The sequence below is a fragment of the Pseudomonas sp. ICMP 8385 genome, assembly GCF_002699915.1.
In the GTDB taxonomy this organism is placed as follows: Bacteria; Pseudomonadota; Gammaproteobacteria; order Pseudomonadales; family Pseudomonadaceae; genus Aquipseudomonas; species Aquipseudomonas gessardii.
In genome coordinates this window covers 1-55,348 of the sequence record NZ_LKBY01000090.1, presented here as the reverse complement: position 1 = coordinate 55,348, position 55,348 = coordinate 1, and the positions used below count along the sequence as shown (strand labels likewise).

Genomic DNA, 55,348 nt, shown 5'->3' with positions numbered 1-55,348 from the left:
ATAGCAGCCGGGCCGCTCCATCGGCTGGCCGCCATGGATGATCGTGTTGTGTTCGGCGCGGGCGGTGGCAAAAAAACCTTCCAGCTTCAACTGGTGCTGGCGATGGGTGACCGGGCCGAACTCGGTGCGCTCATCCAGCGGCGAGCCGATGTTCAGCCGGCTCAAGCGCTGGGCCAGGGCTTCCATGACCGGGTTGATCTGCGAGCGGTGGACGAAGAAACGCTCGGCCGCCGCACAGATCTGCCCCGAGTGCAGGAAGCCCGCTTCGATCATGCCGTTGACGGCGGTTTCCAGCTTCACATCGCGCAGGAACGCCGCCGCGTTTTTGCCCCCCAGCTCCAGGGTTGCGCGGGTCAGGCCGGCGCCCATGGCCGCACTGCCCACTGCAAGGCCGGTGGGCACCGAGCCGGTGAAGGACACCTTGTCGGTGCCGGGGTGTTCGATCAGCCCCTTGCCCACCTGGCCGCCACCGGTCAGCACGTTCAGCACGCCAGCAGGCAGGCCGGCTTGCACCGCCAGTTCGGCAATGCGCAGCAGGGTCAGCGGCGTGAATTCGCTGGGCTTGATGATGATGCTGCACCCGGTCACCAGGGCCGAGGCGAGTTTCCAGATGGCGATCATGGTGGAGAAATTCCACGGCACGATGCCCACCACCACGCCGACCGGTTCGCGCAGGGTGAAGGCGGTGTAGCGTTCGCCGGCAAACGAGGGCAGCGACGGGGTGAGGGTCTGGCCACTGATCTTGGTTGCCCAGCCCGCGTAATAACGCAAAAAATGCACGGCCTGGTCCACTTCAAAGGCGCGGGAAATCTGGATGAGCTTGCCCGACTGGCAAGTTTCGATCTGTGCCAGTTCCTCGCGGTGGCGTTCCAGCAGGTCGGCGAGTTTGAGCAGCACCTGACCACGGATCGCCGGGGCGGTTCGCGACCACTGTTTGAAGCCCAGCCTGGCGGAGGCCACGGCCAGCTCGATATCACTGGCTTGCGCGTCGGCGACCGTGGCGATGACCTGGCCGGTGGCGGGGTTGATCACCTCCAGGGTCTGGCTGGCCTGGCTGGGGATGTAGCCACCGTCGATAAACAGGCCGTGGTCTCGACGCAGGAAGGCTTCGACCTGGGGTAGCAGCGCGATATCGCTCATGGGGTGTGCCTGATCAAAAAGGAAAACCCGAGGCTAACCAATGCTGCGGGCTAACGCTTGACTGTGCCTGCCGGGGCGTATGTCTGTGGCTGCCATGCCCCTGTGGGAGCGGGCAGCCACGTCTTAGAACGGCACCGCCACCACCAACTGGCTATACACATTGGTGCCATTGCCACCCACCTGGTTGCCGCCCGTCTCCTGGTCTTTGTCGGGGCGGTACAGGCCAATCAATGGCGTGAGGATCAGGTGCTCATTCACCGCCCATTCGGCATACAGGTCCAGCTCGCGGCCATCCAGGTCGAGCATGTTGCGTTTGCTCACGGTCTGGTAGTCGAAGAACAGCGCGCCGAGGGTCAGGTTGTCCAGTGGCTTGAGTTTGAACGCCACATGCTGCACCGCCGTGTTGCTGTTGTAGGGGCCGGCGTAGTTGCCCGCCACTTCGCCCTGGACCCAGGTGCCAAAGCCTCGATTGAAGCCGGCGAACAGGGCGTCCCAGTTTTTCGAGTAGCGTGCATAGCGGTAGGTCAGGTCCGGCGACCAGGGCTGGTCGGCGAAGGTATAGCCCGCCTCGGCGTACCAGGCTTTTTCCGGGCCGGGGTCCTTGTCCTGCCAGGCGTATTCAAACGAGAAGTGCGCGTTGTCGATCCCGGCATTGCCGCTGCCGCGCAGGCTGTAGAGGTTCATGCCCCGGCGTTGCTTTTGCAGGTCGTTGGCAAAGCGCTGATCCACATCGATGCCGTGCAGGTAGGTCAAGCCCAGGGTGCCTGGCGCGGCGCTGTATTCCAGGGTGCCGATGGCCATTTCGGTCAGGGCCTGGGCGCGGTTGTCGGATTCGATCCACATCAGGCTGCCATGCAGGCCGTCCTTGCCGCCCAGGCGCATCACGGCCGCCTTGTCGAAGGCATGCCGCGCGGCGATGTAATAGGCGCCGCCACGGTCGAACTCGCCGTCGGCCACGCCATTGCCCAGGTTCGGGCCGTCGTCGTTGACGATAAAACCGTCGCCCACGGTGATGATCTGGCGCCCGTACGACAGGTCCAGGCCATCCTTGCCCAGCGCCGGTAAAAGGTCCCCCGAGCGCCAGCCGGCAAAGGCTTCGTCGAACGTGGTGGTGCGCTCGCTGCCGTCGGTCACGTGGGAGGCATCGCCATCGCCCCAGGTGCCGGAACTCACCAGGTTGGCGGTGCCATACACACTGCCCGGGCTACCCAGGGTCTGCTCGATGCTCAAGCCATACTTGATAAAGCCTTCGCGCCAGGTCGAACCGCCCGGGCTGCCCTCGTAGTTCTTGCGGCTATTGAACAGGCCGTATACAGCCAGGAAGTTGCCGGTGATGGTGGTGTCGTCGTCGGTATACAGTTCGATTGCCTGGGCCGCAGGGTGGCCAAGCCACAATGCAAGAGCCAGGCCGGCAGCCGGGCGCAGGTGGCGGGTTTTGAGTGTGTGCTCCATTGTTATAGTCCCCCAGGGGTTAAGTTGAGGGCGCATTAGGGCGAGCGTCGGCGGCGCAAGTCTTTCACCTGCGTGCCAGGCAATTGACCCTGGCCGCCAAGCCGCAAGCCCTGGCAGGCAGCAACAAAACCGGCGGCAGCCAGGGGCAAGACGCTCCGGTTGGGCGGGTGCACAGTGCAAACACTTCTAAAAAATCCCTTGCGAGGATCTGCACCATGTCGAGCAATGACAGACTTACCGCGCACCTGAACCGGGGCACGGTGGGTTTCCCCACCGCGTTGGCCAGCACCATTGGCCTGATCATGGCCAGCCCGGTGATTCTCACCGCGACCATGGGCTTTGGCATTGGCGGCAGCGCGTTTGCGCTGGCCATGCTGCTCGCCGTGGTGATGATGCTGGCCCAGGCCACGACCTTCGCCGAGGCCGCCTCGATACTGCCCACCACCGGCTCGGTGTACGACTACATCAATTGCGGCCTGGGGCGTTTTTTTGCGATCACTGGCACCTTGTCGGCCTATTTGATCGTGCATGTGTTTGCCGGCACCGCCGAAACCATCCTGGCCGGGGTCATGGCCCTGGTGAACTTTGAACACCTCAATACCCTGGCCGAATCCGCCGGTGGCTCCTGGTTGCTGGGGGTGGGCTTTGTGCTGGTGTTCGGTGTGCTCAACGTGTTTGGCGTCAGCGCCTTTGGCCGCGCCGAGATCATCCTCACCTTCGGTATGTGGACCACCTTGATGGTGTTTGGCGTGCTGGGCCTGATCGCCGCCCCGGCGGTGCAACTGGACGGCTGGTTTGGCGAATCCCTGGTGGGCAGCGACCTGGTGACGGTGCTGTCCCTGGTGGGCATGGCGATGTTTATGTTTGTCGGCTGCGAGTTCGTCACCCCGCTGGCCCCGGACTTGCGCCAGTCGGCCAAGGTCATGCCACGGGCGATGATGCTCGGCCTGATGGGCGTGGCGACGTGCATGTTCATCTACGGCGCGGCCATGAAGCGCCAGGTGGAAAACGTGGTGCTGGACGCAGCCAGCGGCGTGCATCTGCTGGACACACCCATGGCCATTCCACGCTTTGCCGAGCAGGTGATGGGGCAGATCGGGCCGCTGTGGCTGGGCATCGGCTTTCTGTTTGCCGGCGCCGCCACCATCAACACGCTGATGGCCGGTGTGCCACGCATTCTGTATGGCATGGCGGTGGACGGTGCATTGCCCAAGGTCTTCACTTACCTGCACCCACGCTTCAAGACCCCGGTGCTGTGTATCCTGCTGGCGATGCTGATTCCCTGCCTGCACGCGCTGTACCTGGGCGGCAACACCGACACCATCATGCACCTGGTGCTGGCGGCGGTGTGTGCCTGGAGTTTCGCTTACCTGCTGGTCACCCTCTCGGTGGTGATCCTGCGCATTCGCCGCCCCGATTTGCCACGGGCCTACCGCTCGCCGTGGTTCCCGCTGCCGCAGCTGCTGTCCAGCGTCGGCATCCTGTTGGGCATGTGGTTTATCACGCCACCGGGGATGAACCCGGCGGATATCTACATCCCGTTCGGCGTGATGCTGGGCAGTACTGCGGTGTATGCGCTGTTCTGGACCCTGGTGGTACAGAAGGTCAATCCATTCACGCCGGCGTCGGTAGAAGACGTGCTGGCCAAGGAGTTTGCCAATGAACCGGGTCACACTCACCACGGCTATAGCGGCCCTGCGGCAAAAGCTGTCTGAAGGCTTCAGCGCACAACGCGCACCGGCGGGATATCAGCCGGGGCGCACCCTGGGGCAATTGCAGCGCAACCTGGGACTGGCGCGTTTCGAGCAGGTGTCGCCGACCTTGGCGCGGGCAGACCTGGAGGACGACAGCCTGCACTTGGAGATCCGCGAGCGCACCGAATCGCAGCTGCTGATGCACCTGGTCATGACCGAGTTCAGTTTGTGCCTGCCCGCCTCGACAGAGGGCGCGGCGCGCTTTGCATTGCACCATGGCGGGGCCATCCGCCGGACCGGCATCCGTTGCCGGCAACGCTCGGGCGAGGGCGCATTGCTGGGGCTGCTGCAGGCGCGCCTGGAACAGGACAGCGCCTTGCAAGCGGCGTTGATGCCCCTGGATTTCAAGCGCCTGCATATCGAGCTGCACGCCCGGCAATGGCACATCCGCCTGGAACATATGGGCGGCAGCGAGGTGGTCAATCGCCTGCCGGCCTTTCGGCGCTACATCGCCTTGAGCCGTGAACAGCGGGATGCGCTGCTGGCTGCGCTGGCCGGCTTGCAGCGCGTAGTGGGCGGGCTCTGACTGGCATCATTCGTGCAATCACCATGGCGGACAGGTACTGGTTGCGCGCATATAGATAACATGTTAACTATTGCCCGACAAAAACAATAAGCCATTGTGGAGACACCCATGGGTATCCAACAGCGTGCACAACAGGGGCTCGACACCTGGAACCGCGATTTGCGTGCGATGTGCGGCCACTTCGACACCGAACTGGCCTTCAACCGCTCGCTGTTTATCGGCGAGTTTTCCATGCTTTCAAATGGCGGGTTGCCCTTGGCCAGCCTGCGTACCAACGCCGGGTTGATCAAGCGCCAGGCGAGCAACCCCGACCGCGATAACGACCAGGATTGTTTTCTGGTCAGCCAGCGCAGCGGCTATTCGCAGATCGTGCAGAACGGCCAGCGGGTACAACTGGCCCCTGGCGAACTGCTGCTGATGGACTCGGTGGGCTCCATTGAAATCACCCCGTTCGGCTTGATCGAACATCTCTCGCTGTCGTTGCCGCGCGCCCAGGTGTGCAAGCAGATGGGCAGCCAATCGAAGACCTTTGGCAAGATTTCCTCCAGCAAGGCCTGTGGGCGCATGCTGCATGTGTTGATGGACCAGTTGTGCAAGGGCGGCGAAGGCGCCGAGGATGAGGTCGAGGCATTGCAGTGTGCCTTTGTGTCGCTGCTGGGCTCAGCCCTGGAGCAGGACGATGATGGGCGCGACGATACCACCGCGTTGCAAGGCAACAACCTGCGCAGCTATGTGCAGAAGGTCATTGAAGAGTCCCTGAGCCAGCCTGGCTTGAGCCCGGTGGGCCTGGCCAGCCGCCTGAACATCTCGGTGCGCCATTTATACCGGTTGTTCGAGGAGCAGGACGACAGCGTCTGCCGCTACATCCAGCGTGCGCGGCTCAAACGCAGCGCCGATGACTTGACCAACCCGTTCCTGCGCAGCGAATCGATTACCTCGATTGCCTATAAGTGGGGCTTTACCGATTCGGCGCATTTCAGCCGTTCGTTCAAGAAGCAGTTCGAGCTGTCGCCCAAGGCCTTTCGCAGTAGCCGGTTGCAGCAGGTGGTAGGAATGGCCTGACCGCGATTTATCAATCAGCACACACCCAATGTAGGAGCGGGCTTGTGTGGGAGCGGGCAAGCCCGCTCCCACACAAGCCCGCTCCCACATAAAACAACGCAGTTATGCGACCGCCAAGTAGTGTTTGACGAAACTCTCGCTCAGCACTTCCCACAGCACCGGCGTGCCCTGGGTCACGAACCAGCTGTCACCGGCCTGGTAGCGGGTGGTTTGGCCGGTATTTTCGTCGGTCAGGCGCACCTCGCCAGTGACCACCGTGGCTTGTTCATGAAACGGATAGACCATGCGGAATTTGCCCCGGGTGGTGCCGAAGTAAGCGCTGCTGACCTTGTCGGTGGGCGCGCCGAAGGTCATTTTGCCGAAGGACTTGAGCTCGCCGGCGAGGATCTCGGCGCCCAGATCGGCAACGGTGCCCCAGGCATCGAGTTCAGACAGCTGGATATCTTTCTTGAGGGTAACGAAGGTCATGGCAGTTGCTCCAGAGGGATAAAAACGGGGTTAGCGGCGACCATTCCAGTAACCGGACAGTTGGTGCCAGGATTTGCCGGCGGTCAGCAGCAGGGGGCGGATTGCGTCCTTGCCGATAATCGTCGGGCGGTGGATCGAGCTGACCAGGTCATAGCGCGCCGAGCCTTCACTCATGCCTTCGGCCAGGACCTTGCAGATGATGTGGCTGGGGGTGACGCCAAAGCCCGAGTAACCCTGGACGAAAAACGCATTGCTGCGCCCCGGCAGGGTGCCGACCTGGGGGAACAGGTTAGGGCTGCAGGCCATCGGGCCGCCCCAGGCCAGGTCGATCTTCACGTCCTTGAGGTAGGGGAAAATCTTCAGCATCAGCTTGCGGTTCCAGGCTTTCAAGTCGCCGGGAATGTGCTCTACCAGCGGCGTGGCGGCGCCGAACAGCAGGCGGTTTTCGTTGGTCACGCGGTAGTAGTCGATCACCGGGCGGATATCGCTGTAGGCCCCACGGATCGGGCTGATGCGCCGGATCAGTTCTTCGCTCAACGGCTCGGTCATCATCTGGAACGCGTAGGTGTTGATGGTCGAGCGATGCAGCTCCGGCTCCAGCTTGTTGAGGAAGCTGTCACACGCCCACAGCAGCTTGCTGGCCCTGACCGAGCCGCGTCCGGTGCGCACGGTGATGCGCTCGCCATAGCTGACCTCCAGCGCCGGGCTGTTCTCGAAGATCTGCACGCCATGGCCGGCCAGGGCGCTGGCTTCGCCCAGCAGCAGGTTCAGTGAATGCACATGCCCGCCGCCCATATGCAGCAGGGCGCTGCTGTAGGCGTCGGAGCCAATGATCTGCTTCACGTCGGAGCCGCCGAGAAAGCGGATTTCATGCTGGCTGTTGAGCGACTTGAAGTCTTTTTCCCAGGCCCGCAGGGTCTTTTCCTGGCGGGCGTTAAAGCCCATATAGCCGTAGCCGTGGCAGAAGTCGGCATCAATGTTGTACTTGGCGATCCGCGCCTTGATGATGTCGGCGCCCAGGTCGCTGATCTCGAACACCTGGCGCAGGCCGTCTTCGCCGACGTCTTGCTTGATCTTCTCCAGGTCGTGGCCGATGCCGGCCATGATCTGCCCGCCATTGCGCCCGGTGCCGCCAAAGCCCAGGTAGCGCGCCTCCAGCACGACGATATGGGTGATGCCTTTTTCTGCCAGTTCCAGGGCGGTATTGATCCCGGAAAAACCGCCGCCAATTACCACGACGTCGGCCTCGATGTCCTGTTCCAGGGTGGGGAAACTCAGGTTGTACTTCTTGGTCGCGGTGTAATACGTGGGGGTTTCAATGTTGATCATGGCGCCGCCTGAAAAGTGAAGGAAGGCTCTAAAGCAGATGTCTTCATTAGGGCCCCTGGCGCCAGCAATGTCTTGATCCTGCGTGCCGGGGCTTTTGATTCAGCGCGCCATGAACGTGCGCGACCCCTAAGTTATAGCGCTTGCGCGGAGTGGGGATGTTAGAGTTTCGTTAAAACATTAACTAAATATCACGTGACCCTGACTCTATGCTCAAACCCCGGCAGTCCTTGACCCTCACTTTGCTACAGGCCCGCGAAGCGGCCATGAGTTTTTTCCGCCCCTCGCTGAACGAACATGGCCTGACCGAGCAACAATGGCGGGTGATCCGCATCCTCAATCAACACGACGAACTGGAGATTTACCAACTGGCGGAACTGGCCTGCATCCTCAAGCCGAGCATGACGGGCGTGCTGGTGCGCATGGAAGCGGCGGGGATGATCCATCGGCGCAAGGCCGAGCAGGATCAGCGGCGGGTCCTGGTGACCCTGGCGGACAAGGGCCGGGCGAGTTTTGCCTCCATGAGCCAGTGCATGGAGGCCAACTACCAGCGCTTGCAGGAACAGTTGGGGGCGCAGAAATTGCAGACTTTGCTGGGGTTGCTCGATGAGCTGAAAAGCATCAAGCGTTGAAACACCACATTGGGTTCTGCGGTGTTGGAGGGTGCTTAGTACACGCCACCAGTGCTCGCTGGCGCGGGTTTGTCTTTGAACTTGCCCACCAACCCCTGCAACCCACGCATCAGCACCGTGGTATCCACCCCCACCGCGACAAACCCCGCGCCCAGCTCGATGTAGCGCCGGGCCAGTTTCTCATCGGCACTGAGAATCCCCGCCGCCTTGCCCGCCTGGCGAATCCGCGCAATGGCATCTTCGATTGCCACTTGCACATCTGGGTGCCCCGGATTGCCCCGGTGGCCCATGGAGGCACTCAAGTCCGCCGGGCCGATAAACACCCCGTCCACCCCCTCGACGGCGGCAATTGCGTCAAGGTTGGCCAGGCCTTCGAGGCTTTCGATCTGCACCAGCAGGCACATCTGTGCATCGGCCTGGTCCAGGTAGCCGTCGATGCTGTTCCAGCGCGAAGCCCGTGCCAGGGCGCTGCCCACACCACGGATGCCCTGGGGCGGATAGCGCATGGCGCGCACCAGCTCCCGGGCCTGGGCGGCGCTTTCGACCATCGGCACCAGCAGGGTCTGCGCGCCGATATCCAACACCTGCTTGATCAGCGCGGTATCACCGATCACCGGGCGAATCACCGCCGCGCTGGGGTAGGGCGCCACGGCCTGCAATTGGCCGAGCATGCCGCGCAAGTCGTTGGGCGCGTGTTCGCCGTCGATCAGCAGCCAATCGAAACCGGCATTGGCCGCCAACTCCGCGCTGTACGCATCCGCCAGGCCCAGCCACAGGCCGATTTGCGTTTCACCGCGGGTGAGCCGCTGTTTGAAGCGGTTGACAGGCATGTCCATGAATCAATCCTCCAGATGTCAGACGAAGCGGCAGGAAATCGAGCCGAGCATGTCGTAGTCGACATGGAAGGTATCGCCCGGGCTGGCCGCCACTGGCCGGGTAAACGAGCCGCCGAGGATGATCTGCCCTGGCAGCAAGGTGACGTCGTAGGGCGCCAGCTTGTTGGCCAGCCAGGCCACGCCTTTGGCCGGGTGGTTGAGCACAGCGGCCGAAACCCCGGACTCTTCGATCACGCCGTTGCGGTACAGCACCGCCGGCACTTTGCGCAGGTCGATTTCGGTTGGCCGCACCGCGCGGCCGCCCATGACCACGCCGGCATTGGCGGCGTTGTCGGAGATGGTGTCGAACACCTTGCGCGTGGCCTTGGTGTGGGGGTCGACCTGCTGGATGCGCGCGTCGATGATCTCCAGGGCCGGAATCACCCACTCGGTGGCGTCGAGCACATCGAAAATCGTGCAGTTGGGGCCCTTGAGCGGTTTGCCGAGAATAAAGGCCAGTTCGACCTCGACCCGCGGCACGATAAAGCGCTCGAACGGGATGTCGGTGCCTTCCTCAAACAGCATGTCGTCGAGCAGCGCACCGTAGTCCGGTTCGCTGATGTTCGACGATACCTGCATCGCCCGTGAGGTCAGGCCGATCTTGTGCCCGACCAGCTTGCGCCCGCCCTTGATCTTCTGGGCGACCCAGGCGCGCTGGATGGCGTAGGCGTCCTCGATCGTGATCGCCGGATGATCGAGGGAAAACTGGCGTACCTGTTCGCGGCTGCGTTCGGCATGGTCCAGTTGGGCAGCGGCTTGCAGGATGAGCTGTGGATCGAGCATGACAAGGGTCTCTTACTGAGGGTTGACGATGGCGGCGTTGGTGCGCAACACCAGCAGGCCGCCAAGGGCGATAAACAGCGCCAGTACGTACAGGGCGAGGCTGGCGCTTTGGGTGGTGTCGCGCATCCAGCCGATCAGGTAGGGCGCGAGGAACGAGGCGATGCTGCCAAACGAGCTGATCATGGCGATCCCGGCCGCCTGGGTGCAGTTGGACAGGAAGGCCGGCGGCAGTTGCCAGAACATCGGCAGCGCGGCGCTGGCGCCCATGCCGGCGACGATCAGGCCGCCCATCACCACCAGCGAATTGCCCGGTGCCAGGCCCGCTACCGCGATCCCGGCCGCCGCCATCAGCAATGGCACGCACAGGTGCCAGCGGCGTTCGCGGTGGCGGTCCGAGGAGCGCCCGCAGCCGATCATGAAGAAGCAGCCGGCCAGGTAGGGCACGGCGCTCAGCAGGCCGACCTGGCTGTCGCGGCCGATGCCGGCGCCGTGGATCAGGGTGGGCATCCAGAACGCCAGGGTGTTGACCGCCAGCATCACTGCAAAATAGATCGCTACCAGCAGCCACACTTGCGGGTCGCGCAGGATGCCGCCGAAGGAGGTGATGGATTTGCGCTTTTCCTCGGTGTTCAGTTGCTCGCGCAATTGTTGCTTTTGCGCAGGTTGCAGCCATTTCACCGTTTCAAAACTGTCCGGCAGGTACTTGAGTACTACCAGGCCCAGCAGCACCACGGGGGCGCCTTCGATGAGGAACATCCACTGCCAGCCGCGCATGCCGCCAAAGTCGTGGAAGTGCTCCAGGATCGCCCCCGAGAGCGGCCCGCCAATCACCCCGGCCATGGGCACGGCGATGGCGAACAGGGCGGTGATCTGCGCCCGGCGGCGCGCCGGGTACCAGCGGTTGAGAAACACCAGGATCCCCGGGAAGAAACCTGCCTCGGCCACCCCCAGCAAAAAACGCAGGACGTAGAAGCCGGTGGCGCTTTCGATCCACAACATGCTGGTGGACAGGATGCCCCACACCACCATCAGGCAGGCGATCCAGCGCCGTGGCCCGACCCGGTCCAGGGCGATATTGCTGGGCACGCCGAACAGGGCGTAGGCGATAAAGAACAGGCCGGCGCCGAAGCCATACACCGTGTCGCTGAAGTGCAGGTCGCTGCTCATCTGCATCTTGGCGAACCCGATGTTGATCCGGTCCAGGTGGGCAAACAGGTAACAGATCAGCAACAACGGCATCAGGCGCCAGGTGACGGTGCTGTGGGTGCGATCATGCTCGGCAAGGGTGACGCTGTGTGCGGTATTGGCTGTGCTCATGATGTTGTACTTTTTGTCTGAGAGGCCGTTGGGGGGAGGCGGGGGTCAACCCGCCTGGTTACTTAAAAATGCATGGACGTTGTTCTGTTTGAAGTTCAACTGCGGGTGCAGCTCGATCATCTCGAAGGACAGGGCCAGTAGCCGTTGTGCCTGCAGGGCGGCAAAGTGCTCGGTGATCACCCTGAACAGGGTTTCAGCCACCGCCTGGCGGGTCGGCAGGTCGCGACCGTGGCCGACCTTGAGGGTCATGTGGACGAAGGCGTAGTCGTGCTTGCCATCGGCCATGCGCCAGGTGTCCAGGCGCACCGCGCGGCTGCGGATGCCGGCGAGGGGGAACACGCCACTGTCTCCCAGCACCTGGTGGACCTTTGCAAACAGCCCTGGCAGGTCGGCCTGGGAGTCGAGGTTGTCGGTGTATTCGGCGATGAAATGCGGCATGCAAAGCCTCCTTCTGTTCGCGATTTAATGTGGGAGCTGTCTCGCCGGGCGAGACAGCTCCCACATCTGGGGGGACTCAGAGTGGGAAAATGGCGTTGATCTGGCCAGTGCCGGAGCTGCCGAACGGCTCGGTGATGATCTCTGCCGGGCGGTTGTACTCAGGCCCGCCGAGCAAGCCCAGGAGCATCGCGGTATCGTGCATCTTGCCCTCGCCAAAGCAGTGTTCGGCGTAGTCCGGGAGCATCGCGCAGAACTCCTTGAAGCGGCCTTCACGCCACATCTGCACCACGTGCATATCCACTTGCTTGTCGAACTCGCGGGTCCAGTTGTGGATATTGGCTTCGGCTTCGCGGTCGTCGGAGAAGCGGTGCGACAAGGAGCCGGAGGCCAGCACCAGCACCTTGCGATCACTCTTCTCGATGGCCCGGCGCACGGCGGCCCCGAAGGCGAAGCTGTCTTGCAGGCGATGCCAGGCACACCAGGCGGCGATGGAGATCACCTTGAATTTCTGCTCATCGGGCACATCCATGTGCATGTAGCGCATGGGCACCAGGGTGCCGTATTCCAGCTCCAGGCTCGGGATGTTGTGGTTCATGGTGCGCACCCCGGCCAGGTTGGCTTCGGCGGCAATCAGCTCGCCCAGCTCCGGGCAGCCGGGGTAGGCGTACTCCATGTTCTTGATGAAGTGCGGCAGCTCGTTGCTGGTGTAGGTGCCCTGGAATCGCTCGCCGCCGTTGACGTGATAGCCGCTGTTGACCAGCCAGTGCACATCGAACACCACGGCGGTGTCGGCCCCCAGTTCACGGGCGCGGCGCCCGATTTCCTTATGGCCGGCAATCGCCGCGGCGCGGCAACCGTGGTGCTTGCCCGGCAGTTCCGACAGGTACATGGAAGGGACGTGGCAGATTTTCGCCGCCAGGACTATTTCACCCATGATCATTCTCCTGATTTCATTATTCTTGTTGGTGCGCTACGGACCGTGTAGGAGCGAGCTTGCTCGCGAAAAACCCAAGGTCAGCGCGTTAACCCTGAACGTCAGCGTTATCGTTGACGAGCATCGCGGGCAAGCCCGCTTCCACAGTTACACGCCCCAGCGCGGGATGTGATGGCTGCCCATGGAGATGCACACGTTCTTGATCTCGGCGAACACTTCGAAGCTGTACTGGCCGCCTTCACGACCGGTCCCCGAGCCCTTGACCCCGCCGAACGGCTGACGCAGGTCGCGCACGTTCTGGCTGTTGATAAACACCATGCCGGCCTCGATGCCACGGGCCAGGCGATGGGCCTTGCCGATGTCCTGGGTCCAGATATAGGACGCCAGGCCGTACTCGGTCTCGTTGGCCAGTTGCAGGGCCTGGGCTTCGTCCTTGAAGGGAATCAGGCACACCACCGGGCCGAAGATCTCTTCCTGGGCGATGCGCATGTTGTTGTTGACGTCGGCGAACACGGTCGGCTGGATAAACTGCCCGCGTGCCAGGTGCGCCGGCAGGTTGGCCGGCCGCTCCAGGCCGCCTGCCACCAGGTTGGCGCCTTCTTCGAGGCCAATCTTGATGTAACCGGTGACTTTGTCATAGTGGGCTTGCGTGATCATCGAACCCACCTGGGTGTTCGGGTCTTGCGGGTCCCCGACAATCAGGCGTTTGGCGCGGGCGGCGAACTCGGCGACGAACTGCGGGTACACACTCTCCTGGATAAACACCCGGCTGCCGGCGGTGCAGCGCTCGCCGTTGAGCGAGAAGATGGTGAACAGCGCGGCATCCAGGGCCCGTTCGAGGTCGGCGTCTTCAAAAATCAGCACCGGCGACTTGCCGCCCAGCTCCATGGAGTACTTCTTCAGGCCGGCGCTCTGCATGATCTTCTTGCCGGTGGCGGTGCCGCCGGTAAAGGAGATCGCCCGCACATCCGGGTGACGCACCAGGGCATCGCCGGCGGTGGCGCCATAGCCCTGGATCACGTTGAGCACGCCCTTGGGGATCCCCGCTTCCAGGGCCAGGCGCCCCAGTTCGTTGGCAGTCAAAGGCGACAGCTCGGACATCTTCAGCACCGCCGTGTTGCCCAGGGCCAGGCACGGGGCGGTCTTCCAGGTGGCGGTCATAAATGGCACGTTCCACGGCGACACCAGCGCACACACACCCACCGGTTGGTACAGGGTGTAGTTGAGCATCTGGTCGTCCACCGGGTAGCTGTGGCCGTCCATGCGTGTGCAGACTTCGGCGAAGAAATCAAAGTTGTGCGAAGCCCGTGGAATCAGCACGTTCTTGGTCTGGTGGATCGGCAGGCCGGTGTCCAGGGTTTCCAGTTCGGCCAGGTGCGGCACGTTCTGCTCGATCAGTTCGCCGAGCTTGCGCATCAGGCGCGCGCGCTCCTTGGCCGGGGTGTTGGCCCACTTCGGGAAGGCTTCCTTGGCCGCAGCTACGGCCTGGGCGACTTCTTCGGCGCCACCGCTGGCCACCTCGCCAAGCGCCTCGCCGGTGGCGGGGTTGTAGTTGATGAAGGTGTCTTTGCTTTCGACCTCACGGCCGTTGATCCAGTGTTTGATCATGGTGCTCAAGCCTCTTTGCGGGCGGCGAAAAAGTCCGCCTCGCTGACAATTCGGTTGACCAGGCGGCCGACGCCTTGCACTTCCACCACCACTTCATCGCCGGGCACTACATCGGCCAGGCCTTCAGGGGTGCCGGTGGCGATCATGTCGCCGGGTTGCAGGGTCATGAAGCTGGACAGGTATTCGATCAGGTAGGGGATATCGAAAATCATGTCGCGGGTGCTGCCTTCCTGGCGCAACTCGCCGTTGATCCAGGTACGCAGGGTCAGGTTGCCCGGGTCCGGTACATCGGCCACATCGACGATCCATGGGCCGACCGGGGTGGTAGCGTCGCGGTTTTTCACCCGCAGGTTGGGGCGGTAGTAGTTTTCCAGGTAGTCGCGGATCGCGTAGTCGTTGCACACGGTGTAGCCGGCCAGGTACGCCAGGGCGTCCTCGCGCTTGACGTTGCGCGCCGGTTTGCCGATCACCGCCACCAACTCGCACTCGTAGTGCATATAGGCGATGTTGTCCGGGCGCCAGGTGACCTGGTTATGCCCGGTGTAGGTGCCTGGCGACTTGATAAAGGCCAGCGGCTCGGTCGGCGGGGCGAAGGCCAGTTCGGCGGCATGGTCGGCGTAGTTCAGGCCCAGGGCGAACATATTGCCGGTGGCCGGTGGCAGCCATTGCACCTGGTCTTCGGCCAGCAGCCGGCCGTCAGCCAGGCGCACAGCATTGAACTCTTCGACGTGGACCTGATGGACCTGGCCTTCAAAACGGATACGCGCGTGTTTCATGGCTGTTCCTCGGCCTGGATGTGGTTGACCAGGCGGCCCAGGCCACTGATCTGGACTTCGACGGTGTCGCCGGGCTGTACATCCACCCGGCCTTCAGGCGTACCGGTGATCAGCACATCGCCCGCATGCAGGGTCATGAATTCGCTGATCTCGGCGATCAGCCGGGGAATGTCGCGCACAAAGTTGGCCGTGGTGTTCTGCTGGCGCAACTCGCCGTTGACGAACAGCTTGAGGCTTAACTGGTGAGGGTTGGCGATCTGCTCGCGGGCCACCAGTTCAGGGCCCAGGGCGCAGAACCCGTCGCGGCACTTGGCTTTGACGGCGGGGCGGTAGTAGCTGTCTTCCGGCAGGCTGAACTCATTGACGATAACGTAGCCCGCCACATGCTCCAGGGCATTTTCCACGCTGACGCGGCTGGCGCTTTTGCCGATCACCACGCCCAGGGCCGGGCCCGGTTGCAGGCGTTCGCCGCGGGGCTGGACCACGATGCCGGCATGGCTGTTGCGGGTGTTGGGGGTCTTGATAAACAGCACCGGCTTGACCGGCGGCTTCTGGTACGGCGGCTGCTCGAATTCGGCGAGACGCTGGTTCAGCAAGCCCTGGTAGTTCAGCGCGACGCCGAACAGGGTGCCGCTGGCAACATCATGCAGGGTACGGCTCATGCATTTCTCCTGGCGATGGCGACTGCTCTGGAGGCAGTTCGTTAATGTGTTAACGTTATAATTAATATGTTAACTACCGTCAAGCGTGGCAAAATCATCGGGTGCAAAAAACAATAAAGAGACGCCTGTGAAACCGATCCCCAACATCAACATCGGCCAGGTCTACGACCAGCGCTACAGCGATGCCGACGTGCATTACGACCGGCTCGGCAACCTGGCGGGTTTTTTCGGGCGCAACATGCCCGTGCATCGGCATGACCGGTTTTTCCAGGTGCATTACGTCAAGAGCGGCGCGGTGCGGGTCTATCTTGATGACCAGCAGTACCTGGAATCCGGGCCGATGTTTTTCCTTACGCCGCCCACCGTGGCCCATGCCTTTGTCACCGAAGCCGATGCCGATGGCCATGTATTGACCGTGCGCCAGCAGTGGGTGCGGGCGCTGGTCGATGCCGACCCGAGCCTGGCGCCCGGGCCGCAGATCCCGCCCGCCTGTGTGGCGCTGGCCCGCCTGGCGCCTGTGTTCGAGCCCGAGATCAAGCGGCTGGAGTGGCTGTTCGACGAGTTGAGCGGCGAGATCAACAGCACCGGCGCGGGGCGGGCGGCGGCCCTGGCAAGCCTGACCCGTCTGATCATGATCAGCCTGCTGCGCCTGTGCGCCAACTCCCTGGAAGCACGCCCGGCGCGCCACGAAGACTTGCGTATCTTCCATCGTTTCAATGAGCTGATCGAAGACCACTATTTGCTGCATTGGCCGCTGTCGGCGTACGCCGAAAAAATTGGCGTCACCCAAGCGCGGCTCAACGACGTATGCCGGCGCATTGCCGACCTGCCGTCCAAGCGCCTGGTGCTTGAACGGCTGATGCAGGAAGCCAAGCGCCTGCTGCTGTTTACCGGCAGTTCCGCCAATGAAATCTGCTACCAGTTGGGCTTCAAGGACCCGGCCTATTTCAGCCGGTTCTTCCAGCGCTATGCGCAGATGACGCCGGGGGAGTACCGCCTGCGCCAGGCAGGCCTGCGCTGATCACCACAACGCCAGGCTGTAGCCGATGATGATGCGGCTTTCGTCGATATCGCTGGTCAGGCCGTTGCTTGAACGCAGGGTCGCGTTACGCAGCCTGACGTTGACGTTTTTCAGCGGCCCATTCTGCACGGTGTAGGTCAGGTCGGTATCGCGCTCCCATTCGCGGCCATTGCGCACGCTGGCGGTTTGCACATGGCTGCCATCCACATAGCGCGTCATAAAGGTCAGCCCCGGCAGGCCGAGGGCAGCGAAGTTGTAGTCATAGCGCGCCTGCCAGGCATCGGTCTGGGCCTTGGTGAACACGTTGATGGTTACCAGGTTGACCGAATAGGGGTCCATGCCGGGGTAGGCGAAATCGCCGTCGCCCGAAAGGTTTTGATAGCCCAGGCCTACCTTGTGGCCCCCCGCCGACAGGCTCAGCATGCCGTTGAAGAACCGGTTGTCGATGCGCCCGCCGTCTACCCGCGAGGCGCCGCGCAGTTCATGGCTGCCTTGCTCGCGGGTATCGAAGTAGCGCAGGTCGCTGCGCAGGCTCATGCCGTTGCCCAGCGGCAAGTCGTGCACCAGGCCGATGAAGTGCTGACGATAGATGTCCTGCATTTGTGCGTAGTAGTAAGTCGTCGCCAGCTGTGGGGTGATGGCATAGGTGCCGCCGGCCAGGTCCAGGTGGCTGCTGTCGACGCCGGCGTAGCTCATCGGGTCGTTGCTGGAAGAGTCGCGCAGGTTCTGTTTTTCCAGGCGGCCCAGGTTCAGGGTCAGGCCGGCGATGTCCTGGGAGGTGACCAGCTCGCCGGTATAGGTCGAGGGCAGGAGCCGGGTGTCGTTGTAGGCGGCCACGGGCAATTGCGGCTGCAGGGTGCCGGCCTTGAGCACGGTTTTCGAGACCCGCACCTTGGCCGTCAGGCCCAGTTCACTGTAATTGTCGACCGGTTGCTGGCTGGCGCCATACGCCAGCAGGCCGGTGCCACGGCGGTCGCGACTGGAGTCGAGCTTGACCCCCAATTCGCCCAGGGCATCCACGCCAAAGCCTACCAGGCCTTCGGTGTAGCCCGACTCCAGGCGCAGCACAAAGCCCTGGGCCCATTCATCGGCCTTGTTCTGCGGCGCGTTGGTCTGGCGAAAGTCGCGGTTCATATAGAAGTTGCGCAGGTCGAGGCTGGCCTTGCTGTCCTGGATAAACTCGGCGTAGGCGCTCAAGGGGCTGAACGTAGCGCACAGGCCGGCGCTGGCCGCCAGGGGAAGGAGGCGCAAATGCATGACAGATTCCTTTTGTTGTTTTTGTAGGTATCGCCCTTCGGATCGCTGAAGGGAGTAGCATATTGTTAACATGTTATATTTATTATGGGTAGACAATTTGTGCCGATTTAAAATAATTCATATCGAGGTTAACGAGTTTTTGCGGCGGCCAGCTTGCATGCCCATGGAGCCGACCCTAAGCTTCGACGCTTCGATCTCTTTTGTGCGTGAGCCATGTCCACTCCCAGACCTTCCCTGACGCTGACCCTGTTGCAGGCCCGCGAAGCCGCCATGGCGTTTTTCCGGCCGCTGCTCAATGAACATCAATTGACTGAACAGCAGTGGCGGGTGATTCGTATCCTGCGCCAGCAAGGCGAACTGGAGAGCCATCAACTGGCGCACCTGGCCTGCATCCTCAAACCGAGCATGACCGGCGTGCTGGCCCGCCTGGAGCGCGATGGCCTGGTGCGCCGGCGCAAGTCCAGCGAAGACCAGCGCCGGGTGTTCGTGACCCTCACCGAGCAGGGGCAGCAGTGCTTCGTCGAGATGAGCGCGGGGATGGAAAGCAACTACCAGAAGATCCAGGAACAGTTCGGCGAAGAGCAGTTGCAGCAACTGCTCGAATTGCTCAACCAGTTGAAAAACATCAAGCCCTAAGCGCTGGCCGGCGATGGCGCCGCAGACAGGTCGAACCCCCATGGAAAGACGGCAATTTAGCGGTGGGATGAAAGGCAAGAACCTGCGCTACCTGAACGAAACCCCGGGCCAGGCCCCGCGCCGGGTGCGTGCGGGGTTTGTGTTGCTGGAGCACTTTTCCCTGCCGGCCTTCACCCAGGCGTTGGACACCCTGATCACCGCCAACCTGCTGCGCCCGGGGCTGTTCACTTCGCGCACCTTCGGCCTGGACGGGCAGGAGGTGACCAGCGACCTGGGCCTGGTGATTCGCCCGGACGCGCGCCTTGAACACAGCGCGCTGGCCGACCTCGACCTGCTGGTGATTTGCGGCGGTTATCGCACCCAGCTCAAGGCCGGCGAAAGCTTTATCGAACTGCTCAAGGCCGCCGCGCAGCAGGGCGTGATCCTCGCCGGCCTATGGAACGGTGCGTGGTTTCTGGGCAAGGCCGGGGTGCTGGACGGCTATCGCTGTGCCATTCACCCGGAACATCGCCCGGCCTTGACGGAAATCGCCAAGGCCACCCAGGTCAGCAGCGAGCCCTATGTGATCGATCGCGACCGCCTCAGCGCATCCAGCCCATCCGGTGCGTTCCATATGGCCCTGGACTGGATCAAGAGCCTGCACGACAAGGCGCTGGTGGAGGGCATCGAAGATATCCTGGCCTTTGAGGAGTCGCGGTACCGGCGGATCAAGCCCGCCGAAAATATCTGCGTGAGCGCGCCGCTGCGTGAAGTGGTGCGCCTGATGGACGCCAACCTCGAAGAGCCCCTGGCCCTGGAGCAACTGGCGGTGTATGCCGGGCGCTCGCGACGCCAATTGGAGCGCCTGTTCCGCGAGCAACTGGGCACCACACCGCAGCGCTATTACCTGGAGCTGCGCATCACCGAGGCCCGGCGCCTGTTGCAGCACACCGAACTGTCCCAGGTCGATGTGCTGGTGGCCTGCGGGTTTGTGTCGCCCAGCCACTTCAGTAAATGCTACAGCGCCTACTTCGGCTACCGCCCTTCAAAGGAAACCCGGCTGGTGAAATAACCGCCATGCCTACACGGAATGGGTCGCCGGTTTGCTCGCCGGTGTGCGCTTGACGCAATGCGCCAGTGCCTGCTCAAGATCGGCCAGCAGGTCCGCGATATCCTCCAGCCCCACCGACAACCGTACCAACCCTTCGCCAATCCCATGCTGGGCACGTTCTTCCGGGGTGTAGGTGGAGTGGGTCATGCTCGCCGGGTGCTGGGCCAGGGATTCGGCATCGCCCAGGCTGACTGCGCGGCTGAACAGCTTGAGCGCGTTCATAAAGCGCCTGCCCGTGGCGATGCCGCCCTTGAGTTCAAAGGCAATCATGCCGCCTGACAGTTTCATCTGACGTGCTGCCAACTCGTATTGTGGGAAGGAGCGCAGGCCGGGGTAGGTCACCGACTCGACCGCCGGGTGGGCCTGCAGGGCCTCGGCCACGGTCTGGGCATTGCTGCAATGGCGATCCATGCGCAGGGCCAGGGTTTTGAGGCCGCGCATCAAGAGAAAGGCGTCCTGGGGCGACAGGACGGCCCCCGTCAGGTCCTTCAAGCCTTGCAGGCGAAGGCGCTGCGCCAGGTCGTGGCGGCTGACGGCGATGCCGGCGGTGATATCGCCATGCCCGCTGAGGTACTTGGTGGCCGAATGCACCACCACATCCGCGCCCAGTTCCAGCGGGCGTTGCAGGTAGGGGGTGCAGTAGGTGTTGTCGACCACCACGGTGATGTTCGGTTGCTGGTGGGCGATCCTGGCCACGGCGCCAATATCGATCAATTGCAGGTTGGGGTTGGCCGGGGTCTCGCAGTAGATCATGCGGGTCGCGGGGGAGAGTGCGGCGCGCAGGGCGTCGAGGTCCGACAGGTCGACATGGCGCACCTTGACGCCGAACTCGCCAATGCCGTGGTGCAGCAGGGCGAAGGTGCAGCCGTACAAGGTCTGGCTGACGATCACCTCATCGCCGGGGCGCAACAAGGTCCAGAAGGTCGCAGCAATCGCGCCCATGCCGGAACTGAACGCCACCGCCGCCTCGCCGCCCTCCAGGGTGGCCATGCGTGACTCCAGCAGCGCCAGGGTCGGGTTGGAAATGCGTGTATAAAAGTGCCCGCTTTCTTCGCCGGCAAAACACCCCGCGCCGTATTCGGCGGTAGGGAAGGCGAAGGTCGCCGACAGATAGATCGGCGGCACCAGGGCACCGTGATGGTCTTGCGCATCGTAGCCGTGGTGAATGGCACGGGTAGAAAAGCCGAATGTGTTGTGTTTATTGTGCATGTCGGACACTCCTTATTTCCTACAATGCTATGCTCATAATCGAGGCCGAACGTTGCCTACTTTGCCGAAAAAAACCGTTGGCGAAGGATGAAACCCCATAAAAATAATGATTTGAGGCAAGACATGCCCAGCCATCTGGACCGTACCGACAAAGCCCTGCTCAACGCCCTGCAAGGCAACGCCCGCCTGACCGTCGCCGAACTGGCCGAGCGGGTGTCCCTGACCACCTCGCCGTGCTGGCGCCGGGTCAAGAACCTTGAAGACAGTGGCGTGATCAGCGGCTACCAGGCGATCCTCTCGCCCAAGGCCCTGGGCTACGGGGTCACGGCCTTTGTCAGCATCATGATGGACACCCACTCCAAGGAAATCGCCCGGGCGTTTGAACAGCGGCTGCTGGACATCCCGGAAATCGTCGCCTGCCATAACGTGTCCGGGCGTTATGATTTTTTGCTGGAAGTGGTGGCCAAGGACCTGGAGTCCTTTGGCGAATTCGCCCGCGAGGTGTTGCAGACATTGCCGTGCGTGAAGGAAATCTATTCGAGCTTTTCCTATAAGTCGGTCAGGCCGTTGCGGGTGATCCCGTTGCCGGGGTGATGGCTGTATCCGCGTGTAACCAAAGGTCTACGAAGTGCCGTTTCCTATAGGAAATGCAGACCGTTCGTGATACCCCAGCGGGTACGGATCCTTCAAGGTTCAGTCTGCGGCGCGTACTCAACCGTGCGCCCCGGATCTGAAACTTCAAGGAGCCACCGCCATGTCGACCTCTGCAATGCAAGGTAGCCCGCTGTTCCGAACGATTGACCAGTTTCGCCATCGCGATGATCGCGGTGGCGGTATCCAGCACAATGGCTTGCCATCCAAGACCACTGAAGAGGCGGCCCAATCGCTATGGCGTGCCAGTTCGGGCTGGCCGGACAAGAACGGTGACGGTATCCGCCAGGTCTCCTACACGTTTCGCCCCGCGCCTGCCGACCCCAAGGCGGTCTGGCAGAAAATGACCGGGTTCACCCATATCCTCGAAAATCAAAGGCAACAAATCAGGCGCAGCCTTGAGTCCATTGCGGATGTGGCGAACGTCACGTTCAGCGAAGGGCCGAAGACAGCCAACAGCGATGGGCACATTACCCTCGGCAATTATGGGCAAATGATCGGCAGCAATGGCAAGCCCCAGAGCGGCTACTCCTTTGCAGTCCTGCCGGGCAGCAGCCGTGGTGGCGAAGTGTGGTTTTTAAGCACGGATGACGATCAGTACATGGTCAATGCGACCCTTGGCGATGCGGGGCGGCACACGATTATCCATGAGCTGGGGCACGCCATGGGGCTGCGGCATCCCGGTCACTACGATGCCAGCGCTCCCCATGCCCAATTCGATTTCCATGAAGACTCGCAAAGCCATACCAACATGAGTTACCGGGGCGAGCGTACCGGCTATATGCGGCATGACGGTTTTCGTTCATCGGCGCCGCAACTGGACGATATAACGGCTTACCAACGCCAATATGGCGCAAATTTCAAGACCCGTAATGACGACACCACCTATGGCTTCAACTCCAATACGAATCGCGACTTCCTGAGCATCAAGAGTCATGGCGACAAGATGGTCGCTGCCATTTGGGATGGCGGCGGGACCGACACCCTGGATTTTTCGGGCTATGGCCAGGACCAGAAAATAAGCCTCGGGGCCGGTACGTTTTCTGATGTGGGGGGCCTTAAAGGCAACGTGGCCATTGCTTATGGCGTGACGATCGAGAATGCCATTGGCGGATCGGGCAACGACTGGCTGGTGGGCAACGCCGCGGATAACGAGTTGCACGGTGGTGATGGCGACGATGTGTTCTACGGCGCCGAGGGGGCCGACTCATTGTGGGGGGGCGAAGGCAATGACGTCTTTGTCTACGGCAAGACCAACGAGTCCAGCGCTGCGGCGTCGGACCGGATCCACGACTTTGTCAGTGGGCAAGACCAGGTCGATGTGTCAGGTCTCAGAGCGCAATTGGGCGATAAACCGTTGCAGTTTGTCAGGCGTTTTTCCGGGGCGAGCGGCGAAGCTATCGTGGACTATGATCCGCTGTTGAACATGAGCACGTTGCAGATTTCTGGGAACCCCAACGAACCGACCTTCCTGCTGCAGGTGCAGGGACAACTGCGGCGCAGCGATATCATGAGCTGAGCACTAAAGGTGCCCAAGGGCGGTGGCCCAGTCCTGGCTGTTCAGTACACCCAGCACCTTGAGCTTGCCGTTAGCCCTCACCTGGACAAACAGCGAACTGCCGTATTCGGCGCCATCGGCATGGGGATAACCCAGCACCCGTTCCAGCTCGCCGATGCATTCGCTGTGGGTGACCAGCAACAGGTTGCGCCCGGCGATCTTGTGGGCAGGCAGTTCGTGCACAAGGGCCGTGCCGCACAAGGTCAAGCGGTCGGGTAACACATGGGCTTCACCGAACATGAACCGCGAGGTTTGCACCGTGCGCGTGGTGGGGCTGCTCAATACATCGCTGTGGGACATGCCCAGGGTCTGGAATGCGCTACCCACTGCCGCAGCCGAGACACTGCCGGGGTGGGTCAAGCCATCCGCAGGGCCCAGGCAGGGGTTGTTGGAGCGGTCGCAGCGTTCTTCATGGCGCACCAGCACAATCAGGTTGCCACTGCGCCAGGCCGCTAGGGCCCCTGAAGTGACCAGGCGATTGCCGACGCTCAGGTTCTGCGGCGAGGTCGGCCAGAGTATCGCGCCCATGATCACCAGGCACAGGGTAAGGAGCGCGATGAAACGCAGCCATGACTGTTTGAAGGTGTTTGCCCGGGGCCCTTCTGGGCGATTCATGTCAACCACACTCTTCACCCTGGCACCTGAGGCACAGCTGTTTGCGTTGCCGGGCAATTTAGGGGGCGGGGCGTGGTCGGCCAGTGAAAGCGATGTGAAAAAATTGCCTTGGTTTGTTGCAAGGCCTGCTTGGCTGTGATGGTTTGGCGCGTTTGACGCAGGGGGTAGCTTTGCTTGCATTCAATCAAAAAATATACTGTACATATATACAGTTATCTTCTACAGTCCATCCCAGGTGAACGGATTTCACCGCGCACCCAAGCCACAAATTTTTTAACTATGGATGGATAAAAAATGAAATCGAAAAAAGCCTTTATGCTAGGCGCGGCCATGGCGGCCTCCTGCTTTGTTTCGGCCTTTGCCCTGGCCGAACAATACCCTGCGCAAGCACCTGCAAAACTCGCGGCCCAGGCGGTCAAGTCTGCGGTCGATCAGGCGCTTAGAGCGGGTGGCAAGGTTGAGTCGTCGAAGCTGTCGGCCGAACTCAAGCAAAAACTCAAGGCGGCCAAGGTCGGCAAGTCCAAGGCTGTGGCAAGCAAGGCAGCAGTGAACAGTGAGGCGGTGGAAGCGGTCGTTGACGGTCTGCAAAAACCAAGCGAACTACAGGGCGCAGCGATTGCGGCTTTTACACCGTTGTTCCCGACGCTTGATATCAACACCCTCTACACCCTCACCGGGGTCGAGACCGGGGCGCAAATCGCCTACCACTTCAATCTGCCTACAAGCGCGCGTATCCAGGTCCAACTGCTGAACCAGAGTGCCGGCACCGATATGTCGCTGACCCTGTTCCACGACGACGGTCAGGGCAACCTGACACCGCTGGGCACCTCTGATAACGCAGGCAGCGCCGATGAATACCTTAACGGCGTGATGCCTGCCGGCGATTACTACTGGTACATGGTGGCCAACACCGCGAGCAATGCGCAATTCAGTTTTGGCGTGGCGGTGGACAGCAATATCGATGCCTTCGAGCCCAACGACACCGCACAAAGCGCATTCGCCCTGCCGGATGCACTGAACCAGGTGACCGGTAACCTCGATAGCGTCAACGATGTCGATTACTTCGACTTCACCTCCCTGCGTGGCCAGGGCGTGGGCATGTTCCTCGGCGATGACGACGAGGGCACCCGCAACCAGTGGATCTTCGAGCGTTTCGATGGCAACAACTGGGTGGTGATCCAGCCGAACAACACCTCCACCTATCCAAGCCTGACCCCTGGCTACATCGTCAAAGTGCGGGTGCGAGCCAACCCGGCGGTAGCCCTCAACCCCAAGGCGCAATACAAGTTGACCCTGGGGTCGGCGCCGCGCCTGAACCAGAGCAATGTGAACGGCGACAACGTGGTGCGTATCCCCAGTTCGATCATGCAACTGGCCACCCAGGCCTCCCGCAGCCTGAGCTGGAGCACCCAATGGTCGGACAGCACCGGCGAGCCACTGCGGGGCGTGACCCCGGTGCTCAGGGTCGATAAGCGTTTTGATGACAGCAACCAGTACCACTGGGTCAACTACGAGGCCAAGACCGGTATCACCGGTGCGGCATCCGGCAATGTCGACCTGGGCAGTTGCTCCGGCGATCTCAATGTGGTCTACCCGGACAGCTCGTCCGGCCAGACGTACAACTGGCGGACCTGGTTCAACATGGGCGGCTGGCGCATTGAACTCAAGGAGTTCCCGGGCGTGGGTGTAGGCGGCAATATCACGCAGTACGTCAGCCTGGGGCATATCTGCAGCCAGACCATCGTGCGCTGACCGCTCCATTCCCGTAGGCGCTGGCTGGCCAGCCGGCGCCTACGGGTTCAACGCCAGTTTCAGCGGCAGCCGCGCCAGGCTGGTGTTCTTCAACGAACCCAGGTACAGCCAGTCGCCAGACTCGCGCGCGCTGGTCACCGGCGAATAATTGCCCGCGCTGCCATCCTGCAAGTTAGCGACCACCTGGCCATGCACATCCAACCCCAGCACAAAGGCTTTGCGCTCCACGGGCTTGGGCACCACCATCAGCGCCCGCACCACCATCTTGCGTACCGCCGGGTAACCGGCCAAGCCATCGAGCAAGGGGTTGCGCGGGGAGTACAGGGCCACCCAGAAGCGGTCGCGGCCGTTGAAGCTGAGGTTGTCCGGCAGCCCCGGCAGGTTGTCGATAAACAGGTCATGGCTGCCAGCCTTGTCGCCCCTGAGCCAATAGCGACTGATGCGATAAGCCCCGGTTTCATTGACCAGCACATAGTCTTCATCCGGCCCCAGCGCCACGCCGTTGGCAAATTGCAACTGATCGAGCAACACCTCGGTCTGGCCGTTGCGAAAGTCATAGCGCAACAACCGGCCATCGCCACCATGCTCGATCACTGCCTCACCATCCTGGCCATAGCCCCAGCGGCTCGACGCGTCACTGAAGTAGGCGTAGCGCCCGGCAGCATCCACCGTTACATCATCGGTAAAGCCGAAGGGCAGGCCATTGGCACTGGTGCTCAGGGTGGTCAGTGTGCGCTGGCCGTCCAGGGCCAGCAGGCCTTTGATCCCATCGGCAATGATCAGGCGCCCGTCCGGGTGTTGGGCCAGGCCCAGCGGCCGGCCCCCGGTCTGGGCCAGCACCTCCAGGGCCTGGCTGTCGGGCGCGGTGCGGATGATCCGCCCATCATGCAGCCCGGTAATCAGAAACCCCTTGGCATCCACCAGCAACGCTTCAGGCCCGTCGATGCCTTGGGCGCCGATGCGCTGGATGCCCTTCAGACGCTGGTTTTCGCGGTAGGGCTCCTCCTGCAGCGACGGGGCCTTGGGCGGTGTCCAATTGACCGGTTGCACCGGGGTGGGCATCAACAGCAGGAAGGCGACGACCGCGATCAATACCAGTAGCAGCCAGTGACGGATTTTTTGACTCATGGTGCTTCCCGAGGCTCTTGGGAGGGGGGCGTGGCGGGCTCCCAGTGCAGTGTGCCGAACAGGTAGTCCATCAGCGGCAGCACGATGTTGAAGTTGCGCCCCTGCATCAACTCACGGCGGTGATGCAGCGCGTGGAGCTGGTGCATGTGCCGGATCCACGGCAGGCGGGCCAGGGGATGGGCAGGGGGCAAGTGTTCACAGGCATGGAAGATTTCGTAAAGCAGGTAACCCAGGATCATGCACCCGGCGAACAGCCCCGCCACGTTGGGGTTGAACTGCTTGAGCAGCCACCAGGCGGGGAAGGTGATGGCCAGGCTGTGGAGGATGATCAGCCAGGCGGGAAACAGGATCACCCGCCAGTCCCTGGGGTTGTCGTAGGTCATATGGCCGGGGGTGAAAAAGCTGTGGTGATCGCCGGTGTGGCGTGCATAGAACAGCTTGGAAAAACCGTGTTTACGATGGCCGAGGTGGCGGTGCACGAGGTAGATGCACAGGTTGAAGAACACCAGGGTCAGGGGGATGGTCAGCCATTCCCAGGCCTGGATGTGCTGGGTGCTGCCCCAGGCCAGGAGGATGCAGGACAAACCGTAGCTCAGCACAAAACCGGCATGCAGCCACGGGTTGTAGCGTGGGTGGACAGCGGCGCGGTAGCGTTGGCGAAAGGCCTCGGTGGGATGGGTCATGGCGTAGCCCGTTGTATTTTTTGTTGGTGAGTGAGCTTAGCCCGGCCCGAGGATTTTGCGAGCTGAGCCCAAGCAAGCCCGCCCCATCGGGAATATCGCAAGGGGCTTGCGCCCACCTCATTTCCTTGTTAGTTTCTGGCGAAATGTTAACGATAACATTCGCTCTGAAAATAAAAACAAAACTGAGACTCACGCCATGAAAATGCTTCGCAAAACCCTGTGTTTGTTGGCTTTAAGCATCTCCACCGTCGCCCTGGCCGAGACCAAACCGGCCCCCATGCGCATCGGCGCGTCCTTTCAGGAAATCAACAACCCGTACTTCGTCACCATGAAAGACGCCCTGCAAGAAGCGGCGGCGACCATCGGTGCACAATTGATCATCACCGATGCCCGCCACGACGTGTCCAAGCAGGTCAGTGACGTCGAAGACATGCTGCAAAAAGGCATCGACATCCTGCTGATCAACCCCACGGATTCGGTCGGCGTGCAGTCCGCCGTCAAATCGGCCCACGCTGCGGGTGTGGTGGTGGTTGCCGTGGATGCCCAGGCCGACGGGCCGCTGGATTCCTTCGTCGGTTCAAAAAACTTCGATGCCGGGTTCCAGGCCTGTGAATACCTGGCCAAGAGCATTGGTGACCAGGGCAATATCGCAATCCTCGACGGCATCGCCGTGGTGCCGATCCTGGAGCGTGTGCGCGGTTGCAAGGAGGCCGTGGCCAAGCACCCGCAGATCAAGATCGTCAGCATTCAGAACGGCAAGCAGGAACGTGACCAGGCCCTGAGCGTGACCGAAAACATGCTCCAGGCCCAACCCACCCTCAAGGGTATTTTCAGCGTCAATGACAATGGTTCCCTCGGCGCCCTGTCGGCCATCGAGGCCAGCGGCATGGATGTCAAGCTGGTCAGCGTCGACGGCGCGCCGGAAGCGATCAAGGCCATCCTCAAGCCAGGCAGCAAATTTATCGCCACCTCGGCCCAGTACCCTCGCGATCAGATCCGCCTGGCGCTGGGCATCGCCCTGGCAAAAAAATGGGGCTCCCATGTACCCGCCAGCATCCCCGTGGATATCGCCCTGATCGACCAGGCCAAGGCCAAGGATTTCAGCTGGTAAACCGCCTAGGCCCCACGTCACGCGTGGGGCCCGGGGCTCCCTTCTGAACGAGAGGTCGGCGGTATGAGCAGTCTGTTGCAACTGGAAAATATCTGTAAGCGCTACCCCGGGGTGCAAGCCCTCAAGTCCATCAACCTGCAAGTGGAGCGCGGCGAGATTCATGCCTTGCTCGGGGAAAATGGCGCGGGCAAATCGACCCTGATGAAAATCCTCGGCGGGGTCGAGCACCAGGATGAAGGGCGCATTCTGATCGATGGGCAGGCCCGGCACTTTGCGACGTATCGCGATGCGATTGCCGCCGGTATCGGCATTGTCTTCCAGGAGTTCAGCCTGATTCCCGACCTCACCGCCGTGGAGAATATCTTCCTCGGCCATGAGCTGAACAACCGCTTCGGCCTGCTGCGCAAGCGCGATATGCACGAGGCGTCCCAGGCCTTGTTCCAGCGCCTGGGGGTGAGCATCGACCTGCAATGCCCGGTGCGGCACCTGAGCGTGGCCGAGCAGCAGTTTGTCGAGATTACCAAGGCCCTGGCCCTGGAGGCGCGCTTGTTGGTGCTCGACGAACCCACCGCCACCCTGACGCCGAGTGAGGCCGAGCTGCTGTTTGGGATCATGCGCGAACTCAAGCGCCAGGGCGTGGCGGTGATTTTTATCTCCCATCACCTGGAGGAGATTTTCCAGGTGTGCGACCGCATCAGCGTGTTGCGCGACGGCGGCAATGCCGGCGTCACCGACGTGGCCGACAGCGATATCGACCGTCTGGTGGAGATGATGGTGGGCCGCAAGCTGGAATGCAGTTTCCCGCCCAAACCCACCACCGCGCGCGGGCCGTTGCTGCTGGAGGTCAGGGATATCCAGCTGCAACGCAATGGTCCCCACAACCAGTTCCACCTGCACCAGGGCGAGATCCTCGGCTTTGCCGGGCTGGTGGGGTCGGGCCGCACCGAGCTGGCGCTGGGGATGATGGGCGCACTGGCGTCAGTGACCAAGGAGGTGTGGCTGCGCGGCGTCAAAATCAGCCTCGACGACCCGGCCCAGGCCCTGGCCCATGGGATCGGCCTGTTGCCGGAAAGCCGCAAGAGCGAAGGCCTGATCACCGATTTCAGCATTCGCGAAAACATCTCCCTCAACAACCTGCACAAATACCAGGGCGCCAGCGGCCTGATCGACAAAAACAAGGAATGCGCCAGCGTCGAAGCGTTGATGCAGCAACTGTCGATCAAGGCGCCGAGTGGCGAAAGCCGGGTGTTCAACCTCAGTGGCGGCAACCAGCAAAAAGTGGTGATCGCGCGCTGGATCAACCATCACTGCGATGTGCTGGTGTTCGATGAGCCGACCCGGGGCATCGATGTCGGCGCCAAGGCACAGATCTACGCGCTGATGCGCAAGCTCACCGAGCAAGGCTACGCAATCATCATGATTTCTTCCGAACTGCCGGAAATCATTGGCATGTGCGACCGCGTCGCCGTGTTCCACAAGGGCGCCATTGTCAAGGTACTGGAAGCGTCCGCCGTCAACCCACAAGAGGTCATGCGCCATGCCACAGGGGGCTCAAGTGAATACGTCCATTAACCGCGCAGGCACCCAGGGGCTACGGCCGAACCTGGCACGGCTGGTGCGCTCGCCGGCGTTCTATCCGTTTATTGGGCTGCTGGTGGTCACGGCGGTGATGATCGTGGCCAGCGATAACTTCCTCACCGCCAGCAACCTGTCCAATATCGGCCGCCAGGTGTCGATCAACGCGATCATCGCGGTGGGCATGACCTGCGTGATCCTCACCGGTGGTATCGACTTGTCGGTGGGGCCGGTGATGGCCTTGTCCGGCACCTTGACTGCGGGGCTGATGGTCGCAGGCCTGCCGCCTGGCCTGGCGATTGGCGCCGGGCTATTGATCGGTGTGGCCTTTGGCATCGGCAACGGGCTGTTCGTGGCGTACCTGCATATGCCGCCGATCATTGTCACCCTGGCGACCATGGGCATCGCCCGGGGCTTTGGCCTGATGTACACCGATGGCTACCCGATTTCCGGGCTGCCGGAGTGGTTCGGCTTCTTTGGTCGCGCCAGCCTGCTGGGGATCCAGGTGCCGATCCTGATCATGCTGGTCACCTACCTGGTGGCCTATGTGCTGCTGCAACACACGCGCATTGGCCGTTACATCTACGCCATTGGCGGCAACGAAGAGGCGGTGCGTCTGTCCGGGGTACGGGCGGCGCGCTTCAAGTTGCTGGTGTATGGCATCAGCGGCCTGACCGCAGCGATTGCCGGGCTGGTGCTGACCTCGCGCCTGATGAGCGGCCAGCCCAACGCCGGCATTGGTTTTGAGCTGGATGCGATTGCCGCCGTGGTCCTGGGCGGTGCCTCGATTGCCGGTGGGCGCGGGGTGATTGTCGGCACCTTGCTCGGCGCCATGCTGCTGGGCGTGTTGAACAATGGCCTGAACATGCTCGGGGTTTCGCCCTATGTGCAGAGCGTGATCAAGGGCGCAATTATTTTGCTGGCGATCTTTATCAGCCGTCAGCGCCACAAGTAAAACAACCAGCACCGCACCGCGGCCGCCGTGGCCGCGACGGGTTCTTTCAGCTTCAATAAAGGTCAGTACCTCATGGACAAGCACAGCCAAATGCAAGCCGTCGTCTGCCACGGCCCCAAAGACTACCGCCTGGAGCGCATCAGCAAACCCCAGGCGCGGCCCAATGAACTGGTGATCCGCATTGCCGCCTGCGGGATCTGCGCCAGTGACTGCAAATGCCACTCGGGCGCGGCGATGTTCTGGGGCGGTGACAACCCATGGGTCAAGGCGCCGGTGGTGCCGGGGCATGAGTTTTTTGGCTATGTGGAGCAAGTGGGCGAGGGCGCCGAGGAGCACTTCGAGGTCCAGGTCGGCGACAAGGTGATCGCCGAGCAGATCGTGCCCTGCGGCAAGTGCCGCTTCTGCAAGTCCGGCAAGTACTGGATGTGCGAGGTGCACAATATCTTCGGCTTCCAGCGCGAAGTGGCCGAAGGCGGCATGGCCCAGTACATGCGCATCCCCAAGACCGCCATCGTGCACAAGATTCCCGAGGCGGTGTCCCTGGAGGATTCGGCGTTGATCGAGCCGATGGCCTGCGCGATCCATACGGTCAACCGTGGCGACCTGCAACTCGATGACGTGGTGGTGATTGCCGGCGCCGGCACCCTGGGCCTGTGCATGGTCCAGGTGGCCGCACTGAAAACCCCGAAAAAACTGGTGGTGATCGACATGGTCGACGAGCGCCTGGCGCTGGCGAAGCAATACGGCGCCGATGTGGTGATCAATCCCGCCCGCGACGACGCCCGCGCGATCATCAATGGCCTGACCGACCACTACGGCTGCGACGTGTATATCGAGACCACCGGCGTGCCGGCGGGCGTGACCCAGGGCCTGGAGCTGATCCGTAAATTGGGGCGGTTTGTCGAGTTCAGCGTGTTCGGCGCCGAGACCAGCGCCGACTGGTCGATCATCGGCGACCGCAAGGAGCTGGACGTCCGCGGCGCGCACCTGGGGCCGTATTGCTACCCGGTGGCCATCGACCTGTTCGAGCGCGGCCTGGTGACGTCCAAGGGCATTGTCACCCATGACTTCCCCCTGGATAACTGGGCCGAAGCGTTCGACCTGGCCAACTCGGTGAAGTCGATCAAGGTGCTGCTCAAGCCGGGGCAATAAGTATGAAATACGTGATTGGCGTGGACATTGGCACCCAGAGCACCAAGGCGCTGCTGGTGGATAGCGAGGGGCGGATCATCGCCCAGCACAGCCAGGGCTATCGCGTGGACACGCCAAAAGTGCGCTGGGCCGAGCAGTGGCCGCAGGTCTGGCTGGACGCGGTGCAGGCCTGCGTGGCCGGGTGCATGGGCCGCGCCGGGGTCGCCAAAGAGCAGGTCAAGGCGCTGTGTATCAGCAGCCTGTACGGCGGCTCGGGAATCGCCGTGGATGACGCGATGAAACCGCTGCATCCGTGCCTGATCTGGATGGACCGGCGCGCCGGCGAGCAGGTGGCCTGGGTGCGCGGGCAGATTGACCTGGAGCGCCTGTTCGCGATTACCGGCAACTCGGTGGACAGCTACTACGGCTTCACCAAGATGCTCTGGCTCAAGCAGCACCAGCCCGACGTCTGGGCCAACACCCGCTACCTGCTGCCGCCCAACAGCTATATCAACTACTGCCTGACCGGTGAGGTGGCGGTGGATCACAGCAGCGCCGGCAATATCGGCGGGGTCTACGACATGGCCGCGCGCGGCTGGTCGGCCGAGATGCTGGCGGCGCTGGATATCCCGTTGGCGATGATGCCCGAGCGCTTGCTGTATTCGGGCGAAGTGGTGGGCGGCCTGCTGCCGGAATGGGCGCAACGCCTGGGCCTGGCGGCGGGCATGCCGGTGCTGGCCGGTGGCGTCGATGCGGCCATGGCGACCCTGGCGGCCGGCGTCACCCGGCCGGGTAACCACGTGGCGATGATCGGCACCAGCATGTGCTGGGGCTACCTCAACCAACAGGTGGATGCCCGCCATGGCCTGGTCAGCATGCCCCATGTCTACAACGGCCAGCGGGACCTGTACATCTTTGGCGGCGCGATTACCGCCGGGGCCTCGGTCAGCTGGTTTCGCGAGCAGTTCTGCCAGGCCGAGGAGCAACAGGCCCAGGACACCGGCCAGGACAGCCTGTGGCTGCTGGAGCAGAGCGCGCGCAAGATCCCGGCGGGCAGTGAAGGGCTGTTGTTTTTGCCGTACCTGATGGGCGAGCGCAGCCCGGTGTGGGATGACCAGGCCAGCGGCAGCTTTGTCGGCCTGAACCTGTATCACAGCCGCATCCACCTGTACCGCGCGGTGCTTGAAGGCGTGAGTTTTGCCCTGCGGCACAATATCGAGGCGGGCATGCGCGGCGCCCATTCCCTGGACCCACGGTTGATCGTGGTGGGCGGGGCGAGCCATTCGGATTTATGGATGCAAATCATCGCGGATGTCACCCGCTACCCGGTGTACACCATCGTCCAGGAAGTGGAGGCGGCATTGGGTGCGGCGTTGTTGGCGGCGCATACGGTGGGGTTGGTGGACGAGGGGCAGATGGCGCAGGGGTGGGTGCAGTTGGAGCTGCGGGCTGAGCCTGGGGCTGAGAATGTGCAGGCGTATGACCGGGCGTTTGCGGACTACCTGAAGCTGTATCCGGTACTCAAGCCGGTGATGCACAGCCTGCAAACGAGTTAAGTGAACACGGACCAAAATGTGGGAGCTGGCTTGCCTGCGATAGCGGTGTATCGGTCACCAATGTGTTGGCGCACACGCCGCCATCGCCGGCAAGCCAGCTCCCACATGGGCTCTCTATTGCTTTGGGATATTCATTGATGACCACCACCTTCGACTTCACCCACCAGCGCATCCTCGTCACTGGCGCCACCAGCGGCATTGGCCGGGAAATCGCCCTGCAACTGCTCGCCAGCGGCGCCCAGGTCTTCGCCATCGGCCGTGACGCCAACGCACTCGCACAATTGGGCTGCGAAACCCTGTGCCTGGACATCGCCAACAGCCCCGCCCTGGACCTGGCCCTCAAGGACCTGCCGCCCATGCACGGCCTGGTCAATTGCGCCGGGATCTCGCGCCTGGAGCCGGCCGCGGCGATCAGTAGCGCCGCTTTCGACCAGGTGATGAACGTCAACGCCCGCGCCGCCGCGCAAGTCGCCAGCCGGGTGGCGGCGGCGATGATCGCGGCAGGTATCGCCGGCAGTATCGTCAACGTCTCCAGCCAGGCCTCGCTGGTGGCGCTGGACGATCACCTCGGCTATTGCGCGTCCAAGGCCGCGCTGGATGCGATCACCCGCGTGCAATGTGCCGAATGGGGGCGTTTCGGGATCCGGGTCAATAGCGTCAACCCCACCGTGACCCTCACGCCCATGGCGCAACAGGCCTGGTCCGACCCGGCCAAGCGCGACCCGGCGCTCGCGGCGATACCCTTGGGACGCTTCGCCCAGCCGCACGAAGTGGCATTGCCGGTGCTGTTCCTGTTGAGCGAGGCGGCGAGCATGATCAGCGGGGTCAGCCTGCCCATCGACGGCGGCTATACCAGCCGCTAGCCGTTCTCCAGTTTGCCGGCGATCACTACCTTGTCCCGTGGCTTGTACGGGTCTTGCAGGCGGTCGAGCAACAGGCGCACCGCACTGCTGCCGGCCAGCGACGCATCGTGGGCCACGCAGGCAATCGGCACGCCGAAGATATCGGCAAAGGGCAGGCGGTCGATGCCGCAGATGGTCAGGCTATCGTGGGGGATATTGTGCATGCGCAAGGCGCGCAGGGCGCCCAGGGTGATCAACTGGTTGAAGCCCATGATCGCATCCGGCGCGGCGTGGGCGGCCAGGTAGTCGAGGGTGTGCAGGTAGGAGGGCATTAAGGTGTAGTCGCCGGCGCGCACTTGGACCTGCACTTGGGGATGCTCGGCCAGTACTTCGCGCAGGCCCTTGAGGCGTTCCACGGTGATCCGCGAATGCTCAGGCCCGGTCAGCACCAGCAGGCGCTTGAGCGCCGGGTTGTGGCGCAACAGGTACTGCGCGGCCTCGATCCCGCTGTGGTAGTTGTCCAGCACCACGCGGCTGAACGGGCTGTCGTGGATCGTGCGGTCGAGCAGCACCACCGGGGTCTTGCCGTTGCCCAGGCGCTCCAGGTAATCGGGCTGGTAGTCGGGCTCGTCGGAGACCGGCGACAGGATGATCCCGGCCACGCGATAACCGAGCAGGGTGTCCACGGCCTTGCTTTCCAGTTCCTCCAGCTCGTCGGTGTCCACCAGCATGATGGTGTAGCCGTGCTTCTTCGCCTCGCGGGAAATCGCCTTGATCATTTCGCTGTAGAACGGGTTGTCCACCGATGCGGTGATCACCCCGATGATCAGGCTTTCACTGCGCTTGAGCCCGCGGGCAAAGGCGTTGGGCACGTAGTCCAGCTCACGCGCCACCTCAAGGATCCGCGCCAGGGTGGCGGGCTTGACCAGGTCGGGCTTGCTCAACGCCCGCGACACCGTGATGGTGGTCATATTGACCCGTTTGGCGATGTCGCTGATGGTGACGGATTTTTTCTTGTTCATTGGCAGGTGGGACCAGGAGAAAACATCAGGAGGCTAACATGGGCACTGGTTCAAAGCACCGGATCCCAGCGTTGCGACCAGTCGCTCTGGGCCTTGACCACCCCGCGCAGCAGCACCAGGGCCTGTTGCAGGATCGCCGAATCGCGCTCGCGCGAGTACACCAGGTAAGTCGGGAAACTGAACTCCGGGGCCTTGGGCACGCGCTCCATCACCCCGCTTTCGAGATAACTCTGCACCACCCGTGTGCGGAAATAGCCGCTGCCGCCGTTCTCCAGGATGTACTGCAAGGCCAGCGGCCCGAGGTTGAAACTCACGGCGGCGCGGGCCTTGTCCGGCAGGGCCGCATCATGTTGCTGGCGAAAGCCCGGGCCCCAGTCGATATACACATAGGGATCGGGGTGGGCGGCCAGGCGCACCAGGATCAGTTTTTCTTCCAGTACCTGCTCCACCTGCAATCCCGGCCAGTACTGCGGCTGGAACACCAGCGCGGCGTCCAGCCCGCCCAGCTCCAGCTGGCGCAACAGGTATTCGCCGTCACGCACTTCGGTGCGCAGCGCATGGCTGGGGATGTGTTCACGCAGGGCCTTGGCCCAGCCGAGCATCAGCGGGTTGCACAGGCTGACTTCGCCGCCGATATGCAACACATTGCGGTAGCCCTCGGGCAACGGCAGGTCGCGGCGCGCCGCTTCCCAGGTTTGCACCAGTTGGTTGGCATACACCACAAACGCCTCGCCATCGGCCGTCAAGCGCGCCCCGGCGCGGTTGCGCACAAACAGCGTACTGTCGAGCTGGCTTTCGAGCTTTTGCACACGTGCGGTAATGGCGGTCTGGGTGACGTGCAGTTTCTCGGCGGCGGCGGCCAGGCTGCCGCAGCGGGTGATTTCCAGGAAAGTGCGTGCCAGTTCGATGTCCATGTCGGCTCCGAAAGGGGTGGAGGGACATTGTAGTGTGACAATCGCAGATCAGTCTGTGAAATGCGATTGAGTGTGGGAGCAGGCAAGCCAGCTCCCACATTGGATTGGGTGTCAGCCCAGGTCTTTCGGTGCTTGCAGGTGCTGGGTCGGAAACGCCCGGGCATACGCCTGGCACACCCTTAACACCTGCTCATCGGCAAACCGCGCGCCCACCACATGCAACCCCACCGGCAAGCCATTGGCTGCCAGCCCGCACGGCACGGAGGCCGCCGGTTGTTGGGTGAGGTTGAACGGATAGCTGAACGGCGTCCACTCCATCCACTCGCCCAGTCCCGAGCCCGGTGGCACGTTGTGCCCCGCGTCAAAGGCGGTGATCGGCAGCATCGGCGAGACCAGGAGGTCGTAGTGCTCATGGAACGCCGCCATGCGCGCCACCAGTGCCGCCCGTGCTTCCAGGGCCGCGTTGAAGTCGTCCAGGCTGAGGCGTTCGCCCTGTTGCGCAATGCGCAGCAGGCCGGGGTCGAGCAGGTCGCACTGGGCGCCGGTCAGTTGCCCGGTCAGGCGCGCCGCGCCAGCACACCACAGGGTACTGAATATCTCCAGCGGGTCGCTGAAGCCCGGGTCGATCTGTTCCACCTGCGCCCCCAGTTGCACCAGGCCCGCGACTGCCTGTGCGACCACCTTGGCCACCTGCGGATCGACGTTCACGTAGCCAAAGTCCGGGCTGTAGGCGATGCGCAGGCCCTTCAGGTCGCTGCCCGGGGTGAGCCACGGCGTGTTGCGTGGCGCGCCGATCAGGCCGTCGCGGGCGTCCGGGTGGGCCACGGTTTGCAGCATCAGCACCGCATCTTCCACGGTGCGGGTCATCGGCCCCAGGTGTGAGAGGATGGTCATGGAGCTGGCCGGCCATTGCGGCACGTAGCCAAAGGTCGGCTTGATGCCGAAGGTGCCGGTAAAGGCGCAAGGAATGCGGATCGAGCCGCCAGCATCGCTGCCCTGGTGCAACACGCCAAGGTTCAGCGCCGCCGCCGCGCCCGCGCCGCCCGACGAGCCGCCCGCCGTGGTACGCGTGTCCCAGGGGTTGCGGGTGATGCCGTACAGCGGGTTGTCGGTCACGCCTTTCCAGCCGAATTCCGGGGTGGTGGTCTTGCCCAGCAACACCGCACCGGCCTTACGCATAAACGCCGAAAACGGCGCATCGAGGTCCCACGGCCCGGCGGCGGATGAGGTGCGTGAGCCCTTGCGCGTGGGCATGCCGGCCGTCAGGGTCAAATCCTTGATTGACGCCGGCACCCCGTCCAATGCGCCGCAAGGTTGGCCCTTGAACCAGCGTTGTTCCGAAGCCCGGGCGGCGTTCAAGGCGCCCTCGGGGTCGACATGGCAGTAGGCGTTGACCAGCGGGTTGTAGCGCTCGATGCGCAGCAGAGTGTCTTCGGTCACTTCCAGCGGCGACAGGCTTTTATCCCGGTAGCGCGCCAGCAGTTCCACGGCCGTCAGGTGGGCGATCTCCGTCATGCTGCTTCACCTCCCTGTTGCGCGGCATTGACCATGGCCCGCAGCAACACCGCGCAGCCGGCGGCCAGGTCATCCGGCGCGGCGTTTTCGATTTCGTTGTGGCTGATGCCGCCTTCGCACGGCACAAAAATCATCCCGGCCGGGCCCCGTTCGGCGACAAAAATCGCATCGTGCCCGGCGCCGCTGACGATATCCATATGGCTCAAGCCCAGCACACTGGCCGCATCGCGCACGGCGTTGACGCAAGAGGGATGAAAGTCCAGTGGCGGGAAGTCGGCGGTGGGCGTCAGTTCATAGCTCAGGCCATGTTGCTTGGCCGTGGCCTCGATCACCTCACGCACTTCATCGACCATCGCTTGCAGCTTGTCGGCATGCAGATGGCGCAGGTCGATGGTCATCTGCACCTGGCCGGGAATCACGTTGCGCGAGCCCGGGTGCAGGCTCAGGCAGCCCACGGTTCCGCAGGCATGGGGTTGTTGCTCATGGGCAATCCGGTTGACCGCGCTGACCACCTGCGCGGCGCCCACCAGGGCGTCCTTGCGCAGGCGCATGGGCGTGGGGCCGGCGTGGGCCTCGACGCCGGTGAAGGTCAGGTCGAACCACTTCTGGCCCAGGCAGCCCATGACCACGCCAAGGGTGATGGCCTGGTCTTCCAGCACCGGGCCCTGTTCAATATGTGCCTCGAAATAGGCCCCCACCGGGTGCCCGAGTACCGCGCGCGGGCCGGCGTAGCCAATGCGCTGCAGCTCGGCGCCCACTGACAGGCCTTGCTCGTCCTGCTTGTCGAGGGTCTCCTGCAGGTCGAACTTACCGGCAAATACCCCGGAGCCCATCATGCACGGCGGGAAGCGCGAGCCTTCCTCGTTGGTCCACACCACCACTTCAATCGGCGCCTGGGTTTCCACCCCCAAGTCATTCAAGGTGCGGATCACTTCCAGGCCGGCCATCACCCCATAGCAGCCATCGAACTTGCCGCCGGTGGGCTGGGTGTCGATATGGCTGCCGGTCATCACCGGTGGCAGGTCCGGGTTAAGTCCGGCGCGGCGCGCGAAGATATTGCCGATGGCATCCACACTGACCCTGCACCCGGCCGCCGTGCACCACTGCACAAACAGGTCGCGGGCCTGGCGGTCGAGGTCGGTCAGGGCCAGGCGGCACACGCCGCCCTTGGCTGTGGCGCCGAGCTGGGCCAGGTCCATCAAGGATTGCCACAGGCGGTCGCGGTTGACCAGCGGGGCGTTGCTCGGCAGCGGTTGCGCAAAACTATTCATCAGCAGTCTCCGGTCAGGCACTCAGGGCCAGGTAGCGGTTCTTGATCGTCGGGTCGGCGCGAAAGGCCTCGGCGCTGCCTTCGTAGACCACGCGGCCCTGTTCGAGCACGTAGTGGCGGTCGGCAAGCTTGTCGCAGACCAGCAGGTTCTGTTCCACCAGCAGCACTGGCAGGCCGTCGTCCTTGATCTTGCGCAGGATCTTCACCAACTCGTCGACGATCACCGGGGCCAGGCCCTCGGTGGGTTCGTCGAGGATCAGCAGCTTGGGATCGTTGAGCAGGGCACGGGCGATGGCGAGCATCTGCTGCTCGCCACCGGACAGCGCATGCCCGGCGTTTTTGCGCCGCTCCTTGAGGCGCGGGAACATCGCGTACACGTCCTCTAGCTGCCAGCGGCTGGTCTTGCGTACGGCGATGCGCAGGTTTTCTTCCACCGTGAGCAGGCGGAAAATCCCGCGGTTCTCCGGCACCAGGGCCAACCCCTGGCGCGCTATTTCAAAAATCTTCTGCCCCACCAGTGGTTGGCCGTTGAAGTGAATCTGCCCCTGGCGCGGGCAGATAATCCCCAGAATGCTGCGCAGGGTGGTGGTCTTGCCCGCGCCATTACGTCCCAGCAGGGTCACCAGTTCGCCGGGGTTGACGGTCAGGGACACGCCCTCGAGGACGTGGCTCTTATCGTAGTAGGAATGGATATTGTCGACGATCAGCATCAGGCGGCCTCTCCCAGGTAAGCAGTGCGCACGCGCTCGTCGGCGCGCACGAATTCCGGTGTGCCTTCGACCAGGATCTGCCCGTGGCTCATCACGGTGATGCGCTGGCTGATGGACATGACGATGCTCATGTTGTGCTCGATCAGCAGCACCGTATGGTCGCGGCCCAGGTCGCTGATCAATTGGGTCATGATCGGAATATCGTCGATGCCCATGCCCGAGGTGGGCTCGTCGAGCATCAACAGCTTGGGCCTGGAGCAGATCGACATGCCCACCTCCAGCACCCGTTGCTGGCCGTGGGACAATTCGCCGGCCAGGGTCTCGGCGCGGGCGGTGAGTTGCAGGCGTTCCAGGACCTGGTCGGCCATCTCCAGGTGTTCACGTTTGCTGTCCACACGGCGCCAGAAGTTCAGGGCACGTGCGCCGTCGCGGCCCTGGGCGGCCAGGCGCAGGTTTTCGCGCACGCTGAGGTTCTGGAACAGGCTGGTGAGCTGGAACGAACGGGCCATGCCCAGGCCGACACGGCCGTGGGCCGGTTTGCGCATCAGGTTCTGGCCGTCGAAGTGGATTGCACCTGCGGTGGCCTGGCGCTCGCCGGTCAGGCAGTGAAACAGGCTGGTCTTGCCGGCGCCGTTGGGGCCGATAATGGTGTGGATGGTGCCGGCTTCGACCTTGAGGTTGACGCCGTTGACAGCATGGAAGGCGCCGTAGGCCAGTTCCAGGTCTTTGGTTTCCAGCAGGATGCTCATAGCAGCTCCTCCTTGGTCGCGACGGCGGCCTTGCGGCTACCCCGCACACGTTCAAACACCGACGACAGGCCGCCCCACAAGCCGCCGCGCATAAAGATCACCACCAGGATCAGGATCACCCCCAGCAGCATCAGCCAGCGCGGCCACAGGTCGGAGAGAAAGTCCCCCAGCAACACAATGGCACCGGCCCCCAGCAACGAGCCGAACAGCGAGCCGGTGCCGCCGACAATGGTCATGATCAGGATGTTCTCCGACATCACCAGGTCGATATTGGACAGCGGCACAAAGTGCAGGAGCATGGCGTACAGCGCCCCGGCAATCCCGGTAACCGCGCCAGACAGCACAAACACCAGGATCTTGAAGTGGCGCGTGTCGTAGCCGATGGCCGAGGCGCGGGTTTCGTTTTCGCGGATCGCCATCAGCGTGCTGCCGAATGGCGAGGCGATGACCCGGCGTGCGCCGATAAAGATCAGCAGGAACAGCACCGCGACGAACCCGTAGAACACCCGGGCGTCGGCCAGGGACAGCAGCACCGTGTCACCGAGACGGATTTGCGGGCGCGGCACACTGAGCAGGCCGTTGTCGCCGCCGGTCCAGCCGCTCAGGGTGTAGGCCAGGAAGTAGGCCATCTGGCTGAAGGCCAAGGTCAGCATCACGAAGTAGATACCGGTGCGGCGGATCGCCAGGGCGCCCACCAGGAACGCCAGGAACCCGCCGACCAGGGCCGCGCCGAGCAGCGCGCTGAACAGGCCCAGTTGCAGGTGGATCATCAGCAAGGCGGCGCAATAGGCGCCGGCGCCGAAGAAGATACCCTGGCCGAACGACAGCAGCCCGGTGTAGCCCAGCAACAGGTTGCAGGCCAGGGCGGCGAGGGCAAAGATCAGGATCTCGGTGGCCAGGGTCGCCGAGGGCAATATCAACGGCAGGCCGATCAACACCGCCAGCACCCACAGCAACATGGCCTTGGATTGGGTCTTGGCAAACGGCAGGGGATTTTTCTCGCTCATCTCAGGCTCTCCCGAACAGGCCGTAAGGGCGCACCAGAATCACCACGGCCATGGCGCCGTAGATCATCAGGCTTGCGCCTTGGGGCCACAGGGTGGTCATCAGGCTTTGCACCACGCCCACCAGCAAACCGCCCACCAGGGCGCCGCTGAACGAGCCCATGCCGCCGATCACCACCACCACAAAGGCGATGCCGAGGATTTCCGGGCCGACAAAGGGCTGGGCGCCACGCAACGGGGCAAACAGCACCCCGGCGACCCCGGCCAGGGCCACGCCGAGGGCGAAGGTCATGGAGAACAGGCGGAAAATATTGGTGCCCAGCAGCGACACGGTCTCGGTGCTTTCACTGCCGGCCCGCACCAGGGCGCCAAAGCGCGTGCGCTCCAGCAGCAGCCACAGGCCCAGGCCCACCAGCCCTGAGAACACAATCAAAAACAGGCGGTAGTAGGGGTACACGAAGTCGCCGACCACCAGCACCCCGCGCAGCAGTTCTGGCACGGCAACGCTCTTGCCCACCGGGCCCCAGATCATCACGCTGGCTTCCTGGATGATCAGCGCGATGCCCAGGGTCACGAGGATCTGGAACATGTGTGGCAGGTGGTAGATGCGCTGGATCAATAATCGCTCGATCAGCCATGCCAGCGCGGCCACCACCAGGGGCGCGATCAGCAGGGCCAGCCAGAAGCTGCCGGTGAGGCTGACGGCGGTGTAGCAGATGTACGCCCCCAGCAGAAAAAACGCGCCGTGGGCGAAGTTGACGAAGTTCAGCAGGCCGAAAATGATCGTCAGCCCGACCGCAATCAGGAAGTAGATCATCCCCAGGCCCAGGCCGTTGAGAATCTGGAACAGGTAAAGATTGAGCATGCAGGAATCCTCCAACAGGCAGCCGCGGTCAACGGCCCTGTCGTGTGTGACCGGTGAAAGTGGGCGGATCAGCCGAGCGTGCAGCCCGTGGCTTCTACCGGTGGGAACGACTGGCCGGCGCTGAGGACCTTGGCCAGGTCATCCTTGTCGGCCATGTCGCCCGTGGCCTTGCCCACCAGCAGGTAGTAATCCTTGATCACCTGGTGGTCGCCGGCGCGGATCGTTTCCTGGCCGGTCGGGCCGTCGTAGCTCAGGCCCTGCATGGCCTTGGCCACGGTCGGGCCGTCGAAGCTGCCGGTGGCCTTGATGGTGTCGAGCATGACCTTGGTGCTGATGTAGTCGGCGGCCAGCGGGTAGGTGGGGTTGATCCCGTATTTGGCCTGGGTCAGCTTGACCAGCTCGCGGTTGAGCGGGGTATCGACCTGGTGCCAGTACTGCGCGCCGAGGTACACGCCTTCGAGCACATCGCTGCCCAGTTCCTGGAACTGGTCGAGGCCGGCGGACCACACCAGCAGCACTTTCATGCGCTCCTTGATGCCGAAATTGACGGCCTGGCGCAGGGTGTTGGAGGACTGGCTGCCGAAGTTGAGCAACACCAGCACGTCGGGGCGGGCGGCGATGGCGTTGGTCAGGTAGCCGGAGAATTCCTGTTCCTGCAATGAGTGATAGCTGTTGCCCACATGCTCCAGGCCGTTTTCGGCCAGCACGTTCTTGGCGCCTTCGAGCAAGGCTTCGCCGAACACGTATTGGGGGGTGATGGTGTACCAGCGCTTGGCCTCGGGCAGCAGCTTGATCAGCGGCACCAGGGTTTCGCGGATCGCGCCATAGGTGGGCACCGACCAGCGGAAGGTCGCGCCGTTGCAGTCCTTGCCGGTGACTTCATCGGCGCCTACCGGGGTCATGAACACCCCGCCAACCTTATCGACTTCCTTGGCCACCGCCAGCGCCGAGGACGACAGGGTGCAGCCCTGGAAGAACCGCGCGCCGTCCTGGCCAATCGCCTCCTGGACCTTGCGCACTGCCTTGCCGGCGTTGCCTTCGGTATCGATCACCTTGTAGTTCAGTGGGCGCCCGAGGAGCTCGGGGTACTGCGCCACGGCCAGGCGTGAACCCATGTCGGCAAATTTGCCATAACTGGCAAACGCGCCAGACATGGACTTGAGGCCGTAAAAGGTAAACGGTTCGGCGGCGAATGCACCGCGCACGCTCAGCGGAAGGCTGAGCGCGGCGGCGGCGGTGAGGCTGGCTTTCAACAACGTACGACGCTGCATGGGGTGACTCCCTGGTTTAGTTATTGGCAGGAGTGGCAATGGCGATACGGTGGAGCACGGCCTGTGGGCAGGCCTTTTTTATTGAAGTCAAACACGGTCAAAACTGTAGGAGCTGGCTTGCCTGCGATAGCGGTTGATCAGTTGAGAAAATTTGCCTGACCGACCGCTATCGCAGGCAAGCCAGCTCCTACAGGGATTTGTGGTGTGTTCAGGAGTGATCGAACTCCAGCAAAAAATGCGGGCTGACCTGACCCTCCAGCGCGGTCATATGGTGTTCGGCGTCGCACATATGTTCATGCATCAGGCTGCGCACGGCCGCTTCATCGTTGGCACGAAACGCGCTCAGCAGTTGCTTGTGATAGTCCAGGTTGGCCGCGTCGAATTGCTTGCGCTTGGGCTTGTAGGCCTTTTTCAGCACCACCAGGTCGCGCAGCAGGTCGTTGAGGAACTGCGCCATAAAACTCAGCAGCGGGTTGGGGCAGGCCCTGGCCAGCAAGTTGTGGAACTCCAGTTCCGCCAGGCGTTGCTCACGCTGGCCGGCTTCGCTGTCTTCCGGGGCGCTGCAAAAGTCCACGTTGTCTTGCAGGGCGCGATAGTCGTCTTCGCTCAGGCGCCCCAGCACCGACACCGCCAGTTCCACCTCGATCACCTTGCGCAACTGGTACACCTGTTCGCCATCCAGGTGCTGGAAGTGCAGGTAGTTGCGCAAGGCACGGCTGGCCGGCTCCGTGCCGGCCTGGTTCAGGTACGCGCCACCCGTTGGGCCAGTGCGGGTGCTGACCAGGCCTTCGACCTCCAGGGCCTTGAGCGCTTCGCGGGCCGAGCCCTTGGAGCATTGGAAGCTCTCCATCAATTCGCGCTCGGTGGGCAGGCGGTCGCCGGGCTTCAAGGCATCGGTGACGATCGAGCGCTTGACCGACTCGACAATCACATCGGAAAGCTTCTGGCGTTTGCGTCGCAGGGGGCGGCTGAGCATGGTTTTTAATTTATCGTATTAATGCGGATAAATAGCACTTAATAGGGGTTGGGGCGGGGCGTCAACGGCAGGGGTCGTTTTCAGTGGAAACAGGTCGTAAACCACCTTTGGACTAGCAGGCCAACTCAAATCAACTGTGGGAGCTGGCTTGCCTGCGATAGCGGTTTATCAACTGAGAAAATATTGCCTGACCCACCGCTATCGCAGGCAAGCCAGCTCCCACAGTTGAGGTGTCGTGTTCACAACATTGAGCCTGGCGCAGTAATTGCGTGCTATGTGGGTCCAGTCTTTGTGCAGGAGCACCCGAGCATGCAATTACGAGCCTTGCGGTATTTTCACGAGGTGGCGCGCTGCGCCTCGTTGCGTAAGGCGGCCGAGCGTTTGTACGTCACGCCCACTGCCGTCAGCCGGCAGATCGAACACCTGGAACACTTCTTTGGCGCCGCCCTGATTGAGCGCGGCCCGCGTGGTATCCGCCTGACGGTGGAGGGCGAGTGCCTGGCCGAACAGGTCACCAGCACCCTGCGCGGCCTCGACCAGGTGCGCGATGTGATCGCCAGCCGGCAAAGCCAGGTGGCGGGTAACATCAGCATCCATGTGTCAGAAAGTATCGTTTCCACGGTGTTGGCGCCGGTGCTCGCGGCGTTCTATCGGGCGCACCCCAAGGTCACGTTCAATATTGTGATTGCCAGCGCCTCGGCCACCCTGGATGCGCTGTGCAGTGGCGAGGCCGACCTGGGCCTGGCGTTCTATCTGCAGGAGCGCGCCGATGTGGAGGTCACCGCGCAATGCGAGTTGTGGCACCGCGTGCTGGTCAGCGCCGAACACCCCTTTGCCCTGCGCGACAGCATTGAGCTGCGCGAGCTCGAAGGCCAACCCCTGGCCATCCCCGACTCGGCGTACGGCGTGCGCCAGGCCCTGGAAGCGGCGGCGAAAAAGCGTGGGGTGACGATCCAGCCGGTGTTTACCACCAGTTCCCTGGAAGTGCAGAAAAGCCTGGCCCGGCAACGGGCAGCGGTGTTGATCCTGCCCCAGGTGGATGCCGAGGCCCGCGACCTGGGCGATGGCCTGGTGGCGGTGCCGATTGCCGATGAGCACCTGGGGCGGATTCGCATCGACCTGTGCGGCTACCGCAACCGACCGCGCTCGGTGGCGGTGCTCAAGTGCCAGGAGATGCTGGCCAGCGCGATGCAGCGTTGCGCTCTGGTGGATTAGTCGGCCAGGCAACGGGCCGACGCTGGCGGCTGCCTGCCATGGGCCAGGTAGGTGCCGGCCCAGCGGTTTACGCACTGGCTGGCATCCGTGGTGGTGCTCTGTAGATACGGGCCCTTGAGCCGCAGGGTGGCGGGCCGTGTCGCGGAGGCCTGGGCGGTGGTGCCATCGGGCTCGATCAGCACCATGCGCTCGACGCGGTCGGTAAACAATTGGGCGTACCCGGCCCCGAGGGCATTGCCTTGGGCGATGCCCAGGAAGCTGATCCGTGGCTCACCCAGTTGCTGGCGCACGAACTCCATGTCCCAGGCTGCTTGCTCGCTGGCCGGCCCATTGCGCGGGCTTAGCTCAATCACATCGTAGAAGCGTGTCAGCGTGCGGTACGCCTCGTTGTTGTAGTACTTCCACACCGTCGCCAGATGCACCGCGAACACCCCGCGCAAATCTGCCTGTGCCGTGGCCGGCCGCACGAAGATCACGCCCCGGCGTTCCAGGGGCTGCTGGGCCCCGACCCGGGTGATGGTCAGATGATGGGTGCGTGCGCTGGGGGCCTGATGGTCCAGGGGCACGGTGACGATGCCGCACTGGGTGCGCGCCACCACCTCCTGGTCAAGAGCCCGCCCGGGCAGGCGCGGGCAATCGACCAGCCATTCGATACCCGGCGGCGTGGCCTGGCCGGGTGAACTCATGAGCATCATCGACCCACTGATGATGCAAAGCGCTGCTGCTTTCAAAGGTTTCATCCGCGTTCCTGGGTAACCGTCCATAGGGACTGGTTTTTTACCAAGGTCGGCGGCGAGTCAATGCCGGAGCAGTCGCATACAGGGTGTAAGAATTCTGAAGATTACCTGTCGGCACTTGCTGGTGCCGACAGGCGGGTGTCAGAACAGGTTGATGGGAAAGTTACCGACGATCCTGAACTCGTCGTAGCTGCCGTCGATCTGCCCGCCACTGGCGCGGTGGTTGTAGACGATGGTGCGCAGTACGCTGTTTTTCAGCTTCCCGGACTGCACCACATACGCCAGCATCAAGCCGTTTTCGTTGTGCTTGGCGTTATCCAGGCCACGCACGTTGTAGCCAGTGTTGCGGCCGTTGCGATCGCCCTCATAGTGCGTGCCATCGATGCCCCAGCCCTTGGCGTGCCACAGGCTGGCGGTCAGGCCGGGCACGCCATAGGCCGCGAGGTCGATGTCGTAGCGCAGTTGCCAGGATTTTTCGTTGGGGCCGTTGTAGTCCGAGTACAACGAGTTGGCCATGTAGTTGCCGGTGGATTCCCACACATAGTCGAAGTACTCGTTGCCCAACACCTGTTGCCAGGCCAGGGTCAGGCTGTGGGCCTGGTGGTTGGCGGTCACGGCCAGGCTGGCGGCGTCGTTGTCGATGTAGCCCAGGCGCTGCTGGCCGGAGTCCTCGGTGTGGTAGTAGTGCAGGGCGGTCTTGAGGGCCAGCGTATTTTTGTCGCCGATACGGTGGGTCAGCCCCAGGTAGTACTGGTCCCACATGTCCTCGAAGCGTGAGCCGTAGAGGCTGGCTTCCAGGCCGTAGCCCGGCTTGAGCGTGGCCCCCAGGTAACTGATGCGCGCGCCGCTGTAGGCACGGTTGCCGAAGGTGGTGGTCAGGCGTTCGGCGCCAGTGCCGGTGCGCGGGATCGCCCGGTCGAAACTGCCGCCCTGCACCGACAGCCAGTCCCGCTCGTTGCTGTACAGGCCCACGCCCTGGAAGCTGGACGGCAGGGCGCGGTTGTCCTTGTAGCGCAGGATCGGGTTGTCGGTCATCAAGCGCCCGATCTTGAGTTCGGTGTTGGACAGGCGCAACCGCACATCGCCCACCCCCAGCCGGCTCCAGGTCGGGAGCGCGTCGCCGTCGCTGTCCACCAGCACGCGGTCGCCGCCATTGGCCACCTTGCCATGCCCGCGCTGCAGGTTGACCGCGCTGAAGACGCCTACATCCACCCCCACGCCAATCACGCCCTGGGTGTAGCCGGAGCTGTACTTGAGCATGGCGGTCTGCACCCAGGTCTCGCGCACGCGGGTGCGTTCGATACCGCTGGGTTTCTTGATGCTCAGGTAGGTACTGCGCTGGGTGTGCTGGTTGGAATAGTAGTGACGCAGGTTCAGGTCCAGGCTGCTGCCTTCGATAAAGCCGGGGGCGCTGGCCTGGGCGTTTTCTTGAGCATAAGCCTGGGTACCGGACGCCAGGGCGGCGGCCAGGAAAAGACGTGGATACATGGTCAATCCCCATACAAAGAAGAGTAAGGCGGCCGCTTAGGCCGGGCACTGTACCTGTGGCAAGCAGCCTTGCCACAGCAGGGATAAATCAATCAGCGCACCGGGGCTTCTGTGAGCCGGGTTTCGCGGGCCGGGGTGCCGGGCAGCACAGGCCGGGTTTCCTTGGCGAACCAGGCGGCGCTGAGGCACACCAGGTTGGCGATCAGCAGGTACCACACCGGTGACATCGGGTCGCCTGTGGTGCCGATCAGCCAGGTGATGATGATCTGCGCGGTGCCGCCAAACGCCGCCACACCAAAGGCGTAGACGATGGAGAAACCGGTGGAGCGCACGGATTTTGGGAAGCTCTCCACCAACAACACGATCAACGCCGCGCCGCTCATGCCATGCAGGCCCGAGAGCAGCGCCAGGGTCAGGAGGAAGGTCGCGGGGCTGGGGTGCTCGGTCATCAATTGCAAAGCCGGGAACAGGATCAGCAACAGCACCACCCGGGGCGTCATCAGGATCACCCGGCGCCCGAAACGGTCGCACAACATGCCGCCGGCCACCGCGCACACTGCCATGGCCGCGCCGGCCACCAGGGTCGAGAGCATGGAAATACTGGTGGGCAACTTCAGCTCTGTCAGGGCAAAGGTGGTCATGTAGTTGAGGAAGTACTGGGTGATGGTGCTGCCCGAGAGGATCAGCAGGCCCAGGACCAGGGCGCGCCGATGCTTGCCGCAGACTTCGCGCACCAGATCGCCGGTGCTGGTGGTTTCGCCCTGGCCGTGGAAGGTCTCGGCCAGGTTGCGGCGGATATAGATCCCAATCGGCAACACCAGCAGGCCAAACACGAACGGCACGCGCCAGCCCCAGCTGTTGAGGTCTTCGGGGGACATCACTTGGGTCAGGGTATAACCCACCAGCCCGGCGGCCATGGCGGCGACGCCCTGGGCCACCACTTGCCAGCAGGCATAGGTGCCGCGTTTGTGCGGCGGCGCGGCTTCCAGGATATAGGTGGTGGCGGGGCCGGCTTCACCGCCCCAGGCCAGGCCCTGGATCATGCGGGTGACCACCAGCAGGATCGGCGCGGCGATCCCGATGGTCTCGTAGCCGGGTAATATCGCAATACTGCCGGTGCCCACCGCCATCATCACCAGGGTCAGCAACATCGCCGGCTTGCGCCCGACGCGGTCGGCGTAGGCGCCAATCAGCACCGCACCCAGGGGCCGCACGATAAAGCCGATGCCAAAGGCCGTGACCGAGAGCATCAAGCTGACGAAGGCGCTGTCAGACGGGAAAAACGTGTGGCCGATAATTACCGCGAAGGTCGCGTAGACCCCAAAGTCGAAAAACTCCACGGCATTGCCCAGCACTACGGCGAAGATGCTCTTGCGCCCGGCATCCGGCGCCGGCGTTTGGTGTGTGTGCTCGGGACCCTCGCGAGTCAATTGTTCAGTGTGCATACCAGCCCCTCGGTTTTAGTTATAGGTCGTCCAGGCCCCGGCCTTGTGGCCAGGGAGCGGGCGTGTGGGTGGGCAGTTCGGTTACAGCGTCAAGGTCAGTTCGGGTTCGGCCATTGGTGGATTGCGCCACGCCAGCTCTCATAGGTTTTTGCGATTTGCAGCAGCCAGATATCGGCAAAGCGGGGGGCGATCATCTGCAGGCCGATGGGCATGCCATCGGCGGCAAAACCACAGTTGATCGACAGCGCCGGTTGCTCGCCCATATTCCAGGGCACGGTGAACACGATGTGCTCAAACGGCAGTTGCGCGTCATTGCTTGGCGACGGCCATTCGGCGGGGAAGGCGTTGACCTGGTTGGTGGGCGACAGGATCAGGTCCAGGTCGTTGAAGGCCTGGGCGGTGCGGCGGCGCATCTCGAAGGTCTGGTTGAAGCCCTGCACGGCCTGCACGCCACTGATATCGGCACCGGGTGCGGCCCAGTCGCGGATGTACGGCAAGACCTTATCGAACTGCTCGCTGCTCAAGGCCGACAAGTCGCCCCATTGCCGGGCGCGCCAGAACTGGTCGAGGCCGTCGAGCTGGGCGCGGTCCATGATCGGCGGGATCAGCGTGACCTTGGCGCCATGGGCCTCGAACAGGCGCGCGGCATGCTCCACCGCGGCGCACACGAAACCTTCCGGTTGCAGGCCGGCACCGGGCTCCAGCATCAGGCCGACGCGCAGGCCCTTGACCGACAGCGGCTGGTTGCTCCACTCGCCGGTCAGCGGCGGCAGGCTGGTGGCGTCGCGGGCGTCGGGGCGGGCCAGGTGCTGCATCATCAGCACGCAGTCGTCTACCGTGCGGGTCATGGGCCCGGCGGTGCGGCCGGTGTAGTACGGGTCAATCGGGATACGCCCCAGTGTCGGCTTGAACCCCACCAGGCCGCACCAGGCGGCGGGCAGGCGCACCGAGCCGCCGATATCGGTGCCGATATGCAGCGGCCCGTAACCGGCGGCGGCCGCAGCGGCGGCGCCCGAGCTGGAACCGCCGGTGTTGTTGGCGGTATTCCATGGGTTGCGGGTGATGCCATGGAAGCTCGACAGGCCGGAGGAGAGCATGCCGAAATCCGGGACAGTGGTCTTGGCCAGGACAATAGCCCCGGCTTCCCGCATCCGCGCGGCGGGCGGGGCGTCCCTGAGGGCCGGGGTCAGGCGGGTGGCGGCGCTGCCGAGGGGAATCGGCGTGCCCTCGGTGGCCACCAGTTCCTTGATGGTCACGGGCACGCCATCGAGCACGCCATTGGGCTGGCCTTTGTTCCAACGCTCGGTGGAGGCCTGGGCTTGCCGGCGCACCTGCTCGGGATCGAAGGCATACAGGGCACGGATCTGCGGCTCCCAGCGGTCGATATGGCCGAGCAGGTGGTCGTAGTAGTCGATGGGGGAGAGCTGGCGGCTGGCGAAGCTTGCCAGCAATTGCGCGGCCGTGAGGTCGTGAAGGTCGGTCATTGAGCGCTTCCTGGTGATGGGCCCTGGGGCTCATGGCGGGTGGCTGTTGGTCTGGACTATATAAACCCTGGGCAGCAGCGACCATCACATTTGAAGCGGTACAGTGTTGCGTTTTTGTGTGCACTCGACCGAGCCCATGTGGGAGTGGGCTTGCCCTAATGCCGATCAGTTAAGCGAACGCAATGCTCAAAGCAGCGAAGATCAAATGTGGGAGCGGGCTTGCTCGCGAAGACGTCGGCCCAGAAAACATTGATGTTGACTGACCCACTGCTTTCGCGAGCAAGCTCCCACAGGGGATCAGCGCAACAATTGCTCGATGGCTTGCCGGACCCGTGGGTCATCACAATGCGCCACATTGAACCGCATAAAATCCCCCACGCCCGGCTCATACCCAAACAACGCCCCCGGCGCCAACACCATGCCGCGCTTGAGTCCCGCCTCGGCCAGTTGTTCCCCATTGACCCCGGCCGGCAGGCGCGCCCAGATAAACATCCCCGCCTCATAGCCCATAGGCAGTTCACAGCCACAGCGGCGCAGCCATTGCTCCACCCGGGTGCCCGCTTCCAACAGGCGCTGCACCATGCGCTTGCGGTGCCGGGCATAGCTGCCTTCACTGAGCAGGCGGTAGACCAGTTGCTCGAACAGCTCCGAGGTCACGCCGCCGCTCATCAACTTCATATTGGTCAGGTTGGCCGCCAGTTGCGGCGCGGCCACCACATAGCTGACCCGGGTATTGGCGCTGAGGGTTTTCGAGAAACCCGCCAGGTAGGTCACCTGCTCCAACCCGGCCAGTGCCGCCAGGCGGGGCGGCGGGTTGGGGTGCAGGTCGCCGTAGAGGTCGTCCTCGATGATATGGCAGTGATACTGGCGCATCAGTTGCAGCAGCCCAAAGGCCTGGGCCGCGCTGAAGGAATGGCCGGTGGGGTTGTGCAGGATGCTGGTGGTCACATACAGGCTGGGCCGTTCTTCGGCGAGCAACTGCTCCAGGGCCGCCAGGTCGAACCCCTCCGGGCCGCGCGGCAGTGTCACCACCTTGACCCCATGCAACGCCAGGTTGGCGTGGAAGTTGAAATAGCACGGTGCATCCAGCAGCACCGTGTCGCCGGGGCGCGCCAGCAGGCGCATCAACATATCCAGGCCTTGCAGGGTGCTGGGTGTGGTGATGATCTGTTCCACCGGCACCGCCAGGCCATCGCCCTGCAGTTTTTGTTGCAGGGCCTGGCGCAGCGGCAGAAAACCCGCCGGCGTGCCCATGCCGGCCACGCGCAGGGAAGGGGCCCGCACCACACTGCGCAGGGCCTGGCGCAAGGCCTCGGAATCGAGCCAGTCTTCGGGTAGGTGGCCGCCACCGGGGCGCAGCTCGCCCTGGCCGGTCAGCATGGGGCGGCGCAGCACGCTGAGCAAATCCTGGGGCAGCAGGTCCACCCAGTTGCTGGACGACGGCTGCGTCTGGCGCTGGGCGACAAAGTGCCCACGGCCCTGGCGCGAGGTCAGCAGATGTTGGCCACGCAGGCGGTCCAGGGCTTCATTGACCGTAAATTTTCCGACACCCAACTGCGCTCCCAGCTCACGCACCGACGGCAGTTTGCTGCCGGCGGCCAGTTCGCCTTGCTCGATAGCATGGGCGAAGGCCTCGACGATCTGCTGGACCTTGGGGGCGTGGTCATGGAAGTGGATCTGCGGAAGGGGCATTGTGATGTCCTGAAAGTTTGCCGGTCACTTTGCCGGTAAAGCCTGCGTAAATAACCGCCGAGTTTACCTGCCCGGCACCGGATCTGCGCCCTAGACTGCGCAACATTCCTCCCCGTCGTGAAATTACCCACCATGGTCACTGCCCTTACGCTGTCGTCCTTCCTGTATTTCCTGGTGCTGTGCGCCACCCTGGCCTTCAGCCCAGGCCCTATGACCTTACTGCTGCTGAGCCTGGGGCTGAAGGATGGCTTGCGCCATTCCTTGCCGGCCCAGTTCGGTGCCAGCGTGTCGTACCTGATTTCGATCCTGATCTTTGCCGTGGGCTTTTCCGAGTTGATCAAGGGCTACCCGCTGGTTACCCAGGGCATCCAACTGGTGGGCGTGGCCTATATTCTCTACCTGGCCTACAAGCAATGGACCAGCAGTGGCGTGCAGATCAACACCGCCGGGCCAAGGCCGGAAACGCCCCGTGATCTGTTCGGCAAGGGCTTGCTCACCGGTTTGTCCAACCCCAAGGCAATCATCCTGTTCAGTGCGGTATTCCCGCAGTTTGCCGCCGTCGGGCAGGCCAGCGCCGCCGGTGATATCGCCATCCTCGGCCTGACATTCCTGATCCTGCAGTTCGCCAGCGGCTGCCTGTATTGCTACTTCGGCCAGCGCATCAAGCATGTGCTTGAGTCGCCGCGCAAACGGGTGCTTTTGCAGAAGGTCACGGCGGTGTTGTTGTTGATGGTGGCGATGTTGTTGGCTCGTGGCTCATGACTTGCGATCAAATAGCTTCGTCCTTTTTATCTTAGCGAGTCTCCCCAACGCTCGCGAAATTCAACTTGTTCCTCGATATCACTCGTCAGATCATGTTCTTCGTAATCGAATATGCGCACCATTTCGGGGTCAGGCTCACCTAGCTTCATTTCATAGGCCACCAGTCCACCCGACATTGATGATGACATCGCAGAAGGGAAAACATTGATTTTTGAGCCTTTGCACAGGAACTTTATGTCGCTAAATTCCTTTCGTAGTAAACCAAATGAACGGAAAACATCCAATCCGGAGTATGTTTTTTTTGTTTGGTCGGAAAAGGTTATAAAAAGTGCACCGGTGTTTCGATCATATTCAACTGTTGCTTTTTCAATATTGCCTTTGTTGAGTATGCTTATTTCTATTTTTTTCATGAGTTACTTTCTATAAGGGTTTATTAAGCTGTAGTTTGCGCTTGTACCATCTTCGTTTACTGGGGTTGCACCTAATATGTCTTTTCGATCAATACGGTCGGGGATGGCTATTTCTTTTTCTATTTTGTAGTCGGATAGTATTCCTAATTCTTTGTTGACGTCTCGACCGGGTATCTTTTTTAAGGTGTACAAAAAGCCATCTTCTAATCCGAAACTTGTTGCAAATGTCATACCTACGTCCCTTGAGGTTGAGGTGGGTACAAAGTTGCTTGGTGGATTCGTATTGTCTCTTGAATGCAAGAGCAGGTCCGTGCTTTTTCCTCTACTCTTGAATCCATGTTTAAAAATTTCATTTGGATGTCTGGAGTCGCCCCTGTAAAGATATTGTTTTTTCGTTGCGGGGGTCGGAGCGGAGGGCGCGCCCTCGTTGGTTTCTGTGTTGGTGGACGGGTTTTGGCCTTCAGTTACGGGCTCACATTTTTCTTTGCCCGGGCATGAGTTCAACCCCAACGGATCCACCCATCCCGTAGGGTTGGGCACATACAAATACCCGTTCAACCCACCCGCCAACTTCACCGGGTCGGGGGTCAAATAGCGGCCATTATCTGGATTGTAGTAGCGATGCCGGTTGTAATGCAGCCCGCTTTCCCGGTCGAAGTACTGCCCCTGAAAACGCAGCGGGTTATCGACGGTGCCCACATCCAACCGGGCGATCTGGCCGTAGGCGAGGTAGTGGGCGGACCAGACGATTTTGCCTTGCGCGTTGGTCAGTTCCTGCGGCGTACCCAGATGGTCCAGTTGGTAGTGGAAGGCCTGGGTATTGGCCGGACCAAACCCTTCCAACAAAGCCAACGGCCTGAAGCTGTCAGGCTCGTAGAGATAACTGCGATGCTGCCCCGCCGTGTGCTCGGCGATGATCTTGTCGCCTTGCCAGAAAAACTCAGTCGTTTTGCCCGCCACGGTTTTGCTGATACGCCGCCCAAACGGGTCATAGCGATAGCTGGCCTGGCTGCCGTCCGGCTGGGTGACGCCGGTCAGGCGGTGCTGGCAGTCGTAGCGGTATTCGGTAACCCACTGCTGTGCGCGGCCACGGCGTTCGCGTATGAGGTTTCCGAAAGCGTCGTAGTCGTAATGCCGGTCGCCTTGCAGTAATAGGCGGTTGCCGACGACGATGCCGGGGCCTGGGCGGTCTTGCATCAGCAGGTTGCCCGCCGGGTCGTGGGCGAAACGTTCGGTGGGGGCCTGGGAGTGGTCGGCGCGGGTCAGGCGGTCGAGGGGGTCGTAGTGGTAGTCGTG

52 protein-coding genes (1 of these 52 cut by a window edge) are annotated in these 55,348 nt (G+C 62.7%); 18 read left to right on the top strand and 34 right to left on the bottom strand.

Annotated elements, in window-relative coordinates; genetic code table 11:
- Together AO268_RS09445 and AO268_RS09440 are read right to left on the bottom strand one after the other, a co-directional pair.
- Window positions 1–1,140 carry the 5' portion of an aldehyde dehydrogenase family protein gene (locus AO268_RS09445; RefSeq protein WP_099168522.1) on the bottom strand. The gene continues 348 nt to the left of window position 1, outside the view, so 1,140 of the gene's 1,488 nt are visible here — the first part of the coding sequence; it begins with the start codon at window positions 1,138–1,140; its stop codon lies off the left edge, out of view.
- 123 nt (window positions 1,141–1,263) lie between these two features.
- Window positions 1,264–2,592 (bottom strand): hypothetical protein, encoded by a 1,329-nt coding sequence (locus AO268_RS09440; protein WP_099168521.1) that lies wholly within the window; start codon window positions 2,590–2,592, stop codon window positions 1,264–1,266.
- 215 nt (window positions 2,593–2,807) lie between these two features.
- On the opposite strand from AO268_RS09440, the gene AO268_RS09430 reads away from it, so the two are divergent.
- From AO268_RS09430 to feaR, 3 genes are all read left to right on the top strand, one after another.
- The gene (locus AO268_RS09430) at window positions 2,808–4,307 is read left to right on the top strand and encodes an APC family permease (RefSeq protein ID WP_099168520.1); all 1,500 of its coding nucleotides are present in this window, start codon (window positions 2,808–2,810) and stop codon (window positions 4,305–4,307) included.
- The gene (locus tag AO268_RS09425) at window positions 4,252–4,872 is read left to right on the top strand and encodes a DUF3156 family protein (protein ID WP_099168519.1); all 621 of its coding nucleotides are present in this window, start codon (window positions 4,252–4,254) and stop codon (window positions 4,870–4,872) included. The genes AO268_RS09430 and AO268_RS09425 overlap by 56 nt, the downstream gene beginning before the upstream one ends.
- A gap of 108 nt (window positions 4,873–4,980) precedes the next feature.
- Window positions 4,981–5,934 carry a transcriptional regulator FeaR gene (gene feaR, locus AO268_RS09420; RefSeq protein WP_099168518.1) on the top strand — a complete coding sequence of 318 codons (954 nt, stop codon included), beginning with the start codon at window positions 4,981–4,983 and terminating at the stop codon, window positions 5,932–5,934.
- Between the two features lie 102 nt (window positions 5,935–6,036).
- On the opposite strand, the gene AO268_RS09415 is transcribed toward feaR, so the two are convergent.
- Together AO268_RS09415 and AO268_RS09410 are read right to left on the bottom strand one after the other, a co-directional pair.
- Window positions 6,037–6,402, bottom strand: a complete 366-nt coding sequence (locus AO268_RS09415) for a cupin domain-containing protein (protein WP_099168517.1) — start codon at window positions 6,400–6,402, stop codon at window positions 6,037–6,039.
- A gap of 30 nt (window positions 6,403–6,432) precedes the next feature.
- A complete protein-coding gene (locus AO268_RS09410) occupies window positions 6,433–7,731 on the bottom strand; it encodes an NAD(P)/FAD-dependent oxidoreductase (protein ID WP_076961397.1) in 1,299 nt (432 codons plus the stop codon).
- 206 nt (window positions 7,732–7,937) lie between these two features.
- Here AO268_RS09410 and hpaR (AO268_RS09405) point away from each other — a divergent pair, with 206 nt between their 5' ends.
- The gene (hpaR, locus tag AO268_RS09405) at window positions 7,938–8,360 is read left to right on the top strand and encodes a homoprotocatechuate degradation operon regulator HpaR (protein WP_076961398.1); all 423 of its coding nucleotides are present in this window, start codon (window positions 7,938–7,940) and stop codon (window positions 8,358–8,360) included.
- A gap of 35 nt (window positions 8,361–8,395) precedes the next feature.
- On the opposite strand, the gene hpaI is transcribed toward hpaR (AO268_RS09405), so the two are convergent.
- From hpaI to AO268_RS09365, 8 genes are all read right to left on the bottom strand, one after another.
- A complete protein-coding gene (hpaI, locus tag AO268_RS09400) occupies window positions 8,396–9,196 on the bottom strand; it encodes a 4-hydroxy-2-oxoheptanedioate aldolase (protein WP_099168516.1) in 801 nt (266 codons plus the stop codon).
- 18 nt (window positions 9,197–9,214) lie between these two features.
- Window positions 9,215–10,018 carry a 2-oxo-hept-4-ene-1,7-dioate hydratase gene (hpaH, locus tag AO268_RS09395; RefSeq protein ID WP_099168515.1) on the bottom strand — a complete coding sequence of 268 codons (804 nt, stop codon included), beginning with the start codon at window positions 10,016–10,018 and terminating at the stop codon, window positions 9,215–9,217.
- A gap of 12 nt (window positions 10,019–10,030) precedes the next feature.
- Window positions 10,031–11,335 carry an MFS transporter gene (locus tag AO268_RS09390; RefSeq protein ID WP_099168514.1) on the bottom strand — a complete coding sequence of 435 codons (1,305 nt, stop codon included), beginning with the start codon at window positions 11,333–11,335 and terminating at the stop codon, window positions 10,031–10,033.
- A gap of 45 nt (window positions 11,336–11,380) precedes the next feature.
- Window positions 11,381–11,773, bottom strand: a complete 393-nt coding sequence (locus AO268_RS09385; RefSeq protein WP_076961401.1) for a 5-carboxymethyl-2-hydroxymuconate isomerase — start codon at window positions 11,771–11,773, stop codon at window positions 11,381–11,383.
- Between the two features lie 76 nt (window positions 11,774–11,849).
- Window positions 11,850–12,707: a 3,4-dihydroxyphenylacetate 2,3-dioxygenase gene (gene hpaD / locus AO268_RS09380; RefSeq protein WP_076961402.1), complete on the bottom strand. Its 858-nt coding sequence runs from the start codon at window positions 12,705–12,707 to the stop codon at window positions 11,850–11,852.
- A gap of 147 nt (window positions 12,708–12,854) precedes the next feature.
- Window positions 12,855–14,315 (bottom strand): 5-carboxymethyl-2-hydroxymuconate semialdehyde dehydrogenase, encoded by a 1,461-nt coding sequence (gene hpaE, locus AO268_RS09375; protein ID WP_076961403.1) that lies wholly within the window; start codon window positions 14,313–14,315, stop codon window positions 12,855–12,857.
- Window positions 14,316–14,320: 5 nt separating this feature from the next.
- A complete protein-coding gene (locus AO268_RS09370; RefSeq protein ID WP_076961404.1) occupies window positions 14,321–15,091 on the bottom strand; it encodes a fumarylacetoacetate hydrolase family protein in 771 nt (256 codons plus the stop codon).
- Entirely contained in the window at window positions 15,088–15,753 is a 666-nt protein-coding gene (locus tag AO268_RS09365) for a fumarylacetoacetate hydrolase family protein (RefSeq protein WP_099168513.1), read from the bottom strand. The genes AO268_RS09370 and AO268_RS09365 overlap by 4 nt, the downstream gene beginning before the upstream one ends.
- A gap of 127 nt (window positions 15,754–15,880) precedes the next feature.
- Between AO268_RS09365 and hpaA the strand changes: the two genes are divergently transcribed.
- The gene (hpaA, locus tag AO268_RS09360) at window positions 15,881–16,774 is read left to right on the top strand and encodes a 4-hydroxyphenylacetate catabolism regulatory protein HpaA (protein ID WP_099168512.1); all 894 of its coding nucleotides are present in this window, start codon (window positions 15,881–15,883) and stop codon (window positions 16,772–16,774) included.
- Here the strand turns inward: hpaA and AO268_RS09355 are convergent, their stop codons facing one another.
- Window positions 16,775–18,031, bottom strand: a complete 1,257-nt coding sequence (locus AO268_RS09355) for an OprD family porin (RefSeq protein ID WP_099168511.1) — start codon at window positions 18,029–18,031, stop codon at window positions 16,775–16,777.
- Window positions 18,032–18,244: 213 nt separating this feature from the next.
- Between AO268_RS09355 and hpaR (AO268_RS09350) the strand changes: the two genes are divergently transcribed.
- Both hpaR (AO268_RS09350) and AO268_RS09345 read left to right on the top strand, forming a co-directional pair.
- The gene (gene hpaR / locus AO268_RS09350) at window positions 18,245–18,667 is read left to right on the top strand and encodes a homoprotocatechuate degradation operon regulator HpaR (protein ID WP_076961408.1); all 423 of its coding nucleotides are present in this window, start codon (window positions 18,245–18,247) and stop codon (window positions 18,665–18,667) included.
- 40 nt (window positions 18,668–18,707) lie between these two features.
- The gene (locus AO268_RS09345) at window positions 18,708–19,718 is read left to right on the top strand and encodes a GlxA family transcriptional regulator (protein WP_099168510.1); all 1,011 of its coding nucleotides are present in this window, start codon (window positions 18,708–18,710) and stop codon (window positions 19,716–19,718) included.
- Window positions 19,719–19,727: 9 nt separating this feature from the next.
- Here AO268_RS09345 and AO268_RS09340 read toward each other — a convergent pair whose 3' ends face one another.
- A complete protein-coding gene (locus AO268_RS09340; RefSeq protein WP_099168509.1) occupies window positions 19,728–20,966 on the bottom strand; it encodes a methionine gamma-lyase in 1,239 nt (412 codons plus the stop codon).
- A gap of 123 nt (window positions 20,967–21,089) precedes the next feature.
- On the opposite strand from AO268_RS09340, the gene AO268_RS09335 reads away from it, so the two are divergent.
- Both AO268_RS09335 and AO268_RS33535 read left to right on the top strand, forming a co-directional pair.
- Window positions 21,090–21,560, top strand: coding sequence for an Lrp/AsnC family transcriptional regulator (locus AO268_RS09335; RefSeq protein ID WP_076961411.1), 471 nt, complete (start codon window positions 21,090–21,092; stop codon window positions 21,558–21,560).
- 160 nt (window positions 21,561–21,720) lie between these two features.
- Complete coding sequence (locus AO268_RS33535) at window positions 21,721–23,136, top strand: M10 family metallopeptidase C-terminal domain-containing protein (protein ID WP_176561355.1); 1,416 nt, start codon at window positions 21,721–21,723, stop codon at window positions 23,134–23,136.
- 3 nt (window positions 23,137–23,139) lie between these two features.
- Here the strand turns inward: AO268_RS33535 and AO268_RS09325 are convergent, their stop codons facing one another.
- Complete coding sequence (locus AO268_RS09325; RefSeq protein ID WP_257154358.1) at window positions 23,140–23,790, bottom strand: histidine phosphatase family protein; 651 nt, start codon at window positions 23,788–23,790, stop codon at window positions 23,140–23,142.
- A gap of 294 nt (window positions 23,791–24,084) precedes the next feature.
- Here AO268_RS09325 and AO268_RS09320 point away from each other — a divergent pair, with 294 nt between their 5' ends.
- A complete protein-coding gene (locus AO268_RS09320) occupies window positions 24,085–25,542 on the top strand; it encodes a hypothetical protein (RefSeq protein WP_076961414.1) in 1,458 nt (485 codons plus the stop codon).
- Window positions 25,543–25,581: 39 nt separating this feature from the next.
- Here AO268_RS09320 and AO268_RS09315 read toward each other — a convergent pair whose 3' ends face one another.
- Window positions 25,582–26,670 (bottom strand): SMP-30/gluconolactonase/LRE family protein, encoded by a 1,089-nt coding sequence (locus AO268_RS09315; RefSeq protein WP_076961415.1) that lies wholly within the window; start codon window positions 26,668–26,670, stop codon window positions 25,582–25,584.
- Window positions 26,667–27,353, bottom strand: a complete 687-nt coding sequence (locus tag AO268_RS09310; protein ID WP_099168508.1) for a sterol desaturase family protein — start codon at window positions 27,351–27,353, stop codon at window positions 26,667–26,669. The genes AO268_RS09315 and AO268_RS09310 overlap by 4 nt, the downstream gene beginning before the upstream one ends.
- Window positions 27,354–27,549: 196 nt before the next feature.
- Between AO268_RS09310 and AO268_RS09305 the strand changes: the two genes are divergently transcribed.
- The 6 genes from AO268_RS09305 to AO268_RS09280 all read left to right on the top strand — a co-directional run bounded on the left by AO268_RS09305 (window position 27,550) and on the right by AO268_RS09280 (window position 34,544).
- Complete coding sequence (locus AO268_RS09305; RefSeq protein WP_076961417.1) at window positions 27,550–28,464, top strand: substrate-binding domain-containing protein; 915 nt, start codon at window positions 27,550–27,552, stop codon at window positions 28,462–28,464.
- A gap of 63 nt (window positions 28,465–28,527) precedes the next feature.
- Entirely contained in the window at window positions 28,528–30,036 is a 1,509-nt protein-coding gene (locus AO268_RS09300; protein ID WP_099168507.1) for a sugar ABC transporter ATP-binding protein, read from the top strand.
- Entirely contained in the window at window positions 30,002–30,994 is a 993-nt protein-coding gene (locus AO268_RS09295) for an ABC transporter permease (RefSeq protein ID WP_099168506.1), read from the top strand. Before AO268_RS09300 ends, AO268_RS09295 begins: the two co-directional genes overlap by 35 nt.
- Before the next feature lie 72 nt (window positions 30,995–31,066).
- Window positions 31,067–32,146 carry an alcohol dehydrogenase catalytic domain-containing protein gene (locus AO268_RS09290; RefSeq protein ID WP_076961419.1) on the top strand — a complete coding sequence of 360 codons (1,080 nt, stop codon included), beginning with the start codon at window positions 31,067–31,069 and terminating at the stop codon, window positions 32,144–32,146.
- Between the two features lie 2 nt (window positions 32,147–32,148).
- Window positions 32,149–33,681 carry an FGGY-family carbohydrate kinase gene (locus AO268_RS09285; RefSeq protein WP_099168505.1) on the top strand — a complete coding sequence of 511 codons (1,533 nt, stop codon included), beginning with the start codon at window positions 32,149–32,151 and terminating at the stop codon, window positions 33,679–33,681.
- A 137-nt stretch (window positions 33,682–33,818) separates the two neighbouring features.
- On the top strand, window positions 33,819–34,544 hold the full coding sequence (locus AO268_RS09280) for an SDR family oxidoreductase (RefSeq protein ID WP_099168504.1): 726 nt from the start codon (window positions 33,819–33,821) through the stop codon (window positions 34,542–34,544).
- On the opposite strand, the gene AO268_RS09275 is transcribed toward AO268_RS09280, so the two are convergent.
- The 10 genes from AO268_RS09275 to AO268_RS09230 form a co-directional block, all read right to left on the bottom strand.
- The gene (locus AO268_RS09275) at window positions 34,541–35,545 is read right to left on the bottom strand and encodes a LacI family DNA-binding transcriptional regulator (RefSeq protein ID WP_099168503.1); all 1,005 of its coding nucleotides are present in this window, start codon (window positions 35,543–35,545) and stop codon (window positions 34,541–34,543) included. The genes AO268_RS09280 and AO268_RS09275 overlap by 4 nt on opposite strands.
- A 50-nt stretch (window positions 35,546–35,595) precedes the next feature.
- Complete coding sequence (locus tag AO268_RS09270; RefSeq protein ID WP_076961423.1) at window positions 35,596–36,459, bottom strand: LysR family transcriptional regulator; 864 nt, start codon at window positions 36,457–36,459, stop codon at window positions 35,596–35,598.
- Between the two features lie 111 nt (window positions 36,460–36,570).
- Window positions 36,571–37,974, bottom strand: a complete 1,404-nt coding sequence (locus tag AO268_RS09265; RefSeq protein WP_099168502.1) for an amidase — start codon at window positions 37,972–37,974, stop codon at window positions 36,571–36,573.
- Complete coding sequence (locus tag AO268_RS09260) at window positions 37,971–39,245, bottom strand: Zn-dependent hydrolase (RefSeq protein WP_099168501.1); 1,275 nt, start codon at window positions 39,243–39,245, stop codon at window positions 37,971–37,973. The genes AO268_RS09265 and AO268_RS09260 overlap by 4 nt, the downstream gene beginning before the upstream one ends.
- Window positions 39,246–39,258: 13 nt before the next feature.
- Window positions 39,259–39,954 (bottom strand): ABC transporter ATP-binding protein, encoded by a 696-nt coding sequence (locus AO268_RS09255; protein ID WP_099168500.1) that lies wholly within the window; start codon window positions 39,952–39,954, stop codon window positions 39,259–39,261.
- A complete protein-coding gene (locus AO268_RS09250; protein ID WP_099168499.1) occupies window positions 39,954–40,703 on the bottom strand; it encodes an ABC transporter ATP-binding protein in 750 nt (249 codons plus the stop codon). The genes AO268_RS09255 and AO268_RS09250 overlap by 1 nt, the downstream gene beginning before the upstream one ends.
- Window positions 40,700–41,710: a branched-chain amino acid ABC transporter permease gene (locus AO268_RS09245; RefSeq protein WP_099168498.1), complete on the bottom strand. Its 1,011-nt coding sequence runs from the start codon at window positions 41,708–41,710 to the stop codon at window positions 40,700–40,702. The genes AO268_RS09250 and AO268_RS09245 overlap by 4 nt, the downstream gene beginning before the upstream one ends.
- Window position 41,711: 1 nt before the next feature.
- Window positions 41,712–42,572, bottom strand: a complete 861-nt coding sequence (locus AO268_RS09240; protein ID WP_099168497.1) for a branched-chain amino acid ABC transporter permease — start codon at window positions 42,570–42,572, stop codon at window positions 41,712–41,714.
- A gap of 68 nt (window positions 42,573–42,640) precedes the next feature.
- The gene (locus AO268_RS09235) at window positions 42,641–43,843 is read right to left on the bottom strand and encodes an ABC transporter substrate-binding protein (RefSeq protein WP_099168496.1); all 1,203 of its coding nucleotides are present in this window, start codon (window positions 43,841–43,843) and stop codon (window positions 42,641–42,643) included.
- A gap of 208 nt (window positions 43,844–44,051) precedes the next feature.
- On the bottom strand, window positions 44,052–44,819 hold the full coding sequence (locus tag AO268_RS09230) for a FadR/GntR family transcriptional regulator (protein WP_057441603.1): 768 nt from the start codon (window positions 44,817–44,819) through the stop codon (window positions 44,052–44,054).
- 309 nt (window positions 44,820–45,128) lie between these two features.
- Between AO268_RS09230 and AO268_RS09225 the strand changes: the two genes are divergently transcribed.
- On the top strand, window positions 45,129–46,034 hold the full coding sequence (locus tag AO268_RS09225; RefSeq protein ID WP_076961432.1) for a LysR family transcriptional regulator: 906 nt from the start codon (window positions 45,129–45,131) through the stop codon (window positions 46,032–46,034).
- On the opposite strand, the gene AO268_RS09220 is transcribed toward AO268_RS09225, so the two are convergent.
- The 5 genes from AO268_RS09220 to AO268_RS09195 form a co-directional block, all read right to left on the bottom strand.
- A complete protein-coding gene (locus tag AO268_RS09220) occupies window positions 46,031–46,774 on the bottom strand; it encodes an alpha/beta fold hydrolase (protein WP_099168495.1) in 744 nt (247 codons plus the stop codon). The genes AO268_RS09225 and AO268_RS09220 overlap by 4 nt on opposite strands.
- A gap of 138 nt (window positions 46,775–46,912) precedes the next feature.
- A complete protein-coding gene (locus tag AO268_RS09215; protein WP_099168494.1) occupies window positions 46,913–48,259 on the bottom strand; it encodes an OprD family outer membrane porin in 1,347 nt (448 codons plus the stop codon).
- 92 nt (window positions 48,260–48,351) lie between these two features.
- Window positions 48,352–49,704, bottom strand: coding sequence for a citrate-proton symporter (locus AO268_RS09210; RefSeq protein WP_257154357.1), 1,353 nt, complete (start codon window positions 49,702–49,704; stop codon window positions 48,352–48,354).
- Window positions 49,705–49,799: 95 nt separating this feature from the next.
- Window positions 49,800–51,188 (bottom strand): amidase, encoded by a 1,389-nt coding sequence (locus AO268_RS09205; protein WP_099168493.1) that lies wholly within the window; start codon window positions 51,186–51,188, stop codon window positions 49,800–49,802.
- A gap of 297 nt (window positions 51,189–51,485) precedes the next feature.
- On the bottom strand, window positions 51,486–52,880 hold the full coding sequence (locus AO268_RS09195) for an aminotransferase-like domain-containing protein (protein WP_099168491.1): 1,395 nt from the start codon (window positions 52,878–52,880) through the stop codon (window positions 51,486–51,488).
- A gap of 132 nt (window positions 52,881–53,012) precedes the next feature.
- Here AO268_RS09195 and AO268_RS09190 point away from each other — a divergent pair, with 132 nt between their 5' ends.
- Window positions 53,013–53,642: a LysE family translocator gene (locus tag AO268_RS09190; RefSeq protein ID WP_099168490.1), complete on the top strand. Its 630-nt coding sequence runs from the start codon at window positions 53,013–53,015 to the stop codon at window positions 53,640–53,642.
- A gap of 26 nt (window positions 53,643–53,668) precedes the next feature.
- Here the strand turns inward: AO268_RS09190 and AO268_RS09185 are convergent, their stop codons facing one another.
- Together AO268_RS09185 and AO268_RS09180 are read right to left on the bottom strand one after the other, a co-directional pair.
- The gene (locus AO268_RS09185) at window positions 53,669–54,052 is read right to left on the bottom strand and encodes a hypothetical protein (protein WP_076961439.1); all 384 of its coding nucleotides are present in this window, start codon (window positions 54,050–54,052) and stop codon (window positions 53,669–53,671) included.
- A gap of 3 nt (window positions 54,053–54,055) precedes the next feature.
- On the bottom strand, window positions 54,056–55,348 hold a 1,293-nt coding region (locus tag AO268_RS09180; protein WP_176561354.1), incomplete at its 5' end, for an RHS repeat-associated core domain-containing protein.

Excerpts from the sequence above, each read along its gene's own strand:
- AO268_RS09440 (WP_099168521.1), bottom strand. The coding sequence starts at position 2,592 with ATGGAGCACACACTCAAAACCCGCCACCTGCGCCCGGCTGCCGGCCTG.
- AO268_RS09430 (WP_099168520.1), top strand. The coding sequence starts at position 2,808 with ATGTCGAGCAATGACAGACTTACCGCGCACCTGAACCGGGGCACGGTG.
- AO268_RS09425 (WP_099168519.1), top strand. The coding sequence starts at position 4,252 with ATGAACCGGGTCACACTCACCACGGCTATAGCGGCCCTGCGGCAAAAG.
- feaR (WP_099168518.1), top strand. The coding sequence starts at position 4,981 with ATGGGTATCCAACAGCGTGCACAACAGGGGCTCGACACCTGGAACCGC.
- AO268_RS09415 (WP_099168517.1), bottom strand. The coding sequence starts at position 6,402 with ATGACCTTCGTTACCCTCAAGAAAGATATCCAGCTGTCTGAACTCGAT.
- AO268_RS09410 (WP_076961397.1), bottom strand. The coding sequence starts at position 7,731 with ATGATCAACATTGAAACCCCCACGTATTACACCGCGACCAAGAAGTAC.
- hpaR (WP_076961398.1), top strand. The coding sequence starts at position 7,938 with ATGCTCAAACCCCGGCAGTCCTTGACCCTCACTTTGCTACAGGCCCGC.
- hpaI (WP_099168516.1), bottom strand. The coding sequence starts at position 9,196 with ATGGACATGCCTGTCAACCGCTTCAAACAGCGGCTCACCCGCGGTGAA.
- hpaH (WP_099168515.1), bottom strand. The coding sequence starts at position 10,018 with ATGCTCGATCCACAGCTCATCCTGCAAGCCGCTGCCCAACTGGACCAT.
- AO268_RS09390 (WP_099168514.1), bottom strand. The coding sequence starts at position 11,335 with ATGAGCACAGCCAATACCGCACACAGCGTCACCCTTGCCGAGCATGAT.
- AO268_RS09385 (WP_076961401.1), bottom strand. The coding sequence starts at position 11,773 with ATGCCGCATTTCATCGCCGAATACACCGACAACCTCGACTCCCAGGCC.
- hpaD (WP_076961402.1), bottom strand. The coding sequence starts at position 12,707 with ATGGGTGAAATAGTCCTGGCGGCGAAAATCTGCCACGTCCCTTCCATG.
- hpaE (WP_076961403.1), bottom strand. The coding sequence starts at position 14,315 with ATGATCAAACACTGGATCAACGGCCGTGAGGTCGAAAGCAAAGACACC.
- AO268_RS09370 (WP_076961404.1), bottom strand. The coding sequence starts at position 15,091 with ATGAAACACGCGCGTATCCGTTTTGAAGGCCAGGTCCATCAGGTCCAC.
- AO268_RS09365 (WP_099168513.1), bottom strand. The coding sequence starts at position 15,753 with ATGAGCCGTACCCTGCATGATGTTGCCAGCGGCACCCTGTTCGGCGTC.
- AO268_RS09355 (WP_099168511.1), bottom strand. The coding sequence starts at position 18,031 with ATGCATTTGCGCCTCCTTCCCCTGGCGGCCAGCGCCGGCCTGTGCGCT.
- hpaR (WP_076961408.1), top strand. The coding sequence starts at position 18,245 with ATGTCCACTCCCAGACCTTCCCTGACGCTGACCCTGTTGCAGGCCCGC.
- AO268_RS09345 (WP_099168510.1), top strand. The coding sequence starts at position 18,708 with ATGGAAAGACGGCAATTTAGCGGTGGGATGAAAGGCAAGAACCTGCGC.
- AO268_RS09340 (WP_099168509.1), bottom strand. The coding sequence starts at position 20,966 with ATGCACAATAAACACAACACATTCGGCTTTTCTACCCGTGCCATTCAC.
- AO268_RS09335 (WP_076961411.1), top strand. The coding sequence starts at position 21,090 with ATGCCCAGCCATCTGGACCGTACCGACAAAGCCCTGCTCAACGCCCTG.
- AO268_RS33535 (WP_176561355.1), top strand. The coding sequence starts at position 21,721 with ATGTCGACCTCTGCAATGCAAGGTAGCCCGCTGTTCCGAACGATTGAC.
- AO268_RS09325 (WP_257154358.1), bottom strand. The coding sequence starts at position 23,790 with ATGAATCGCCCAGAAGGGCCCCGGGCAAACACCTTCAAACAGTCATGG.
- AO268_RS09320 (WP_076961414.1), top strand. The coding sequence starts at position 24,085 with ATGAAATCGAAAAAAGCCTTTATGCTAGGCGCGGCCATGGCGGCCTCC.
- AO268_RS09315 (WP_076961415.1), bottom strand. The coding sequence starts at position 26,670 with ATGAGTCAAAAAATCCGTCACTGGCTGCTACTGGTATTGATCGCGGTC.
- AO268_RS09310 (WP_099168508.1), bottom strand. The coding sequence starts at position 27,353 with ATGACCCATCCCACCGAGGCCTTTCGCCAACGCTACCGCGCCGCTGTC.
- AO268_RS09305 (WP_076961417.1), top strand. The coding sequence starts at position 27,550 with ATGAAAATGCTTCGCAAAACCCTGTGTTTGTTGGCTTTAAGCATCTCC.
- AO268_RS09300 (WP_099168507.1), top strand. The coding sequence starts at position 28,528 with ATGAGCAGTCTGTTGCAACTGGAAAATATCTGTAAGCGCTACCCCGGG.
- AO268_RS09295 (WP_099168506.1), top strand. The coding sequence starts at position 30,002 with ATGCCACAGGGGGCTCAAGTGAATACGTCCATTAACCGCGCAGGCACC.
- AO268_RS09290 (WP_076961419.1), top strand. The coding sequence starts at position 31,067 with ATGGACAAGCACAGCCAAATGCAAGCCGTCGTCTGCCACGGCCCCAAA.
- AO268_RS09285 (WP_099168505.1), top strand. The coding sequence starts at position 32,149 with ATGAAATACGTGATTGGCGTGGACATTGGCACCCAGAGCACCAAGGCG.
- AO268_RS09280 (WP_099168504.1), top strand. The coding sequence starts at position 33,819 with ATGACCACCACCTTCGACTTCACCCACCAGCGCATCCTCGTCACTGGC.
- AO268_RS09275 (WP_099168503.1), bottom strand. The coding sequence starts at position 35,545 with ATGAACAAGAAAAAATCCGTCACCATCAGCGACATCGCCAAACGGGTC.
- AO268_RS09270 (WP_076961423.1), bottom strand. The coding sequence starts at position 36,459 with ATGGACATCGAACTGGCACGCACTTTCCTGGAAATCACCCGCTGCGGC.
- AO268_RS09265 (WP_099168502.1), bottom strand. The coding sequence starts at position 37,974 with ATGACGGAGATCGCCCACCTGACGGCCGTGGAACTGCTGGCGCGCTAC.
- AO268_RS09260 (WP_099168501.1), bottom strand. The coding sequence starts at position 39,245 with ATGAATAGTTTTGCGCAACCGCTGCCGAGCAACGCCCCGCTGGTCAAC.
- AO268_RS09255 (WP_099168500.1), bottom strand. The coding sequence starts at position 39,954 with ATGCTGATCGTCGACAATATCCATTCCTACTACGATAAGAGCCACGTC.
- AO268_RS09250 (WP_099168499.1), bottom strand. The coding sequence starts at position 40,703 with ATGAGCATCCTGCTGGAAACCAAAGACCTGGAACTGGCCTACGGCGCC.
- AO268_RS09245 (WP_099168498.1), bottom strand. The coding sequence starts at position 41,710 with ATGAGCGAGAAAAATCCCCTGCCGTTTGCCAAGACCCAATCCAAGGCC.
- AO268_RS09240 (WP_099168497.1), bottom strand. The coding sequence starts at position 42,572 with ATGCTCAATCTTTACCTGTTCCAGATTCTCAACGGCCTGGGCCTGGGG.
- AO268_RS09235 (WP_099168496.1), bottom strand. The coding sequence starts at position 43,843 with ATGCAGCGTCGTACGTTGTTGAAAGCCAGCCTCACCGCCGCCGCCGCG.
- AO268_RS09230 (WP_057441603.1), bottom strand. The coding sequence starts at position 44,819 with ATGCTCAGCCGCCCCCTGCGACGCAAACGCCAGAAGCTTTCCGATGTG.
- AO268_RS09225 (WP_076961432.1), top strand. The coding sequence starts at position 45,129 with ATGCAATTACGAGCCTTGCGGTATTTTCACGAGGTGGCGCGCTGCGCC.
- AO268_RS09220 (WP_099168495.1), bottom strand. The coding sequence starts at position 46,774 with ATGAAACCTTTGAAAGCAGCAGCGCTTTGCATCATCAGTGGGTCGATG.
- AO268_RS09215 (WP_099168494.1), bottom strand. The coding sequence starts at position 48,259 with ATGTATCCACGTCTTTTCCTGGCCGCCGCCCTGGCGTCCGGTACCCAG.
- AO268_RS09210 (WP_257154357.1), bottom strand. The coding sequence starts at position 49,704 with ATGCACACTGAACAATTGACTCGCGAGGGTCCCGAGCACACACACCAA.
- AO268_RS09205 (WP_099168493.1), bottom strand. The coding sequence starts at position 51,188 with ATGACCGACCTTCACGACCTCACGGCCGCGCAATTGCTGGCAAGCTTC.
- AO268_RS09195 (WP_099168491.1), bottom strand. The coding sequence starts at position 52,880 with ATGCCCCTTCCGCAGATCCACTTCCATGACCACGCCCCCAAGGTCCAG.
- AO268_RS09190 (WP_099168490.1), top strand. The coding sequence starts at position 53,013 with ATGGTCACTGCCCTTACGCTGTCGTCCTTCCTGTATTTCCTGGTGCTG.
- AO268_RS09185 (WP_076961439.1), bottom strand. The coding sequence starts at position 54,052 with ATGAAAAAAATAGAAATAAGCATACTCAACAAAGGCAATATTGAAAAA.